We start from the raw sequence: 57,671 nt of genomic DNA, 5'->3' as shown, positions 1-57,671 counted from the left end.
GACCGCCAGCGCCCCGACCAGCGCACACACGCCGAGCCACCCGAACGCCGCGTAGCTCCGGAGACCGATCCACGAGCCGGCCGCCCCGCCGAGGTAGGCACACGTCATGTAGGCCGTGTTGAGCCGACTCCGCGCACCCGAAGAAAGCGCATAAATCCGGACCACGTTGGCCGTCATCCCGGACTGCATCGCCACATCCAGCAGCAGGGTGCCGAGAACGAGCATGACCAGCGAACCGGACGACGCCAGCGCCAGCAGGACCGCCGACACGATCACCGCCCCCGCGCAGACCACGGTGACCCGATCCGGCCCGACCACGTCCACCAGCCGCCCGGCCATCGGCGTGACGATCATGGTGCCCGCGTTGACCAGTGCCAGCAGCGCCACCGCCCGGGCGTCGTAGCCGTAGGCCGGCCCGGTCAGCAACAGCGCCACACAGGCCCACACCGCCGAGAACCCACCGAAGATCGTGGCCTGATAGAGGCACGACCGCCGAAGATCGCGCTCCTCCCGAAACAGCCGCAACGGCGACAGCAGCAGCCGCGGATAGGGCGACCGCGTGGCCGGCACGGAATCCGGCAGCGCCCGAGCCACGACGACCGCCAGGGCCAGCACCAGCACCCCGGCGAGGGCATAGGGCACCCGCCACGACCACCACGAGGCCAGATACCCGCTGAGAGTCCGCGCCAGCAGCATCCCCCCGGTCCCCCCGCTCAGCAGCAGCCCGTTGGTCACTCCCCGCCGCGACGCCGGCACCAGCCCCGCCACGAACGGCCCGATGATCGGCGCGACCACCGTGCTGGTCCCGATCATCAGGCTCAGCGCCGCCAGCACGGGCAGCGACGGCGAGCAGGCCGCTCCCAGCAGCGCCAGCCCGGTCACCACCAGCAGCGTCGGCAGCAGCCGCCGGACCGGCACCCGATCGCCGAGCGGCACCAGCAGGAACAGCCCTGCCGTGTACCCGGCCTGCGCCGCGGTGATCACCAGAGCCGCGTCGCCGGGCGAAACGTGCAGCCCAGCGGCGATCGCGGGGGTGATCGACTGCGGAAAATAGACGTTGCCGACCGCGACGCCGGAGACCGTCGCGAGCAGGAGCACGAGCCGATTGCGCATGCGCCAAGCTCACCGGCCGCGGCCCGAGCCGTGAACCGATATAGCCTGGAGCTAAATGATTGAGTACGAGCTGGACGCCGAGGACCTGGCCGACACCCGCTTCGCGATCTCCCCGATCCAGGAGCTCGTGTGCGGTCTGTGGGCGCTGCGCGACCCCGGCCGTTACCCGCTGCACCGCCCGTGGCGCGAGGCCGCCCTTTCCGCCCTCGATCCCGACGATCTCCGGCTGCTGCTTTCCCTGGTCGGCAAGGACCGCGGCCTCCCCGATTTCCTCACGCCGCGTCCGGCGACCTACGCGCCGTCCTTCCCCGAGCAGCTTTCGGCCGTACGCCGGACGCCCGCCCACCTGGTCGAACGCGACATCGTCGCCACCCACGCGCCGGGCCCGGTCCCCGCGGTCCTGCGCACCGCCACCCTGCCCGAACTGGCCGACCTGCTCCAGCGCTACTGGGAGCGCGCCATGGCCGCCGACTGGCCGCGGATGCGGGTGGTGATGGAGGCCGACACCACGTACCGTGCCCGCCGGCTCGCCCTCGGGGGCGCCCGCCTGCTCTTCGCCGACATCCACCCCAACGTCAGCTGGGCGGACGGCGTCCTGCACATCACCAAGATGATCGGGCGCCACCGCGTCTCCGCCGCCGGCCGCGGCCTCCTGCTGCTCCCGTCGATCTTCGCCTACAAGGCGATCCCGCCGATGAGCCCGCACGAGCCGCCGTGGCTGACCTATCCCGCCCGCGGCCTCGCGAGCCTCTGGTCACCGGCGTCTCCGCCCGGTCCCGAGGTTCTCGCCGCGCTCCTGGGCCCGGCGAAGGCCCGCCTTCTCGGCCTCCTCGCCGAGCCCCGCCCCACGATCGACCTGGCCGCCCGGCTGCAGGTCACGCCGGGCGCGGTCTCCCAGCACCTCAAGCTGCTGCACGCGGCCGGCCTGCTGACCCGGACCCGCGACGGTCGCCACGTGTTGTACCACCGCAGCGAGCTGGGCACCCGGCTGGTCGAGGGCGGCTGATCAGGCTCCCGCGCCCGGCTCACCGCCCGCGCCGGTCAGGACCGCGGGGCCGGTCGTGGTCGCTCGCGGCGCCCGCCCGCTGCGACGGGTCCGGCGCGCGAGCCAGCCCGCCACCGCGGTCAGCGTCGCGTTGATCGCGATGTAGATGATCGCGGCCACGATCGCGGCCTGGATCACGTTGCCGAAGTTGGCGGCCAGGTTGTTCACGCCGAGTTGCAGCAGCTCGTTGTAGGAGATGATGTAGCCGAGCGCGGTGTCCTTGACCAGCACCACCAGCTGGCTGACGATCACCGGCAGCATGGCCCGGGCCGCCTGCGGGATGAGGATCTGGCCCATCACCTGGCCCTTGCGCATCCCGATCGCGTACGCCGCCTCGCTCTGCCCGATCGGCACCGCCCGCACGCCGGCCCGGAAGGCCTCGGCCAGCACCGATCCGTTGTAGAGGGTCAGCGCGATGACCACGGCCCAGAAGTTCGGCATCGGTTTCTCGGTGACGAACGGGATGCCGAAGAAGATGAAGAACATCAACAGCAGCAGCGGTACGGCCCGGAAGAACTCGACGACCACGCCGGAGGGCACACGCAGCCACCAGTGGTCGGAGAGCCGGCCCACCGCGAAGAGCACGCCGAACACCAGCGACAGCACCATCGCGACGGCCGCGGCGGCGAGCGTGTTCTTGAAGCCGGGCCAGATGTAGTCGGTCCACGTGCTGCTCTTGGTGAACGGCTCCCACAGCGTGGCCGCCCACTGACCCTTCTCCTCGAACTTCCGGTAGATCCAGAACAACAGGGCCAGCAGCAGTACGCCGAAGGCGACCGTGAGGATGCGGTTGCGGGCGCGGGCGCGCGGCCCGGGGTGGTCGTAGAGGACGGCGTCGGTGCTCATCGCTTCACCGCCAGGCGGTTGGCCAGCCAGCCGAAGCCGTAGCCGGTGGGGATCAGGACGACCGCGAACGTGCCGGCGAAGACGAAGAAGATCTGGAAGACCGCGTTGCCGTTCGAGTTGATCAGATCCTTCATCGCGTTCGACGACTCGGCGAGCCCGATCGTGCCGACGATCGTGGCGTTCTTGCTGAGCGCGATGAAGATGCTGCCCAGCGGCGCGATCACGGCCCGGCCGGCCTGCGGCAGCACGATCATGGTGAGGGTCTGGCGGAACGTCATCCCGATCGCCCGGGCCGCCTCGGCCTGCCCCGCCGGCACCGTGTTGATGCCGGAGCGGATCGCCTCACAGACGAACGCCGCCGTGTACACCGACAGGCCGATCACACCGAGCCAGTAGTTGTTCAGCTCGAGGTTGTCCGACGCCGTGAAGCCGAGCGTCGAGTACAGGCCGAAGTAGCAGAAGAAGATGATCAGGGTGAGCGGGGTGTTCCGGAAGATGTTCACCCAGGCCGTGCCGAACGCCCGCAGCACCGGCACCGGGGAGACCCGCATCGCCGCCAGCGCGGTGCCGATCACCAGCGCGAAGACCGACGAGGCCGCCGTGAGCTTGAGGATCCAGAGGAACCCGGTCACGTACACGTCGCGGTTGGTCGGATCGGAGAAAACGTCCATCGTCACCTCGGGGGAACAACCGGCGGGGCCGCGTCAACGGCCCCGCCAGTCGGTGAAAACAACGATCAGGAGCAGTTGGTCAGCTTGGAGACGTCGAGCTCGGGCGCGGCCTTGCCGCTCTTTCCGAGAGTGTCGTCCCAGGCCTTCTTGTACGACCCGTCGGCCGCGGCCGCCTTGAGAATGTCGTTGATCTTGTTACAGCCCGCGGTGTCGTCCTTCTTGACGCCGATGCCGTACGGCTCGGTGCTGAACGGCTTGCCGACGACCTTGAACTTGCCCGCGTACTGATCCTGCGAGGCGTACCCGGCCAGGATGATGTCGTCGGTCGAGACCGCGTCGACCTGGCCGCCGGCCAGCGCCGTCACGCACTTGGAGTACGAGTCGAACTGCTGCAGCTGCGCGTCCTTGTAGTCGGTCTGGATCCGCTTGGCGGGCGTCGAGCCGCTCACCGAGCAGACCTTCTTCCCGGCCAGCGACTCCGGCCCGGTGATCGTCGAGGCGACCGGGACGAGCAGGTCCTGCCCGGCGATGAAGTACGGCCCGCCGAAGTTGACCTTCTGCTTGCGCTCGTCGTTGATCGTGTAGGTCGCCACCACGACGTCGACCTGCCCCTGCTGGATGTACGGCTCACGGTTGGCCGACACCGTGGTCTTCCAGGTGATGCCGCTCTCGGGGACCCCCAGCCCCTTCGCGATGATCTTCGAGATCTCGATGTCGAAGCCGGAGTACGTGCTGCCGGTCTGCAGGCCGAGACCGGGCTGGTCGGCCTTGACGCCGAAGGTCAGCTTGCCGCCCGCGGCCTTGCCGACGATCCCCGAAGCGGTGCTGGCGCCGCCGCTCGCGTTGTCGGAGTCGTCCCCGCCGCACGCTGCCGCGGCCAGAACCATGGCCATTGCACCGAACGTCGCTGCCAATCGGGTGATGCGCATCATTACGCTCCTCGAAATAGTTGCATCGGTTTGGACGAAGAGTGTTCGCACGGTCAATGCGTAAGGATTTTGGAGAGGAAGTCTTTTGCTCTGTCGCTTTTCGGACTCGCGAAGAATTCCGCCGGCGGCGCTTCTTCCACGAGTTGGCCGTCGGCCATGAACACCACTCGTTTCGCGGCGTGCCGCGCGAATCCCATCTCGTGTGTGACAACCACCATGGTCATGCCCTCGCGGGCCAGCGAGGTCATCACATCGAGCACCTCGCCGACCATCTCGGGGTCGAGGGCGCTGGTCGGCTCGTCGAAAAGCATGGCCTTGGGCTGCATGGCGAGAGCCCGGGCGATCGCGACCCGCTGCTGCTGGCCGCCGGAGAGCTGGGCCGGGTATTTGTCCGCCTGATTGGCGATACCGACCCGCTCGAGGAGCGCCATGGCCCGGTCGTGAACTTCGACGGATTTCTCCTTACGCACCTTGACTGGTCCGATCATGACGTTCTGCAAGATCGTCTTGTGTGCGAAGAGATTGAACGACTGGAATACCATGCCGACTTCGCTGCGCAGCCGGGCGAGAGCGCGCCCCTCGGCGGGCAGCGGAACGCCATCGAACGTGATGGTGCCCGAGTTGATCGGCTCGAGTCGATTGATGGCCCGGCACAGGGTCGACTTGCCGGAGCCCGAGGGTCCGATCACGACCACCACCTCGCCGCGTGCGACGGAAAGATTCACATCGTCGAGCACGTGCAGCGGGCCGAACCATTTGTTGACGTTCTCGAGGACGATGAGTGCATCGTCGGACACTGTTGGACCCCGTCCGTTCGTTGCGGATCACCCGGATGGGCACACTCTAAGTGGACCGTAGTATCGGTTCGCGCCGAGAATGGTCACGGAGCGGTAACTTAGCGGATGGAAGGCCCGCGCATTGTCCACGATGTTCGGTATGGCTGACGGGGATCCGACACTCGGTCTGTGGAACTGGGCCATCGGAAATCGAATTGACGAGGATCGAGTCCGCGGGGCGCTGGCCGGCACGCTGGAGCGTTCCGTCGTCCCCGTGGGCGCCGGCGGAGGCGTGCTCTGCGACGTCTATCACGTCGGAGGCGACTTCCCGACACTCGTCGATGTCTTCCTGGCGCCGGCCGGCATCGCCGAGGCCACGGCCGCCAGCGCCGTCGCGGTCCGGCTGGGTGCCGCGCTCCTGCTACCCGACGACACTCTCAATCCCACGCGGTACGTCCTGGCCGAGCCGGACGGCACGTTGCGGCCCGTACACGTCGACGAGATGGAGACCGACGACGGCCCGGAACGGCGCCACCTGCGGCCGTGCACCGGGGTCGACGTGGCGTGCCGGAACGGGCCGGGCTGTGACCGTTCGCGGTTCCAGCCCGGACCGACGCCGGAGCAACCCGGCCACGCGTAGGCAGTACCCTGGTCAATTGCCATGACTATCGACACGCAGAGCGGCCCGCGCACCTATGACGTGCGCACGTACGGCTGCCAGATGAACGTGCACGACAGCGAGCGCATCTCCGGTCTGATGGAGGACGCGGGCTACGTGCGCGCCGCCGATCCGGACGCGGCCGACGTCGTGGTCTTCAACACCTGCGCCGTCCGGGAGAACGCCGACAACCGCCTCTACGGCAACCTCGGCCACCTGCGCCCCACCAAGCTCAAGCACCCCGGCATGCAGATCGCCGTCGGTGGCTGCCTCGCGCAGAAGGACCGCGGCGACATCGTCAAGCGGGCGCCCTGGGTCGACGTGGTCTTCGGTACGCACAACATCGGCTCGCTGCCGGCGCTGCTCGAGCGCGCCCGGCACAACGAGGAGGCCGAGGTCGAGATCCTCGAGTCGCTCGAGGTCTTCCCGTCCACGCTGCCCACCAAGCGCGAATCGTCGTACGCCGGCTGGGTTTCGATCTCGGTGGGCTGCAACAACACCTGCACCTTCTGCATCGTCCCGGCGCTGCGTGGCAAGGAGAAGGACCGGCGCCCCGGCGAGATCCTGGCCGAGGTTTCGGCGCTGACCAAGGAGGGCGTCCTCGAGGTCACCTTGCTCGGGCAGAACGTGAATTCCTACGGCGTCGAGTTCGGCGACCGGCTGGCCTTCGGCAAGCTGCTGCGAGCCACGGGCGAGGTCGAGGGTCTCGAGCGGGTGCGGTTCACCAGCCCGCACCCGAAGGACTTCACCGACGACGTGATCGCCGCGATGGCCGAGACGCCGAACGTGTGCCACTCGCTGCACATGCCGCTGCAGTCCGGCTCCGACCGGGTGCTCAAGGCCATGCGCCGCAGCTACCGCCAGGAGAAATACCTGGGCATCATCGACAAGGTGCGCGCGGCCATGCCCGACGCGGCGATCACCACCGACATCATCGTCGGCTTCCCGGGCGAGACCGAGGAAGACTTCGAACAGACCCTCGAGGTGGTACGCCGGGCGCGGTTCTCGAGCGCGTTCACCTTCCAGTACTCGAAGCGTCCCGGCACTCCCGCCGCCACCATGGAGGAGCAGGTCCCCAAGGCCGTCGTCCAGGAGCGGTACAACCGGCTGATCGCCCTCCTCGAGGAGATCACCTGGGCCGAGAACAAGAAGCTCATCGGGGAGCGGGTCGAGGTCCTGGTCGCCGTCGGCGAGGGCCGCAAGGACGAGCGCACCGGCCGGATGAGCGGCCGCGCCCGCGACGGCCGCCTGGTCCACTTCGCGACCGGCGACCTGGCCCCGCGCCCCGGCGACGTGATCGAAACGGTCGTCACCTACGCCGCCCCGCACCACCTCAACGCCGACGGCGCACCGCTGTCCCACCGCCGCACCCGCGCCGGCGACGCTTACGAGGCCGGCCGCGTCCCGCGTCTCAAGGGCGTGTCGCTGGGCCTGCCCACGGTGGGTGTGCCCGCGCCGCTGCCCGCCTCCACCGGGGGCTGCGCGGTCTGAGCGGCGGCCTTCCGCAGGTGAGCGAGCAGGGCGGCTGTCGCCGGCGGGTCCGGCGGTTCGCCGTGCACGGCCGCGACGACCCGGCGTGACGTCCCGGTCAGCGGCACCGTGCGCACCCGATCGTCACGGTGCGCGGCCAGCGCCAGTTCCGGCAGCGTGGTGACACCGAGCCCGGCCGCCACGAGCCGCTGCACGGCCACGTAGTCGTCGGTCTCGTACCGGATGTCGGGCACGAAGCCCTCGGCCGCCGCGGCCCGCAACAGCTGACCGCGACAACGCTCGCAGCCCGCGATCCACGGCCGATCGCGGTGATCGGCCAGCCGGTCGCCGGCCCAGTCCGGCGGTGTCACGAGGTGGAGCGGCTCGTCCAGCAGCACCTCGTGCCGCAGGCCGTCGAGATCGGGCGTGGGCTCGTCCGGGTGCGTGAACAGCAGTGCCACCTCGACGTCGCCGCCGCGCAGCAGGCGTACGCCCAATGGTGGCTCGGCCTCCCGGAAGCGTAGGTCGACCTCGGGGTGTGCGGCGGCGAAGCCGGCCGCGGCGAGCGGCACGAAGGTGCCGAGAGCCGACGGAAACGCGGCCAGCCGCACCCGGCCGCGGCGCAGCCCGTCATAGGCCGCCAACTCCTCCTCGGCCGCGTCGAGGCGCCCCAGGATCTCCTCGGCCCGCGCCACCAGCACCCGGCCGGCCTCGGTGAGCCGGATGCCGCGCCCGGCCCGCTGCACCAGGCGGCTACCGGTCTCGGCCTCGAGTCGCGCCAGGTGGTGACTCACCGACGGCTGGGAGTAGTGCAGCGCCCGCGCGGCCGCGGTCACCGTCCCGTGCCGGGCGACCGCGACCAGCACTCGCAGCCGGGCGACGTCGAGCATCGCCCGAACCTATCAGCATCATTGATAGGTTCCCCCGAAGATTGTCATTGGACCTATCGGTCGTCCCACCCCGATCATCGATCGCATGGAGCTCACGATTGACGACGTGCGCGCGGCCCGCGAGGTCGTCCGCCGCCACCTGCCGCCCACGCCGATGTGGTCCTACCCCGTTCTGAACGCCACCGCCGGCGCCACCGTCGTGGTCAAGCACGAGAACACCCAGCCGGTCGGCGCCTTCAAGATCCGTGGTGGCCTCAACTTGCTCGCGGGCCTGCGCGGCGCTCCCACGATCACCTACTCGACCGGCAACCACGCCCAGTCGATGGCGTACGCGAGCCACCTCGTCGGCGCCGACTGCACGGTGGTCATGCCCACCGGCACCACTCCCGCCAAGGTGGCCGCGGTCGAGGCCTGGGGCGCCGACGTCATCCTGACCGGCGCCGACCTGGCCGACGCCGAGGCCCACGCCACGTCGCTGGCCGCCGCGACCGGCGCCCACCTGGTCAGCCCCGGCGACACCCCCGAGCTGGTGGCCGGCGTCGGCACTCTTTACCTGGAGATCCTCGAGTCCCGCCCGGATCTGGACGCCATCGTCGTCCCCATCGGCAGCGGCTCCGGCGCGGCGGCCGCCACGATCGTCGCCCGCGCCCTGGCCCCCGACTGCGCCATCATCGGCGTCCAGTCCACGGCGTCCCCCGCGGCCCACGACGCCTGGCGCGCCGGCACCGACCAGACCCGCCCCAACCGCACCCGCGCCGAGGGCCTGGCCACCGGCCGCTCCTTCGCCCTGCCCCAGCAGATCCTGCGCGACGCCCTGACCGATTTCCTCCTGGTGACCGACGACCAGATAGCCGGGGCCCAGCGCGTCATGGCCACCGAGGCGCACACCCTCACCGAGGGCGCCGGCGCCGCACCGCTGGCCGCGATTCTCACTCACCCCGCCCGCTTCACCGGCCAGGACGTAGCCATCGTCTGCACCGGCGCCAACGCCTCGCCCCAGGAACTGGCCCTGCTGGCGACGACCCGCTAGACGCGCACGACGGCAACCATGAAGGGGCTAGTTGGCCTGCTCGGCGAGGGCGAGGAACTGCTTCTTCGAGGAGAGGGCCTGCTCCGCCTCGCGGATGCGGCGGGCGTCGCCGGCGGCCTGGGCTCGGGCCAGCTTTTCCTCGGCCTCGGCCACCTGCTCGCGCATCTGCTGCAGCAGCGGGTTGTCCTGGGGGGCGGTCTTGCGCCAGGCCGAGTCCATCGCCACGCGGATGCGTTCCTCGGCGGCGCGCCAGCGGCGGTCGAGCGACGCGGCGGACTCGCGCGGCACGCGGCCGGCGTCGTGCCAGGCGGCCTGGGCGTCGCGGAGCTTGTTCTGCGCGGCGCGGGGGTCGGCGTCGACGTCGACCGACTCGATCTCGACGAGGATGGCCTGCTTGCGGTCGAGGTTGCCCTTGTACTCGGCGTCGCGGGCGGAGAAGACCTCGCTGCGGCGGGTGAAGAAGCTGTCCTGCGCGGCGCGGAAACGTTCCCAGAGGCGCTGCTCGGCCTCTTTCGCGGCGCGGGGCGCGGCCTTCCACTCGGTCATGAGCTCCTTGAGGCGGTTGGCCGTGGTCGACCACTCGGTCGACTCGGCCAGGCTCTCGGCCTCCTTGACCAGTTCCTCCTTGGCCGTCTGCGCCTGCTTGCGCTGGCCGTCGAGCGCGGCGAAGTGGGCGCCGCGGCGGCGGGTGAAGCCGTCACGGGCGGCGGCGAAGCGCTTCCACAGCTCGCCGTCGGTCTTCTTGTCGACGCCGCGGATCGTCTTCCACTCGTCGAGGATCTCCTTGAGGCGGTCGCCGGCCGATTTCCAGCCGGTGGCGTCGGCGGCGATTTTCTCCGCCTCCTCGACCAGGGCGGTCTTGCGGGCCAGGGCCTCGCCGCGGGCCGCCTCGCGAGCCGCGCGGGCCTCGCCGGCCTTCTCGTCGGCGACGCCGGCCAGCCGGTCGAGCCGGGCCGCGAGCCCGTCGATGTCGCCGACCACGTGGGCCTCGTCGAGCTGGGTGCGCAGCCGCTTCACACTGGCGAGCGAGTGCGAGGCGTCGGCCGCGCCGGACTTGAGACGTGCCTCGACCAGGTCGACCTCGGTGACCAGATCCGCGAAGCGCCGGGCGAAGTGGGCCAGTCCCTCCTCGGGGGTGCCGGCCTGCCACGAGCCGACCACACGGTCGCCCTCCGCGGTCTTCACGTACACGGTGCCGTCGGCATCCACGCGCCCGAAGGCGGTCCAGTCGTTCATAACCCGTCCTCAAGTCTCCCGGCGGCCGGGGCCCGGGGTGGGCCGGCGACCGCCGCCACAGCGCAGCCGAATGCCGAAGCTTCTCATCGGCATTCTTTCTCGCGCATTGTCACAGGTCCAACCCGGTTATGGGGAAGCGCCCGCCGATGACCGTGACACAACCTTGTCCTACGGTTGCTCCGTGCCGTTCGAAATGGTCCCGCGCGTGATCACTGTGGTGGGGCCGACCGCGGCGGGCAAGTCCGCCCTGAGCATCGCTCTCGCCCACGAGCTGGGCGGTGAGGTGATCAACGCCGACTCGATGCAGCTCTACCGGGGAATGGACATCGGCACCGCCAAGCTGACGCCGGCCGAGCGCGAAGGTGTTCCGCATCATTTGCTCGACATCTGGGACGTGACCGTTCCGGCCGCCGTCGCGGAATATCAGGGGCTGGCCCGCGCCGCGATCGACGACATCCTGGCCCGCGGCCGGGTGCCGCTGCTGGTCGGCGGTTCGGGGCTGTACATCCGGGCGGTGCTCGAGGAGTTCGAGTTCCCCGGCACCGACCCCGACGTGCGGGCCCGGCTCGAGGCGGAGCTCGCGGCGAACGGGCCGGCGCCGCTGTTCGAGCGGCTGAAGCACTGGGATCCGGCCGCGGCCGCGAACATTCTTCCCTCGAACGGGCGGCGGATAGTCCGGGCGCTCGAGGTGATCGAGCTGACCGGCAAGCCGTTCACGGCGACGCTGCCGCGGCTGACGCCGCATTACCGATCGATGCAGATCGGAGTCGACCGCGACACCGGCGAACTGGACGAGCGGATCGCGGTGCGGGTGGACGCGATGTGGGCGGCGGGCCTGGTCGAGGAGGTGCGCGGGTTGCTTCCGGCGGGGCTGCGCGAGGGGCGTACGGCGAGCCGCGCGCTCGGCTATCAGCAGGCGCTCGCGCAGATCGACGGCGAGATCTCCGATGAGGAGGCGCGGGCGGACACGGTGCGCGGCACGCGGCGGTTCGTGCGCCGGCAGCGTTCGTGGTTCAAGCGCGACCCGGCGATCCACTGGCTCGACGGGGCGTCGGACACACTCGTGGCGGATGCTCTCGCGGTTACGCGATGATGGACGGCGTGCTGTATACCAAGGGCCACGGAACCGGCAACGACTTCGTCATCGTCCCCGACCCGGACGGCGCGCTTCTGCTGACCCCCGAGCGGGTCGCGCGGCTGTGCGACCGACGCTTCGGCATCGGCGCGGACGGTGTGCTGCGCGTGGTGCGCGCGGCCAAGGACGCGGACGGCGCCGCCTTCGCCGCGGACGCCGAGTGGTTCATGGACTACCGCAACAGCGACGGCTCGATCGCCGAGATGTGCGGCAACGGGGTGCGGGTCTTCGCGCGCTATCTGATCGCGAGCGGGCTCGCCACGCCCGGCCCCGAGGGCCTGCCGGTGGCGACGCGAGCCGGCGTCGTGGTCGCGCTGGTCGAGGGCGACGAGATCCGGGTGCACATGCGTTCCCCTCGGGTGTACGCGGCGAGCACGGCGGCCGTCGGACCCCTGACCTTTCCGGGCGTCGCGGTCGACTGCGGCAACCCGCACCTGGTCTGCGTCCTGCACGACGGCCTGGAACTGCCCTCGCTCGACCTCTCCACCCCGCCCGGCCACGACCCGGCCCTGTTCACGGCCGGGGTGAACGTCGAGTTCGTGGTGCCGCGCGAGCCGGTCGACGGCGCCGACCTGCACGTGGCGATGCGGGTGCACGAGCGCGGCTCGGGCGAGACGCTCTCCTGCGGTTCCGGGGCGCTGGCGGTCGGGGCGGCGGCGCTGCGCGACGCGGGCCTGGCGACCGGGGTGGTGGCGGTCGACGTGCTCGGCGGCCGGCTCACGGTCACCCACGACGAGGCGGACCGTTGGTGGCTGGCCGGCCCGGCGGTGCTGGTGGCGAGCGGCGAGGTCCTCGACTGATCTCATGACCCGGCGGCCGGGGACGGCCCGGACCAGACGCCTGGGCCGTCCGTCCCCGCGACCACGGGACGTTGATCTCCCCCGTACGATATGGGGCTTTTAAAAGGTTTCTTCCGGAGCCTCGTGCAACTCGGCCTCGGGCATGGCGGCCGGGTTGTGCGGGATCGGGGTGCCGCGGACGACCGCGCGGATGGCGGCGGCGACGGCCGGGGTGACCTTGGGATCGAAGACGCTGGGGATGATCACCGTGGGGTTGAGCTTGTCGTCGCCCACGACGCCGGCGATCGCGCGCGCCGCGGCCAGGGCCATCTCCTCGGTGAACTCCTCGGCGGCCGCGTCGAGCATGCCGCGGAAGACGCCGGGGAAGGCCAGCACGTTGTTGATCTGGTTGGGCTGGTCGGAGCGGCCGGTCGCCACCACCGCGGCGTGCCGGCGGGCCTCGCGCGGGTCGACCTCGGGATCGGGGTTGGCCAGCGCGAAGACGATCGACTTGTCGGCCATCTTCGCGATGTCGTCGCCGGTGAGCAGGCCGGGGGCGCTCACGCCGATGAAGACGTCCGCGCCGACGATCGCGCCGGGCAGGTCACCTGAGTAGTTGGTCTTGTTCGTGTTCTCGGCCAGCCAGTGCCAGGTCGGCGTGAGGTCGGGCATGCCGCGGTGCAACGAGCCCTTCCGGTCGTACGCGATGATGTCGCCCACACCCTGCCGGAGCAGCAGCTTCATGATGGCCGTGCCCGCCGCGCCGGCGCCGGAGACGACCACGCGCACATCCTCGAGGCGCTTGCCGACCACCCGCAGCGCGTTGGTCAGCGCGGCCAGCACGCAGATCGCGGTGCCGTGCTGATCGTCGTGGAAGACCGGAATGTCCAGCTGCTCGCGCAGCCGCGCCTCGATCTCGAAGCACCTGGGGGCGGCGATGTCCTCGAGGTTGATGCCGCCGTAGGCCGGCGCGATGGCCTTCACGATCTTGACGATCTCGTCGGTGTCCTGCGTGTCGAGCACCACCGGCCAGGCGTCGACCCCGCCGAAGCGCTTGAACAGCGCGGCCTTGCCCTCCATCACCGGCATCGCCGCGGCCGGGCCGATGTTGCCCAGGCCGAGCACCGCCGAGCCGTCGCTGACCACCGCGACCGTGTTGCGCTTGATGGTGAGCCGGCGCGCGTCGGCCGGGTTCTCCGCGATCGCCATGCAGACCCGGGCCACGCCGGGGGTGTACGCCCGGGACAGCTCGTCACGGTTGCGCAGCGCGACCTTGGAGCTCACCTCGATCTTGCCGCCGAGGTGCAGCAGGAACGTGCGGTCGGAAACCTTGCGGACGTCGACCCCGTCCAGCTCCTCCAGCGTCTTGACGACCTGGTCGGCGTGGTTCGAGTCGGCGGTGTCGCAGGTCAGGTCGACCAGCACCCGGGTCGGGTCCGAGTCGACCACGTCGAGCGCCGTCACGATCGCGCCGGCCTCCCCGACGCAGGTCGTGAGGCGGCCGATCGACGAGGCGTCCGCGGTAACGGCGATGCGAATCGTGATCGAGAATCCTGCGCTCGGCAGGCGGGTGGTCACCACGGTGTGTCCTCCGGATTGGGCGGGTGGTTCACCGCATTGTTGCTCTTCCGGAATATCGGATTCCAATCCGGTGGTTACCCATGAGTCAGACACTCATTGTCAACGCCCGGCCTGTTTATGTAGATGCGCTCGCTACCGCGACGTGCCACCATCGGGCCGAGGAGGTCACTTTTTTGCGAAACACTTACCAGGCACCCGTCCTCGACGACTTCGAGGCGGACCCCACCACCGGCGAGCTCGAGCTCGAGGAGCGGCATTCGCTACGGCGCGTCGCCGGGCTCTCCACCGAGCTCACCGACGTCACCGAGGTCGAGTACCGGCAGCTGAGGCTGGAGCGGGTCGTCCTGGTCGGCGTCTGGACCGAGGGCACCATCGCGGACGCGGAGAACTCGCTGACCGAGCTGGCGGCGCTGGCCGAGACGGCGGGCTCCCAGGTTCTGGAGGGGCTCATCCAGCGACGCGGCCGGCCCGACGCGGCCACCTTCATCGGCCGCGGCAAGGTCGACGAGCTGCGCGACGTGGTGATCTCGTCCGGCGCCGACACGGTGATCTGCGACGGCGAGCTGTCCCCGTCCCAGCTGCGCAACCTCGAGCAGCAGACCAAGGTCAAGGTCGTCGACCGTACGGCGCTGATCCTCGACATCTTCGCGCAGCACGCGAAGAGCAAAGAGGGCAAGGCGCAGGTCGAGCTGGCCCAGCTGCAGTACCTTCTGCCGCGTCTGCGCGGCTGGGGTGAGACGCTGTCCCGGCAGTCCGGTGGTTCCGGTCGCGGTGGCGGCGCGGGTGGCGGCGTGGGCACGCGTGGTCCCGGTGAAACCAAGCTCGAGACCGACCGCCGCCGGATCAACAACCGGATCGCGCGCCTTCGGCGAGAGATCAAAGCCATGCGCACCGTACGCCAGACCAAGCGCTCGCGCCGGCAGAGCAGCGGGGTTCCGGCCGTGGCGATCGCCGGTTACACCAACGCCGGCAAGTCCAGCCTGCTCAACCGGCTGACCCAGGCCGGCGTGCTGGTCGAGGACGCGCTGTTCGCCACCCTCGACCCGACCACCCGGCGCACGGCGGCCGAGGACGGGCGCGTCTTCACGCTCTCCGACACGGTCGGCTTCGTCCGGCACCTGCCGCACCACATCGTCGAGGCGTTCCGCTCGACGCTGGAGGAGGTGGCGCAGGCCGATCTGGTCGTGCACGTGGTCGACGGCGCGCACCCCGACCCCGAGGGTCAGGTCAGCGCCGTGCGCGAGGTGCTGGGCGAGGTCGGCGCCGACCGCATCCCCGAGCTGCTGGTCATCAACAAGGTGGACGCGGCCGACGAGGAGAGCCTGCTGCGGCTCAAGCGGACGTGGCCCGACGCGGTCTTCGTCTCGGCGCGGTCCGGGGTCGGCATCGACGAGCTGCACGCGGCGATCGCCCAGCGGCTGCCGCGCCCGGCGGTCGATCTGCGGGTCCTCCTTCCGTATGACAGGGGTGACCTGGTCGCTCGAATTCATAGGACCGGTCAGGTACTCAACACTCGCTATACGGATGAGGGCACCGAGCTGCAGGTGCGGGTCGACGAGAGGCTCGCTGCCGAGCTGGAGTCGTTCCGCGACGGAGAGTGGGCGCGCTGACCTGCGTTGATCCATGCGTAACACCGGTACGCGACGCCGCATGCGACACTGATCGGATGCGGCGTCTCGTGTTTCCGGTCATCGCGGCCCTTGGCTTGGTGATGGCCGGTCCATCCAGCGCGTTTGCGGATGATCCGGCTCCCACCGTCAGCGTCAAGGCGACGGCGGGCAAGAAGCTCTGCAAGGTGACCGACACGAAGCTCGACGAGCTGTCGGGCATGGTGGCCACCAAGACCGGCTACGTCGTGATCAACGACAGCACGGACGTCGCGAGCCACAAGAGGGTGTTCTTCCTGGACACCAAGTGCAAGATCGTCAATGACCAGGTGTACAGCGGCAAGGGCCCGAAGGACACCGAGGACATGATCCTGTCCCCGGACGGGCGGACGTTGTGGATCGCCGACATCGGCGACAACAACTACAACAAAGAGGACAGTCGGCGCCCCACGATCGGCCTGTGGAAGATGCCGGCCGACGGCTCCAAGAAGCCGACGCTCTACCGCCTCACGTACCCGAACGGTGACTACCACGACGCCGAGGCGCTGCTGCTCACCGGCAACGGCATCCCGCTGATCATCACCAAGGAGATCGACACCGCGGCCTCGATCTACCAGCCGGCCGGCCCCCTCGTGGCGAACACCGAGGAGGGCGTGCCGCTGAAGAAGGTCGGCACGCTGCCGGTCTCGGCGACCGAGACGCCCGGCAACCCGCTGGCCCGCATCGGCAACAAGACCATCGTCGGCGGCGCGATCGCGCCCGGCGGGGCGAAGGTGGCGCTTCGCACGTACACCGACGCGCTGGAGTGGGACGTCACCGGCAACGACGTGCTGGCCGCGCTCAAGGGCAAGCCGCGGACGACCGGCCTGCCGAACGAGACGCAGGGCGAGTCGATCACCTACACGCCCGACGGCAAGTACTTCGACACCGTCTCCGACATGTCCGGCGACCACGACACGGCCAACTACATCCTGCAGTACACGCCGGCCACCGAGATCGCGGCGGTCAAGAAGGGCTCGAGCACGGCCACCGGCGGCAAGAAGTGGTACGCGGATCTGACGATCAACCAGATCACCTACTCGGTCGGCGCGGTCGGCCTCATCGGTCTGCTGCTGGTCGGCGCCGGCGTGCTCGGCATCGTGCGGCACCGCCGCCGGCTGGCCGACCTGCCTCCGTCGGTCGACCTCGACGATCCCGTTGACCCGGAGACCGAGCTCATCGGTGTCGGGGGCGCGCCGCAGCCGGCCGGCGTCTACGGCGCCCGGTCCGGGCCCGCGGCCGGCGGCGGTGGCGGTGTCTACGGCGGAGCGCCGCGCGGCGGGCCGGTCTACGGCGGCGGTGGGCCGCAGTACGGACGGCCCCAGCAAGGTCAGCCTCGCGGGCCGCAGCCGGGTCAGCGGCCGCAGCCGCCCGGACGCAACGGTGTCTACGGCGCGCCCGGCGGTGGCCAGTACGGTCAGCCGCCGCGTGGACCGCAGCCGGGACAGGGTCAGGGTCAGCGGCCGCAGCGACCGGCCGGGCCGCCGCCGGGTGGCGGCGGACAGCAGCCGCCGCGGCCGCCGCAGGGCGGTGGACGGCCGCAGGGACCGCGCTCGCAGGGCGTGTACGGGCAGCCGGGTGGTCGCCAGGACGGCGGCGGGCGGCCGGCCCAGCGCGGCGGCGACGGCTACTCGGACCGCAACGGCCGTCCCGAGGGTCGCTTCGACAATCCCGGGTACCGCCGCTGACCGGCTTTATGACACCAGCGAGTCGAGCAGCTGGAGGCGCTCGGCCGCGTCCGAGCCGGGCGTGGCGCCGAGGAAGATCAGGCGCTGCCCTGGGTCGTCCGGCACGCGGAAGGTCTCCTCGGTCAGCGTGAGCCGGCCGACCAGCGGGTGATCGAGCTCCTGGCGGCCGTGCATGCACTCGGCCACCGGGTGCGTCGCCCAGATCTCGGCGAACTCCGGGCTCTTGATGCTCAGCGCGCCGATCACCTCGGCCAGCTGCGGGTCGTCGGGCAGGTCGCCGGTGGCCATCCGCAGGTACGCGGCGACGTCGCGGGCGGAGGCCGGCCAGTCGACGACCAGGTCGCGCATCGACGGCTCGAGGAACATGTGGTGCGCCATGTTGATCCGCTGGCCGGGGCGCAGGCCGTAGAGGGCGTAGGCGAGCCGGTTGCCGCCGAGCAGATCCAGGTACCGGCCGACGATCATCGCGACCTGCCCGGGTGTGTTCTCCACCACGGCCAGCAGCGAGTCGCGGACCTCCTCGGGCTTCGCCTCGCGCCGGTTCTGGTGGGCGGGCCAGGCCAGCCGCCGCAGGTGCACCCGCTCGCCGTCGTCGAGGCGTAGCGCGTTGGCGATGGCCTCCACGACCGAGTCGGACATCTGGTGGCTCTCGCCCTGTTCGAGGCGGGTGTAGTAGGTCGCGCTCACCCCGGCCAGCAGCGCCACCTCCTCCCGGCGCAGCCCCGGGACCCGGCGGGTCGTGCCGTAGGTCGGTACCCCGGTCTCGGCCGGTGTCAGCTGCGAGCGCCGCGCGCGCAGGAATTCTCCGAGCTCACTCACGTCGCGATCCTTCCCCTTGCGCCGGCGGCCGGCCACACCACGCCGTGGGTACCCACAACGTGGTGCGGCACCCGGCTGTTCCCCGAGCCAGGCTCGTCACGACTTCGCAAAACGGGAAAGGAAACACCGTGACCGAGAAAAAGATCATCGCCGTGGTGGGCGCGACCGGCTCCCAGGGTGGTGGCCTGGCGCGCGCGATCCTGGACGACCCGAACGGGCCCTTCACGCTTCGTGCGATCACCCGTGATGTCCATGCGCCCAGGGCGCGCGAGCTGGCCGCTCGCGGCGCCGAGGTGGTCGAGGCCGACCTCGACGACGAGGCGAGCGTCCGCCGGGCCTTCGACGGCGCGTACGGAGCGTTCGTCGTCACCAACTTCTGGGCGCAGCTCACGCCGGAGCAGGAGGCGGCGCGCAGCCGGGCGCAGATGGAGAAGGACCAGGCCGAGATCGCGGCCCGGGCCGCCAAGGCCGCCGGGCTCAAGCACGTGGTGTGGTCGACGCTGGAGGACACGCGGCCGCACTTCGAGCACGCCGACAGCTCGGCGCCCACGTTGGAGGGTGGCTACAAGGTGCCGCACTTCGACGCCAAGGGCGAGGCCAACGCGTACTTCACCGCGCAGGGCGTGCCCACCACGTTCCTGGAGACCACGTTCTACTACGAGTCGCTGCTGCAGGGGCAGGGGCCGATCCGCGACGAGAACGGCGAGCTGGTGCTGACCCTCGCGATGGGCGACAGCCCGCTCTCGCTGGTCGCGGTCGAGGACATCGGGCGCACCGCGTACGGCATCTTCCTGGCCGGTTCGCGGTACGTGGGACGCACCGTCGGCCTGGCGGGTGCCCACTACACGGGCGCCGAGCTGGCCGACCTGCTCACCACGGTGCTGGGGGAGAAGGTCTCCTATCGGCCGCTCACCCACGACCAGGTGCGCGCCTCCGGGTTCCCGATCGCGGACGAGATCGCCGGGACGTTCCAGTTCTACACCGAGGCCGCGGACTCGTTCGTCGCCCACCGCGACCTCGACGCGATCCGGAAGATCAACCCGCGGCTGAAGCCGCTCGAGGAGTGGCTCACCGAGCACCGCGACCAGCTCGCGGCCTGAGTTCGTCTTGAGGCCGGCCAGGATGAACCTGGCCGGCCTTGGCCTTTTTCAGACCCGGCGCAGGACCGCGACGACCCGGCCCATGATCGTGGCGTCGTCGCCCGGGATCGGGTCGAAGGCCGGGTTGGCCGGCATCAGCCAGACGTGGCCGTCGCGCTGGCGGTAGCTCTTCACCGTGGCCTCGCCGTCGATCATGGCGGCCACGATGTCGCCCGCGTTCGCCGTGGGCTGCTGGCGGACCACGACCCAGTCGCCGTTGCAGATCGCCGCGTCGATCATCGAGTCGCCCTTGACCTCGAGCATGAAGACGTCACCCTCGCCGACCAGCTCGCGCGGCAGCGGGAAGAACTCCTCCACCGCCTGCTCGGCCAGGATCGGGCCACCGGCGGCGATGCGGCCGACCAGCGGCACGTACGCCGGCTGCGGGCGGGCCGAGCGCAGGGTCTCGTCGTCGACCAGCTCGTTGGGCGAGCGCACGTCGACGGCGCGCGGACGGTTGGGGTCGCGGCGCAGGAAGCCCTTGGTCTCGAGGGCTTTCAGCTGATAGGCCACGCTGGACGGCGAGACCAGGCCGACCGCCTCGCCGATCTCGCGGACGCTGGGCGGATAGCCGTAGCGCTCCACCCAGTCCCGGATGAACTCGAGGATGCGTCGCTGGCGCGCGGTCAGGTCGGCGGTCACCAGGTCGGGGAAGTGGCTGACCACGGGCGTGACCGACCGCAGCTGTGGCGCGTCGTTGCCGCGGGCCCGGCTGGGCGTGCGCCGCTTGGTTATCTGCTGTTGTTGCCGGCTCGTCCGGTCGTCGGTCGACACGTCCTGCCTCCCTGTCGGCCAGTGCCTGGTCGGCACGTGGTGCGCTCGCGGTGCCGGCGCGGAATGCCGTGGGGATGGCGTTCGCCCGGCTGACCCCTCTTGTCGGAAAACCGTAGTGGTGGGATCCGGCATATTCAAACATCTGTACGACATTCGCTTCGGCGTGTCGCCCGAAGGTGCTCGACTTCCGTACGTGTGTTCTGGTAGACCGTCGTACGGGCGTTCTATAGTACGGGCGTTCTAAGTGACGATCTTGGGGGTCTGTGATGGTGGCGCAATCAGTTCGGCGGCCGCAGCCGCCGCTGCGGTTGACCCGCCGCGGCCGGGTCGTGGTTATCGTCCTGCTGGCGCTGCTCGCCTCGGTGGCGAGCGCCGTGTTGTTCACCACGGCCTCCCGGGCCTCCGACGACCCCGCGGTGCCGGCCCCCACGATCACGGTCCGGCCCGGCGACACGCTGTGGGAGATCGCGACCGCGGTGCGACCCGGTCGCGACGCCCGGGACGCGGTGGCCGAGATCCGGCGGCTCAATCACCTCGGCGGCTACGATCTTCAGCCCGGCCAGGTTCTGACCCTCCCGCGCACGTGATCTTGCCCCAAACTTCGCGTTGATCTTGTCTGAACGAGACGAGTCGCGGCGGTCGGTAATCGGCGGTACACCGCACGTGTTGAGTCGGAAAATACGGCGCGTCGGCACGCCGCTGAGCTTGCGCCCGCGTCCGCGGCGGCATAGCGTCTACCCCAACATCTAGTAGTTACAAGGGTGTAAGTCATCCACAGGTTGGGGTTTGACCTCCCCGGTTATCCACAGGCCGTTCACGGCGGCGCGCTGGTTGTGACCATCGCGACGCCGCATTTCGGTGTGCCTGGAGACACCGTGGAAGGGGTTCTCGAAGGGAGATCGCGGTGCGCTGCCCGTACTGTCGCCACGCCGATTCGCGCGTGGTCGACTCGCGCGAGGCCGACGACGGAGCGCTGATCCGGCGCCGTCGCTCGTGCCCCGAGTGCGGCAAGCGCTTCACCACGGTCGAGGAGGCGGTCCTCGCGGTCGTGAAGCGCAGCGGCGTGACCGAGCCCTTCAGCCGGACAAAGATCATGAGTGGAGTCCGCAAGGCCTGCCAGGGCCGGCCCGTCGACGAGGACTCGATCGCGAAGCTCGCGCAACGCGTCGAGGAGACCGTGCGGGCCAAGGGCGCGGCCGAGATCCCGAGTCACGAGGTGGGGCTGGCGATCCTCACCCCGCTGCGGGAACTCGACCAGGTGGCTTATCTCCGGTTCGCCAGCGTGTACAAGTCCTTCGACTCGCTCGACGAGTTCGAGAAGGAGATCGTCGCGCTGCGCGAGAGCCAGAAAAACTGACGAAGCAGTTCCATCGAGGGGGAGCAGTATGGCCGGGGACGGCATCACAGCAGGGCGGCAGCGCAGCCGGGCGAACGGCAGCGCGGCGGCGGCCGGGGGGCTGCGCGTCGAGCGGGTCTGGACGACCGAGGGTGTCCACCCGTACGACGAGGTCGAGTGGGAGCGCCGGGACGTCGTCATGACGAACTGGCGGGACGGCTCGATCAACTTTGAGCAGAAGGGCGTCGAGTTCCCCGCGTTCTGGAGCGTGAACGCGGCGAACATCGTCACCACCAAGTACTTCCGGGGCGCGGTCGGCACCCCGGAGCGGGAGTGGTCGCTCAAGCAGCTCATCGACCGCGTCGTCTCGACGTACCGCGACGCCGGCGAGAAGCACGGCTACTTCGCCACCAAGGCGGACGCCGAGCTCTTCGACCACGAGCTGACCTGGATGCTGCTGCACCAGGTGTTCAGCTTCAACTCGCCGGTCTGGTTCAACGTCGGCACCAAGTCGCCGCAGCAGGTCAGCGCCTGCTTCATCCTGTCGGTCGACGACTCGATGGACTCGATCCTCGACTGGTACAAGGAGGAGGGGCTGATCTTCAAGGGCGGCTCCGGCTCCGGCGTCAACCTGTCCCGCATCCGCTCGTCCAAGGAACTGCTGTCGTCCGGGGGGACCGCCAGCGGACCGGTGAGCTTCATGCGCGGCGCCGACGCGAGCGCCGGGACGATCAAGTCCGGCGGTGCCACCCGCCGGGCCGCCAAGATGGTCATCCTCGACGTCGACCACCCCGACATCGCGGAATTCGTCACCACGAAGGCGCGCGAGGAAAACAAGATCCGCGCGCTGCGGGACGCCGGATTCGACATGGACCTGGGCGGCGCCGACATCGTCTCGGTGCAGTACCAGAACGCCAACAACTCGGTCCGCGTCTCCGACGAGTTCATGCGGGCGTACGAGGAGGGCGGTCAGTTCGGGCTGCGCGGACGCCTCGACGGTTCCGTCATCGAAGAGGTCGACGCGAAGAAGCTGTTCCACGACATCGCCCAGGCCGCGTGGGAGTGCGCCGACCCCGGCCTGCAGTACGACGACACGATCAACGACTGGCACACCAACCCCGAGACCGGCCGGATCACCGCGTCCAACCCCTGCTCGGAGTACATGTCGCTGGACGACTCGTCCTGCAACCTGGCCTCGCTCAACCTGATGAAGTTCCTCACGGCCGACGGCGGCTTCGAGGTCCAGAAATTCGTCAAGAGCGTCGAGTTCATCATCACCGCGATGGAGATCTCGATCGCGTTCGCCGACTTCCCGACCGAGAAGATCGGGGTCACCACCCGCGCCTACCGCCAGCTCGGCATCGGGTACGCGAACATCGGCGCGCTGCTGATGGCCTCCGGCCTGCCGTACGACTCGGAGGGTGGCCGTGGGGTCGCCGCCGCGATCACCTCGCTGATGACGGGCACGGCGTACCGCCGCTCCGCCGAGATCGCCGGGGTCGTCGGGCCGTACGAGGGCTACGCCCGCAACGCCGAGGCGCACAAGCGGGTCATGCGCAAGCACGCCGCCGCCAACGACGAGATCCGTTCGTCCAACGTGGTCGCCACCGCGATCGTCAAGGAAGCCACCAAGCAGTGGCAGAACGGCATCAAGATCGGTGAGAAGAACGGCTGGCGCAACGCCCAGGCGTCCGTGCTCGCCCCCACCGGCACCATCGGCCTGATGATGGACTGCGACACCACCGGCATCGAGCCCGACCTCGCCCTGGTCAAGTTCAAGAAGCTGGTCGGCGGCGGCTCGATGCAGATCGTCAACCAGACCGTGCCGCGCGCGCTGCGCAGCCTCGGCTACCCCGAGGAGCAGGTCGAGGCGATCGTCGAGCACATCTCCGACCACGGCAACGTCGTCGACGCGCCCGGGCTCAAGCCCGAGCACTACGCGGTCTTCGACTGCGCCATGGGCGAGCGCGCGATCGCGCCGATGGGCCACGTGCGGATGATGGCGGCCGTGCAGCCGTTCATCTCGGGCGCCATCTCCAAGACGGTCAACATGCCCGAGTCGGCCACGGTGGAGGAGATCGAGAACATCCACTATCAGGGCTGGAAGCTCGGCCTCAAGGCGCTGGCGATCTACCGTGACAACTGCAAGGTGGGCCAGCCGCTGTCGGTGGCCAAGAAGCCTGCCGCCGAGGTCGCTCCCGCGGCCGAGGCTTCGCCCGCGCCCGTCGTGGAGAAGGTCATCGAGTACCGCCCGGTCCGCAAGCGGCTGCCGAAGAAGCGTCCGTCGGAGACCGTGTCGTTCTCGGTCGGCGGCGCCGAGGGCTACCTCACCGCGTCGTCCTACCCCGACGACGGCCTCGGCGAGGTCTTCCTCAAGATGTCGAAGCAGGGCTCCACCCTGGCCGGTGTCATGGACGCCTTCTCGGTGGCGATCTCGATAGGGCTCCAGTACGGCGTCCCGCTCGAGACCTTCGTCGGCAAGTTCACCAACATGCGTTTCGAGCCGGCCGGCATGACCGACGACCCGGACGTCCGCATGGCCGCGTCGGTGATGGACTACATCTTCCGCCGCCTGGCGCTCGACTTCCTGCCGTACGAGACCCGGGCCGATCTCGGCATCTTCACGGCCAAGGAGCGCGCCACCCAGGTCCAGGCCGAGGCAGCCGCCGAGGCGCAGGCGGCGTCGGCCGACCTGGCCGGCATGGCCGCGTCCGCTCCGGTCTCCGCCCCCGTGGGCGCGGCAAACTCGGAGGCTCCGGCCCCCGAGGCCGAGAAGCCGGTGCCGGTCTCGATCGGTTCCTCGACCGAGCTGCTCGAGGTAGTGATGGGCCAGGCGGCCGACGCCCCCCTCTGCTTCACCTGCGGCACCAAGATGCGCCGTGCCGGCAGCTGCTACGTCTGCGAGGGCTGCGGCTCCACCTCGGGCTGCAGCTGATTCGCGGCGGAGTTCTCGTTCCAGGAACTCCGCGTGTCAGTGCTGGTTGAGCCTACGAAGGGTCGGCGGAGGGGTTCGGCTTCACGGCCGGGCCCCTCCCCTGCAGGTGAAGTGTTCCCTTCGCCATGGTTGCCGCGCCTCGGCGGTGCACACCAACATTGCCCACGGGCACAGCAGGCGGGCGACCTGAACCAGTTCCATGACGCTTCCTCGGCTGCTGAGCCATCCGAAACTGTCGTACCCGCCAGGGAAGATGCGGGCGTGACTGCGAAGACCCGAGAGACGGTGGCGAGCGCCTATCCGGATCTCCTGCCGGAGCTCCTTGAGGTCGACGGTTGGGCGGGGGCTTTGGGTGACCTTCCTCGGGGCTCCAACCGCAAGGCCCGGCGGTGTTGCGTGACCTGCGGGTTCGAGTGGTGGCAGGCGGCCGCGGTGCGGGTGCGGGCGGCCCCCGGCTGCAAGGACTGCCGGAGCCGTCTTCGGCGCTCGGACAAGGTCGCCTGGTGGCGCTGCGCCTGCGGCAACAGCTGGCACACGAGAGTCCGGCTCCGGGTCGCTGGAAGCGTCTGTCCACGATGCCGGGCCGCGAACCGTCGCCCGCCGACCAGTTCGCCACTACGCAGTACTCACCCCACGGTCGCCGACATGTTCGTCCGCAACCTCACCAACCCGCATCGCACCCCCGACTCGTTACCGAAGTCCGCGGCCGACCTATGCCGATGGCACTGCGGCGCATGCGATCACGAGTGGGAGCAGACAGTGTTCAACGTGGTCGGCGCCGGCCGACCCTGCCCTCGATGCGCCGGGTTGATGGGCGGTGCGCCACAGCCGGGCCGCTCGCTTGCGGACCTGCACCCTAAGATCGCGGCCCAGTTCGTTGCCAATCAACGGCGTCCTGAGCGCCGGCCCGCACTGCTTCGGCCGAACTCGGTCGACCGATGCTTGTGGCGCTGTGGCGACTGCGCGCATGAGTGGGTCGCCGCAGTGACAACCCGAACCGCCGGCCGCGCGAAGTGCTTTGGAGCCCCGGCGACGCCGCGTCGTTCAGTAACACGCATCCGGAGCTGGCCGAGATGTTCGTCGCCAACAAGTCGCACCCGGGCCGGGGCCCGCAGAGCCTCACCGCGGGGAGCAACGATGTCTGCGTCTGGCGCTGCCCAGAGTGTTTCCGGCTTTTCGAACGCTCCGTCGTCACCCAGGCGACCCGGCTACTCTGCGCCGCCTGCGCGTACCTGGCTCGAGGCGTCGCCAAGCGGGTCGCCCCCGAGGGGAAATCGCTCGCCACGCTCATGCCCGAGATCGCGGCGACATTCGTAGCGAACCTCTCCTGGCCCGGGCATGGTCCGGCGACTCTGTATCCGCGCGCCGGCGCCCTGTGCTCCTGGCGCAGCCTCCTTGAACTGGAAGTCGCCCACCTACTGGCGGCCGCGACCGGCGACGAGGTGGAAGTCGACGTCCGCCTCGACGGTGGCCGCCGCTCGGCAGAGCGACTCGACCTCTTCATACCCTCGGCTGGGCTCTACATCGACCTGGACCCGGCTCAGTGGCACACCGACGCCACCGCTCACGCCCGGGACCTCCGCAAGTCGGAGGTCATGGCCAAGCTGGGCCTGCGCTATGTGCGGGTTCGGCAACCGGGAACGCCGCCGGTTCCGAGGAGACAGTGATCGCGGGCACCAAGGATGCGACAGAGTGGTTTCTGGTCCTGGCGGAGTGGCTGCGGTCGCAGTCCGTGCCGTGCCTGCCGCTGTCCAGCGAACAGATCGCCGCTCGCCTTGGCGCGGGAACGCGCCTACCAAGCTCGTCTGCGCAAGGCCGAACTTCGGGTCCGTGACGTCGCCCCTGAGCTACTCACCCAGGCCATCCGCATTCTCGACGTCGACAAGGCTCGGGACATCGAGCTGCTCGATCTGGCTCGTGGGTCGGCTGTCCAGGTGCTCTGGCGATGCCCGGACTGTGGGCACGAGTGGGTGGCGGCGGTCGTAACGCGTACGTCCGGGCGCGGTTGCCGGCCGTGCAGCATCCTTCGACGCAGCGCGTCCCGCCAGGACCCTTCGCCCGGTGGATCGTTGGCCGACCTGCATCCCGAGATCGCGGGCACCTTTCTGGAAAACCTGAACCACCCTGATCGGGGGCCTGATCGGCTCCGCCCGGGATCTCACGACCGCTGCCGGTGGTACTGCTCCTGCTGCGGGTCGAAGGAGTGGGAGGCGACGGTCTCTGCCCGCATCCAGCGGCAAGGCTGCGGGGGATGCCGTCGCTTGAGAGTGGGTCGGCGACGCGTCAACGCAGGCATGGAGGAAGGGCCGCAGTTCGACGCGCTTCTTCTGTTCTGAGGGTGGCTGGCGCGCTCCTCGACAGGGTATTGATCCCGTACGGCTCGCACGGGTTCCGGTGTCCCTTCGATCGTCTAGGGCACCCGATCGACCATTCGGGGACCGAGCGGTGAATCGATGGTCACAACTCGATCACATTGGTGATCTTGATATGGGACAATCTGTCCACATTGACCGGCGGCTGTGATTCGGTACCGACCTGACCGGCTCGATCGAGCCGGCATTCGGTCGACAACCGAGAGGTCGGACTGCATGCCAGAACAAGTTCCGCAACGACTACGCGCCGCCGCCGTCATGGCCGCGAGCGTGTCGTTCGCGCTGATCATCGCCGGGACACCAGCGATGGCCGCTCCCACCGCCGCGGTGCCCGCCCTGGCGCCCTCGGCGCCGAAGCCGATCGGGCAGGAGGCGGCGGCGGCCAAGGCCAAGTCCACCCGCAAGCCCGTCGCGGTGACCGCGGCCACCACCCCCACCAGCACGCTGACGGCCAACCCGAACGGGTCGTTCACCCTGACCCAGGCCGCCGCTCCGGTTCGCAAGTTCGTCTCCGGAGCGTGGCAGGACCTCGACGCGACCCTCGCCGTGGGCGCCGACGGGCGGCTGCAGCCCAAGGTCGCCACCGGTGACCTGCGCCTTTCCGGCGGCGGAACGGGGCCGCTGGCGACGATGGCCGGCGGCGGCCGCTCGCTGGCGATGACGCTTCCGTTCCCGCTGCCCAAGCCGACGCTCGACGGGCCGACCGCGACCTACCGGGCCGTGCTGCCAAGCGTCGACCTCAAGGTCACCGCGAACGATCAGGGTGGGTTCTCCGAGGTGCTGGTCGTCGCCGACGCGGAGGCGGCGACGAACCCCCAGCTGGCCGAGCTCACCATGGCCGTCAAGGCGGACGGCGTCACCCTCACCAAGGACGCCGCCGGCAACATTGCGGGCACCGACGTCAATCACCGTACGGTGGTGACCGCCCCGGCCCCGACCATGTGGGACTCGGCGACGCCGGCCGCCTCGACGGCGACGGTCACCGAGCCGGTGACCGGGCGGAAGGTGGCGGCGAAGTCCGGCCTGGCCGCGACTTCGGACGAGGCCGCGCCCGGTTTTGCCGCGCATGTGGCGCCGCTCGGCGTCGGCCTGACCCGCGACAAGATCACGTTGACCCCGTCGAAGGCGATGCTGGCCACGGCGACCTGGCCGGTCTACATCGATCCGGGCTGGTCGTGGGGCGCCGCGACCAACGGGTGGGCGGTCATCGACGACGGCAGTCCGGGGACGAAGTACTGGAAGAACTCGCCGAGCGACGAGAACGACATGCAGTCCGGCAAGGACCCGGAAGGTGGGACGGTCCGGCGGCTGCTGCTGAACTTCGCGGTCGACACCGGCAAGCTGACCAAGGACGTCATCATCAGCGACGCCACCCTCAACATCACCGAGGTGTGGTCGTTCAACTGCACCGCCAGCAAGGTGGACATCTACGCCCCGACGGCCGTGGTGACCGCGGCGAACGCGTCCTGGAGCGCGTGGTCCGGCGTGGATCTGGGCACTCGCAACGACCAGGTGAACACCGCCCACGGGCACGACAGCGGCTGCCCCGCGGCCGGCGTCGGTTTCGACATCACCGCCGGCATGAAGGCGGCCGCCCTCGGCGCGCGGAAGAACCAGACGTTCGTGATCAAGGCGAATGACGAGTCCTCCGGCAACGGCTGGAAGCGGTGGAACGCCGGCACGCCCAAGATCACTGTCACCTACGACCACAAGCCGAACAAGCCGACCTCGCCGCACACCTCGCCGACCACGGCCTGCACCGCGAGCACGGTGGGCGACGGCGACGTGAAGCTGTACGCGACCGTGTCCGACCCGGACGGTGGCACGCTGACCGAGAACTTCAGCGTCTGGAAGACCGGCACCGGCACGGGCACGAGCGGCACCGTCACCAACGTGGCATCCGGGACCGGCTCCAGCCCGTTCACGGTCAAGAAGAGCTGGATGGAGGGCATCGCCGCCGGGGTGAAGACGAACTTCTCGTGGAACGTCACCGCGACGCAGAACGGGCTGACCGGTCCGGCCACGGCGACGTGCTGGTTCTCCTTCGATCCGACCCGGCAGCACGAGGCGGACATCAGCGACGCGCCCCCGGCCACGATCGGCTCCCCGGTGAGCTTCACCATCACGTACGCCAAGAACCCGGGCGAGACCACGGCACCGGCCTCCTACCAGTACCAGATCAACGCCGGGCCCATCTCCACGGCCACCGCGGACGCGGCGGGCACCGCGACCATCTCCGTCGTTCCGATGCGCACCACGAACCGGCTGTCGGTCGTCAGCGTCTCCAGCGGCGCGAACATCGGTGGCGCCGCCGAGCAGGTCTTCACCGCGGCACTGCCGGCGCCGGCCGCGGACGCGGACTTCAACGGTGACGGGAACGCCGATCTGCTCGTTCCGGGCGGGGTGACCAACGTCCCCTCCGGCGCCTGGCTGGCGACCGGCACCGGTACGCCGGCGATCAACACCACCGCGACGGACATCGGCAGCAACGGCACCGGCTCCGGCACGGTGGGCTCCCCGGCCGACTTCGACGGCTCCCAGCTGATCACCGGCCGGTTCACCGGGACGAACCTGCAGGATCTCCTCTACTACAACCCGGCCACCGGTGGCGGTGGCGTGCTGGCCGGCAACAACACCGGCGAAGCGATCAATCCGTACGACGACAACCAGCACTCGATCCTCGCCGGGACCCTGAGCGACTTCACGGCCAGCCTGAACGAGGTCCAGCCGCTCATGGTGGCGAACGCGGGTAACTCCGCCGGCGAGAACACCGGGTACATGGACCTCATCGGCACGTCCGGCGACACGATCGACGGCTACCACCTGATCTACTACCCGAACCTGGGCGGTCCGTCGAGCTATCCGATGTCGTTCGAGCTGACCACCCCGGCGCCGGACAACACGATGAACTGGAACGCGTGGACGATCGCTACGGCACAGCGGGCGAACGGGACCACCGACATGTTCCTGTGGAACAAGTCCACCGGCGCTCTGTCGCTGTGGTCCGGCCTCGCCTACGTCGATGACGGCAGCGGCAACCCCACGCTGACGTTCACCCCGACCGTCCTCGCCGATGGCACCAACTCGACCTTCCAGAAGGGCGCGGCGGTGTCGCTGCGCGCGGCCGACGTCAACCGGAACGGCACCTCGGACCTGTGGGTCGTCGCCGCCAACGGTGATGTCACCGCATGGCTGGTCAACGGCGGCACGATCGCGGCGCAGCCGACGCAGCGGCTGAGCACCCCGACGCACACGTGGCTGTTCAACGACGCCGAGGACGGCCGGGCGAACACCGCGCGCGACTCCTCGGGAACCCTCGCCGCGGTCGCCACCTCGGGGAACCCGTCGTTCAGCACCGGTGACCTGTTCAGCCCTGACGTCACGTTCACCGCGGCGAACATCGACGGCATGAACACCAGCGCCGGGGCGGTCGACACCAACGCGGACTTCACCGTCTCGTTGTGGACCAAGCCGACCGCGTACAGCGGAAATGTGATTTCTCAGGACGGGCAGTACGGCACGCTCTTCAAGATCTGGCCGTCCTCCGACACGACGTGGAAGTTCGCGTTCCAGAAGACCGACGTGGTGTTCGCGTCGGCCACCTGGGACACCGCGTCGTCGCCGGCCGGCATGGCGAAGCTCGGCTTCTGGTACCACATCACCGTCACGTACCAGGCGTCGACCAAGCGCATGCAGCTGTACATCAACGATGTGCCGGTCGGCTCGGCGTTCCGCACCTCGAGCTGGACCTGGGCCGGCACGAAGCTGCAGTTCGGCAGCATGAAGACGGGCTACGGCACGTGGGACTGGCACTACGACGGCCAGCTCGCGAACGTGCAGACCTGGAACAAGGTCGTCCCGCCGATGCTGCTCGCCAACTGGGACATGGGCGGCGGCTCCGGCACCACGATCGCCGACCAGTCCGGGTTCGGTTACACCGCGACCCTCGCCGGCGGCTACACCTGGAACACCACCGGCCACAACAGCAGCCAGAACGGTTCGGTGACCTTCAACGGCAGCACCGGGTACGCACAGGCCAGCAGCGCCCTCGTGCAGTCGGCGACCACGTCGTTCTCGGCCGCCGCCTGGGTGTACCTGACCGACACCACCAGCACCACCGATCGGGTGTTCCTGTCCCAGCCGGGCACGAACCGATCCCCGTTCTACCTTGAATACAACGCGAGCACCAACGGCTGGCAGTTCATGTTCTCCCAGACCGACGCACCGACGAACCCGGTCTCGTACGCCGCGGCCGACCCCAACCCGGCCGTCCGCAACACGTGGGTACACGTCGCCGGCACCTACGACGCGGCCACGCACACCGCCCGGCTCTACGTCAACGGCAACCTGGTGGCGACCGCCACCGGGATCACCACCTGGACCGCGACCGGCAAGACGTACATCGGCCGCAGCGGCGCCACCTGGTGGCAGGGCAAGCTCGACGCCGTCCGCGTCTATCAGGGGGTGCTCTCGGCCGACCAGGTCAAGTACGTCATGAACAACAGCTGACTGAGAAACCGGGTCCCCGGGCCGGCAGCGGCCCGGGGACCCGAAGTCAGCGCCGCGGGATGGGGCCGGCCACGGCCGTCGACTCGCGGACGACGAGGCGGCCGGGCTGGCGGATGACGCCCGAGTGGTGGTCGCCGTCGAGGGCCGCGAACAGGTGGCGGACGGCGGTCGCGCCCAGCTGTTCGAGGTTGAGGTCCACTGTGGTCAGCGGCGGGCGGCACTCGGCCGCGAGGACCTCCCAGTTGTCGTAGCCGACGATGGCCACGTCTTCCGGGACGGTGCGGCCCAGGTCGCGCAGGGCCTCGGTGACGCCGGAGGCGATCTGGTCGCTGCCGCAGAAGATGGCGTCGATGTCGGGGTGGGTGGCGAGCAGCCGGGCGGTCGCGTGCCGGCCCCAGCGCTGTGACCACTGGCCGAACAGCGCCTCGCCGATGAGCGGGAGGCCGGCCGCGTCGAGGACCTCGACCAGGGCGGCGGCGCGATCGCGGGCGGCGCGGTAGCCGGGGTCGCCGGTGATGTGGGCGATTCTCTTGCGGCCCAGCGAGACCAGGTGCTCGGCGGCCAGGCGGGCGCCGCCGGCGTCGTCGGCCACGACCGAGAGGTCGGCGGGGTCGTCCGACTCGCAGTACGCGTACACCACCGGAACGGGAATTTCCCGGCTCAGCGAGGGCCGGATCTCGTTGTTGTCGCCGAGGATGATGAAGCCGTCGACCTGCCGGGCCAGCAGCGCCCGGATGTAGTGCCGGCGCCGGATCGCGTCGCCGCGCGCGTCGCAGAGCAGCACGCTCATCTGCTCGTTGCCCAGCGCGTTCTCCGCGCCGAGCAGCACCGGGATCGCGAAACGGGCCGCCGACAGCTCGTCGGTGAGCAGCCCGACCGTACGCGTATTGCCGGAGATCAGGCTGCGGGCCAGCACGTTGGGCTGGAACGACAGCTCCTCGGCCGCCTGGATCACCCGGTGCCGGGTGGCCGGCGCGACCTCGTCGCGCTCGTTGAGCGCCTTGGAGGCGGTGGCCACCGAAACCCCGGCCCGCTTCGCGACATCGGTCAGCGTCACCTGCGCGCGTTTCCTGCCCACCGAATCCTCCCGAAACTTTTTCGGAAGCATAGCAGGAGATCATTGGAATTCATCGTTGACACTGTGGAGTTACGCCTGACACTATTCCCGAAAAGGTTTTCAAAGATTTCGGGAGGGGTGGCTCCTATGACGGGACCCGTCGTGCCTTCGCGCGGTGCGCTGCGCCCCGTGGGACCGCATCAGGTGCGGCTGACCGGAGGCTTCTGGGGCCGGCGTCAGGCGGTCAACGGCTCCGCCACCATGGAGCACAGCCGCACCTGGGTCGAGCGGGTCGGTTGGACCGGTAACTTCCGCAACCCCGGCACCGACCGGCGTCGCGGCCGCGAGTTCAGCGACTCCGAGGTCTACAAGCTGACCGAGGCCCTGTGCTGGGAGTCCGCCCGCCCGGGTGGCGTCCGGCACGACGAGGCGCTGGCCGAGCTGACCGCGCTGATCGCGGGTGCGCAGGACGCCGACGGTTACCTGCACACGGCGTACGGCCGGCCCGGCCAGCCACCGCGCTACGGCGACATGAACTTCGGGCACGAGCTCTACTGCGCCGGCCACTTCTTCCAGGCGGCGGTCGCGGGGACACGCACCGGCGCGGCGCCCGGCCTGCTCGAGATCGCCACCCGGCTCGCCGACCACATCTGCGGCGTCTTCGCCGACGAGGGTTTCTGCGGCCACCCCGAGGTCGAGACCGGGCTGGTCGAGCTGTTCCGGGTCACCGGCGAGCGGCGGTACCTCGACCAGGCCGCGAAGTTCGTCGCCCGCCGCGGCCAGCGGACGCTGCCCGAGCACGAGTTCGGCTGGCAGTACTTCCAGGACGCGGTGCCGGTGCGCAACGGCGACGTGTTCCACGGGCACGTGGTGCGCGCGCTCTATCTGGCGGCCGGCGCCGTCGCCGTCGCCGTCGAGACCGGCGACGACGAGCTCCTCCAGGCGGTGGCCCGTCAGTTCGACCGCACGCTGGCCCGCCGCACGCACCTCACCGGCGGCATGGGCTCCCGGCACCTCGACGAGAGCTACGGCGAGGACTTCGTGCTGCCGCCCGACCGGGCGTACTCGGAGACCTGCGCCGGCGTCGCCACGATCATGCTGGCCCAGCGGCTGCTGCTGGCCACCGGCGAGCTGCGCTACGGCGACATCGTCGACCGGGTGCTGCACAACGTCATCGCCACCGCGATCGCCGACGACGGCCGGTCGTTCTTCTACGCGCACACGCTGCACCAGCGGGTCCCGGCCGAGCCGCCGCGAACCGACCGGGAGCAGCTTCGCTTCAGCGGTGGCGCGCGAGCGCCGTGGTTCGAGGTGTCCTGCTGCCTGAACAACATCGGCCGGCTGATCGCCTCGCTCGGCACCTACCTCGTCACCGAGGACCCGGGCGGCGTGCAGCTGCACCAGTACGCGCCGATGCGGGTCGAGGCCGGCGGCATGGTGCTGGACGTCGACACCGACTACCCGGACGCCGGAGTGATCACCGTGACCGTGGTCGACGCCCCGGAAACCCCGCGCACGCTGACCTTCCGGATCCCGGAGTGGGCCACCGGTCCCGAGAGCGTGTACCGGCGCATCTTCAGCCCCGGCGAGCAGATCCGGCTGGAGCTGCCGATGCGTCCACGGTGGACGTTCCCGGACCCGCGGGCCGACGCGCTGCGCGGCTGCGCGGCCGTCGAGGTGGGCCCGATCGTGATGTGCGCCGAGTCGATAGATCAGGAGGACGGCGTACGCCTGGACGAACTCCAGGTCGACACGTCGGTCGCCCCCGAGACCGGTGCCGTCAAGGGACACCGCATCCATCCGGCCGATCCCGGCTGGCCGTACCAGAGTCACCGCACCGCCACCGAACGCCCCGATCCGGTCGTGGTTCCGCTGCTCCCGTACCACCGCTGGGCCCGTCGCGGCCCGTCCACGATGCGGATCTGGTTGCCCGCCAACCCGTCCTGAATGGAGTGAAAGGGAGGTGACGCGATGCCAAACCCCCGACTGGCAATCGCGTTGACAACAGTTCTTCTCAGCTCGACCGCCGCGATCACGCTGACTCCCACAGCGGCCTCCGCGGCACAGACGATCGGCTTTCCCACGTTCTCGGGATCAGCGATCCCCGCCCCGCCGGTGGCCATGACCACCGGCAGCACGATGCAGGCCATCTACGACGCGGAGAAGGGTGGCACCGACTTCTGGATGGACCGGCTGCTCTCCCGCTCCGGCAACGACCCCGCCGGCACCTGGCTGATGAGCCGGGGCCGAGCGGTCTTCATGAAGACACACACTCCCTCGGTGCTCGGCTTCGGCGGCACGGTCGCGTACTGGGAGAGCATCAACGACCAGCCGGCGTTCACCGTGACCGCCGGAACGGGCACGTGGACCGAGCAGGTGGCGTCGCGCTGGCAGGCGCCGAGCTACTGGAAGAGCGTGCACACCAACGGCTCGCTCCGGATCACCCAGACGAAGTTCATCACCCAGAACGACGTCGCGATCGACAACCTGGCCATCACCAACACCGGCACGTCGTCGGCCACCGTCGCTCTCCGGGCGACCTCGCCGTACGCGACCTCGACCAGCGGGACCGACCTGACCGGGCAAGTGACGGTCAAAAACGGACTTACCACGATATTTCCGAGACTGAGCGGTGACGGCTTCACTGCGGCGAGCGGCGCGCTGACGAGATCGATCACCCTGGCCGCCGGTGCGACGACCACCGTCAAGGTCCAGCTGGGCTTTGTCGCCAACGAGATTCCGGAGTCCTTGTCCGATTATAACGCTTATAAGGCGTCAACTCCGGACAACGCGTTCGCCACCCACGTCCGGGCGTACAACCTCTGGTGGGCGCAGAACATCCCGTACATCGACGTCCCCGAGCCGGCGATCAAGAAAGAGATCTACTACCGCTGGTGGCTGATGAGGTTCAACAACCTCGACGCCAACATCCCGGGTCAGGACTACCAGTTCCCGACCAGCGTCGAGGGCGCGCTCGGCTACAACAACGCGATCGCGCTGACCCAGCCGATGCACATCGACGACCTCAAGTACCTGCGCAATCCCGCCTACTCGTACGGTGACTGGCTTTCGGTGGGCCAGGTCTCCAAGGGCGGCCGCTTCATGGACAACCCCGGTGACCCGGAGAACTGGTCGAACAGCTACACGCAGTACATCTCCGAGGCGGCCTGGCGCAGCTACGAGATCCACGGCGGTCAGCCGGCCATCGCCGGCAACCTCGCCAAATACGCCGAGGGTGATGCCAAGGGCCAGTTGTCGTTCTACGACCACAACAACGACGGCCTGATCGAGTACGACTGGGGAGCGCTCACCGGCAACGACGCGGACGCCGTCTCCTTCGACTGGAAGTCCGGCAACATGGACCGCGCCGAGTCGGCGTACGTCTACAGCGGCGCCCTCGCCTCGGCGCAGGCGTACGCGGCGATCGGCAACACCGCGAAGGCCACCGAGATGCAGGCCGTCGCCGACCGGATCAAGAACGCCATCGTCACGTACCTCTGGGACTCGACCAACAAGCTGATCGAGCACCGGCACATCGCCTCGAACAGCCTCGTGCCCTGGAAAGAGATCAACAACTATTATCCGTACGCCGTGGGCGCGATGCCGAACACGGACGAGTACCGCCAGGCGCTGCGGCTGTTCGCCGACCCGGCCGAGTACCCGATCTTCCCGTTCTACACCGCGAACCAGAGGGACAAGGCGACGGCGGCCGCGGCCGGCTTCCCGGGCAGCAACAACTTCTCGACGATCAACTCGACGGTCCAGTTCCGGCTCTACTCGTCGGTGCTGCGCAACTACCCGAACCAGTGGATGACCGCCGACGACTACAAGAAGCTGCTGTACTGGAACACCTGGGCCCAGTACGTCAGCGGCAACACCGCCTGGCCGGACGCGAACGAGTTCTGGGCCGACTGGAACGCCGGCACCAAGAACATCGACTACCGGTCCTGGATCCACCACAACATCCTCGGCAGCAGCAACTGGACCGTGATCGAGGACGTGGCGGGCCTGCGGGCGCGAACCGACAAGCAGGTCGAGCTCTGGCCGATAAACATCGGCTGGCCCAACTTCGCGGTCAACAACCTGCGCTACCGCAACGCCGATCTCAGCATCGTCTGGGACGACCCGGCCGACGGCGTGGTCAAGTACTCCGGCATCCCGCAGGGCTACTCGATCTTCATCAACGGCACCCGGGTCATGACCGTCGACCACCTGGTCCACCTGATCTGGAACCCCGACACCGGAGCGGTCACGCTGCCGGCGGGCGGAGCCACGATCAATTTCAATGCCGCGTACGGCGGACTCCAGTCGCCGACGCAGGTGACGCAGAACAGCGCGCAGATGGTGGACATGTTCAACAAGGCCGGCGTCGACCTGACCGCCGACCTGCCGAACTACGCCCAGGGCGTCGCCACGTCGGCGTCGTACACGGCGTCGGGCACCTCCGGGGCGAACGCCGTCGACGGCTTCCCGATCAACGAGCCGCTCTGGGGCACCTGGGGATCGCCGAACGCGACCGACTATCTGCAGCTCAACCTCGGCCAGGCGCGCACGGTCAACGAGGTCCGCCTCTGGTTCCGCAACGACCGGGCCACCAACCACTATCGCCCGCCGTCGTCGTACCAGATCCAGTACCTCAACGGCAGCACCTGGACGAACGTGGGCTCGCCGGTGAAGACGCCGGCGACGCCGCAGTCCAACTACAACGTGGTCCAGTTCGCCGCGGTGAGCACCAGCCAGCTGCGGGTGCAGGTGACCCACGCGTCCGGCGTCAAGACCGGGCTCACCGAGGTCAAGGCGTACAACCGTGGGGGAGTGGTGATCCCACCGCCCACGGACACCAACAAGGCACTCACGGCGACACCGAGCGCCAGCTACACCTCGTCGTGGGAGAGCGTGGCCGCGCTCAACGACGGCATCGACCCGCCGTCGTCGAACGACACGGTCAACCCGCGGTGGGGCACCTGGCCCAACACCGGCGAGCAGTGGGGGCTGCTGACGTGGTCGTCGGCCCAGTCCCTGTCCAGTGCCGACATCTACTTCTTCGACGACAACGGCGGCGTCCGCGTCCCGGCGTCCTGGAAGCTGCAGTCCTGGAACGGCTCCGCCTACGTCGACGTGGCCGGCGCGTCCGGCTACCCGACCGCCCTGAACCAGTACAACCACGTCACCTTCACCCCGGTGAGCACGACTCGGCTCCGCGTGCTGCTGCAGAGCGGCGCCGGTTCGGTCGGGCTGCTCGAGGTCAAGGCGTTCTGACTCCCCGAAACGGGCCGGCCGCACACCCACGCGGCCGGCCCGGCGATACCCCCATCCCCATTTCGCCCCGGGAGGTCCTCGTGTCCCCGCAGTTGTCCCGCCGAACCCTGTTAGCCGGCTCGGCCGCCGTCGGCGTCGCCGCCACCCTGCCGGTCGCTCTCCCCGCTGCCGCCGCCGCCCGGCCCGACGCCGGCGTCTCCGCCTACGCCTTTCCGCTCACCGCCGTACGCCTGCTGACCAGTCCCTTCTCGGCCAACGCCGGGCGTACCCAGTCGTACCTGCAGTTCCTGGACATCAACCGGCTCCTGCACACGTTCCGGCTGAACGTCGGCCTCTCGTCCACGGCCACCGCGTGCGGCGGCTGGGAATCGCCGACCACCGAGTTACGGGGGCACTCGACCGGGCATTACCTGTCGGCGCTCGCGCAGGCGTACGCGAGCACGGGCGACGCGTCGTACAAGACCAAGGGCGACTCGATCGTCACCGTGCTGGCGCAATGCCAGGCGCGGGCCGCGACCGCCGGCTTCAACACCGGGTACCTCAGCGCGTTCCCGGAGAGCTTCATCGACCGGGTCGAGCAGCGCCAGAGCGTGTGGGCGCCGTACTACACCCTCCACAAGATCATGGCGGGCCTGCTCGACATGAACCTGCTGGCCGGCAACGCGCAGGCGCTGACCGTGCTCACCGGGATGGCGTCGTGGGTGAAGTTCCGCAACGACCGGCTCACCCAGACCCAGCGGCAGAACATGCTCGACACCGAGTTCGGCGGGATGAACGAGGTGCTGACCAACCTCTACCAGCTGACCGGCGACGCCGCGCATCTGGCGGCGGCGCAGCAGTTCGACCACGCCGAGATCTTCGACCCGCTCGCGTCCAACGTGGACAGCCTGAACAACTACCACGCCAACACCCAGATCCCGAAGATTGTCGGGGCGATCCGCGAGTTCCACGCCACGGGCACCACCCGCTATCGCGACATCGCCGTCAACTTCTGGGACATCGTGACCAAGCATCACACGTACGCCATCGGGGGTAACTCGAACGGCGAGTACTTCAAGGCGCCGGACCGGATCGCCAGTGAGCTCTCGGACACGACCGCCGAGTGCTGCAACGTCTACAACATGCTGAAGCTGACGCGGCAGCTGTTCCTGACCAACCCGGCCCGGGCTGACTACATGGACTTCTACGAGAAGGCGGTCTACAACCAGACCCTCGCCTCGCAGGACCCGTCGTCGGCGCACGGGTTCCAGTGCTACTACGTCCCGCTGCGGGCCGGCGGGATCAAGACGTACAGCAACGACTACAACAGCTTCGTCTGCTGCCACGGCACGGGCATGGAGAGCAACACGAAGTACGGCGACAGCATCTACTTCCACGACGGCGGCAGCACCCTGTACGTCAACCTGTTCATCCCCTCCGTCCTCACCTGGGCGGCGCGGGGCGTGACGATCCGGCAGGACACATCGTTCCCGGAGGCGGGTTCGACGAAGCTGACCGTCACCGGCGCGGGTGCGTTCACGATGCGGATCCGCATCCCGGCCTGGGCCTCGGGCGCGCAGATCCGGGTCAACGGCACGGTCTTCTCCTCGCCGGCTGCCGGCGCCTACGCCACGGTCACCCGCACCTGGGCCTCCGGCGACGTCGTCGACGTGACGCTGCCGATGGCGCTCACCCGGGAAGCGGCAAACGACAACAGCAACGTCCAGGCGGTGAAGGTCGGCCCGATCGTCCTCGGTGGACTTTTCGGCACGTCGAACCTGACGGCGCTGCCGGTGCTGGACCCCACCTCGTTGACCGCCACGACGACCCCGCTTCAGTACACCGCGAACGGCGTCACCCTGGCGCCGTTCTACAAGGTGCACGGGCAGCGCTACAGCGTCTACTGGTCGATCACCGGATCGACGCTGGTCGCGAACTACCCGTTCGACGGCTCGCCCGCCGACGTGTCCGGCAACGGGCGTACGGCGACCGTGTACAGCGCGGCGTACGTGGCCGGGCGCAGCGGCAACGCGCTGGACCTCAACGGCAGCACCGGATACGCGGCGTTGCCCGGCGGGATCCTGGCCGGGGCCACCAACTTCACGGTGGCGCTGTGGGTCCGGCTCGACACGGTCACGTCGTGGAGCCGGCTGTTCGACTTCGGGACCGGGACCGGCGCGTATATGTTCCTGACCCCGCGATCGAGCACCGGAACCGCCCGCTTCGCCATCACCACCGGCGGATCCGGCGGCGAGCAGCGGATCGACGCGCCCTCGGCGCTGCCGGCCGGCGCCTGGACCCACGTCGCCGTGACCCGCAGCGGCAACCTGGGCGTGCTCTACGTCAACGGCGGCGAGGTGGCCCGCAACGCGGCGCTCACGATCAGCCCGGCCGCCCTCGGCAACACCACGCAGAACTGGCTGGGCCGCTCCCAGTACGCCGATCCGTACCTGGACGGCGCCCTGGACAACGTCCGCGTCTACAGCCGCGCCTTGTCCGCCAGTGAGGTGTCGACTCTCGCCTCCAGCGGGACCTGACCCTGGGTGGGGGCGCGCCCGCGTGCCCCCACCCTTCCACCCACTGGCCCGGCGGCAGGGTGCGGCCTGGCGTTGCAGCCAGCTCACCGACGTGAAGCCGGGACTCTTCTCGACGCGTACGATATGAGGCTTTTGGTGGGGTGGGGCAGCGAGCGCAAGCGGATGGTGGCAGGGTGACCACCGTGAGTTTTGGGGAGTCGGCGCGGGTGGAGGCGCACGTGGCGGCTCCGCCGGAGCGGGTGTGGGCGGCGCTGACCGACGCCGACTCGCTGGCCGCGTGGTACTGGCCGGCGGCGGGGTCACCAGCCGCGACGTCCGATCCTGTCGTCGGCGGGCGGTTCGGGGTCCGGGGCGACGGCATGGGGTTCGCGGGGGAGTATGCCGAGCTTGAGCGGCCTCGCCGGATCGTGCAGTCGTGGCGGTGGGACGGCGACGATCGGGACAGCCGGGTCACGATCGAGCTGACACCCGCGGGGGACGGCACCGACCTGGTCGTCGTGCACGATCGGATCGACGCCGCTACCGCCGAGGACTACCGGGCCGGGTGGGAGAGCTGTCTCGCGCGGCTGCCGGGATTTCTGGCTAGCGATTCGCCGCCAGGAAATCGGTGATCAGGCCGGCCAGCACGGTCGGCTGCTCGATCACCATCGCGTGTGAGGCGTCCGCGAGGGAGAGGTAACGGACGTTGCCCGACGCTGCCGCCCGGTCGGCCTGGTCGACGACGTAGCGCCGATGGGCCGCGTAGAGCTCGGCGAACGGCTCCTGCTCGGGCAGGTCGCGGGTGGGCAGGACGAGCAGCTCCGGGCAGGTCGTGGCGGCGTAGACCGGGCCGAGGTCGAGCTCGTTCATCAGCGTGCGCAGCTGTGACGTGGTGGCCGCGGACGGGCGGGTCGAGGTCTCGCCGTTCTGGTGGACCAGGTTGCGGCGGAACCCCTCGATCCACACCTTCTCGTTGGCGCCCATGTCGCGGGCCGCCATCTGCTGCCGCTCGACCAGATCGGGCAGCTGGTCGGCCTCGATCACCGCGCCGGCCATCGCCTCCATCCGGTCGAAGATCGCGTGCAGCCGGGCCAGCTCGGCCGCCGCCTTCTCCGGGTCGAGGCCGGGCAGGTGCTCGGGACGGGTGGGCGGCGGGTTGCCGTCGAGGCTCACCACGCCGGGCGTCTCGGGGTGCCGCTGCGCCCACAGTGCGGCCAGCATGCCGCCGAGCGACTGGCCGACCACCGCCGGCCGGTCCAGCTCCAGCTGTACGCAGACGGCGGCGAGGTCACCGAGCGCCGCGTCCCAGGTCCAGACGCCGTCGCCGGAGCGGCCGTGGCCGCGCAGATCCATGGTGATCACCCGATGATGCGGGCGGAGCGCGCGGGCCAGCGTGGTCATGTGGGCGAGGTTGCCGCCGGCGCCGTGCAACAGCAGCAGCGGCGGCTCGTCGCCACCGAAGTCGCGGACCGCGAGCGGAAGCTCTCCGGCATCGATCAGGCGGTCGTTGATCACGATGTCTCCTCGGTTTCGTGGTCTGCTTTTCGCTCGCCGCGCGTCGAGATTACTGTGCGTGCGTTTGTGGTGTCTGGCGCGGGCTTTCGTCCGATCGCCGGGCAAAGTACGGTGTGCCCCGAAACCCGTCGGGAGGATCACTCGTGCGTACGCGTTCCGTCGTGCTCGGCGCTGCCGTGCTCCTCGGCCTGGCCGCGTGCGACAGCCACGCGGACGCCACCAACGACTCCGACCCGCTGCCCCCGGTCCAGCTGGCCCAGCAGCCCGCGGCCTCGGCCGGTGGCGCCTGCATCCTGTGGGACTACGCCTTCATCAAGTCCAAGATCGGTGTCACCTTCGAGGTGGCCGCCTCCGACCAGGTCGACGACACCTCGACCTGCGTGGTGCAGACGATCGCGGGGGACTGGCCCGACCTGGCGCTCTCCGTGGTGGAGAGCACCCAGGCCGACGCCAAGCTGTTTCTGTCGGACCTCAAGCCCGACAAGGCGACCACTCTCAAGGGCCTCGGCAAGGCCGCCTATCGGCTGAACACGGCCGCGAGCGGCGGGCACGGGCCGAGCGTGGAGATCGGCTGGCTCAGCGAGGCCAAGCAGCTGCAGACGCTGCGCTTCACCTTCGCGAAGACGGCCAAGGCCGCCGACGTGACGGCCATGAACACGAGGTTGTTGAGCCTCGCGAAGGCGATGGACACGACCGCCGGTTAGTGCGCTGCCACAAAGACTCGGGATGCCACCTCGCGGGGGAGGCGGATCTTGTCGCCGGAGCGGTCGATGGTCACGGCGTCGCGCTCCTGCGCCACGGTGACCGTCGTGCCCGGGTCGATGCCGGCCGCGTGCAGCTGGCGCAGCACGTCGGAGTTGGTCTGCACGCTCTCGCAGATGCGCCGCACGACGACACTGCCGCTCAGCCCGGGGAACGCCAGGTTGCGCTCGCCGTGGCCGGCCGTGATCTCATCCTGTTCGTCGTCGGGCATACCGAGCTTGTCGAGGCCGGGGATCGGGTTACCGTACGGCGAGCGGGTCGGCCGGTTGAGCAGCTCGTAGACCTTGCGCTCGACCGAGTCGCTCATCACGTGCTCCCAGCGGCAGGCCTCCTCGTGTGCCTCCTCGTACGGCATACCGATGACGTTGACCAGCAGCAACTCGGCGAGGCGGTGCTTGCGCATGACGGCAACGGCCGCGACCCGGCCGGCCCCGGTCAGCACCAGATGGCGGTCGCCCTCGACGGTGAGAAGACCGTCGCGCTCCATGCGGGCCACCGTCTGGCTGACCGTCGGGCCGCTCTGGTGGAGGCGCTCGGCGATGCGGGCGCGTAGCGGCGGGACACCCTCCTCTTCCAGCTCGAGGATGGTGCGGAGATACATCTCCGTAGTGTCGACAAGATCATTCACGGTGCGGCCCTCCCAGCGGCGATATTACCTCGTTAACGAGGCTTGACAGATGGACCGACGTGGTGTGGAGCGGACCTTACCCGAACGCGCTCCGCGAAAATTGTCGGAGCCGCGTGGCAGCATGACCGTCATGGCAGACCGAGCGACCGCCGTGGTGTGGGACCAAGCCCTGCTCGACTATGACATGGGCGACCACCCGCTCAATCCGGTGCGCGTCGAGCTGACCATGGCACTCGCCCGCGAGCTCGGCATCCTCGACCGCCCCGGGGTGCGGATGATCACACCACAGCCGGCCGGCGACGACGACCTCACCCGCATCCATAGCCCTGATTATCTCGACGCCGTCCGGCTCGCTCCGAGCGACCCGTTCTTCCGGGGCTGGGGTCTCAACACACCCGACAACCCCGTCTTCGACGGCATGCACGAGGCTTCCGCTCGCATCTGCGGCGCCAGCATCGCGGCGGCCGAGGCCGTCTGGGAGGGTACGGCCACGTGCGCCGTCAACGTCGCCGGCGGCCTGCACCACGCGATGGCCGCCCGGGCCTCCGGCTTCTGCGTCTACAACGACCCCGCCGTCGCGATCGCCCGGCTGCTCGACCGAGGCGCCCAGCGGGTGGCCTACGTGGATGTCGACGTCCACCACGGCGACGGCGTGCAGGCCGCCTTCTACGACGATCCGCGGGTGCTCACGATCAGCCTGCACGAGTCGCCGCTGGCGCTCTTCCCGGGCACCGGCTTCGCCGACGAGATCGGCGGCCCCTCGGCCGAGGGCATGGCGGTCAATGTGCCGCTCCCGCCCGGCACCGCCGACGCCGGCTGGCTGCGCGCGTTCCACGCGGTCGTCCCGTCGGTCGTGCGCGCCTTCGCCCCCGAGATCATCTTCAGCCAGTGCGGCGCCGACACCCACCGGCTCGACCCGCTGGCCGACCTGCGCCTGTCAGTCGACGGCCAGCGCGCGGCGTACGTGGCGATGCGCGGCCTGGCCGACGAGCTGTGCGACGGCCGCTGGGTGGCCACCGGCGGCGGGGGCTACGCCCTGGTCGAGGTCGTCCCGCGCGCCTGGGCCCATCTGCTCGCGATCGCGACCGGCGACCCGCTCGACCCCGGCACCCGCACCCCCGAGGCCTGGCGGCGGCTGGCCGCCGAGCGCTGCCCCGGCCGGGTCGTGCCCGAGACGATGACCGACGGCACCGACCCGCCGATCGAGCCGTGGGAGCCCGGCACCACGCCCGACGCGGTCGACCGGGCCATCCTCGCTACCCGGACGGCCGTGTTCCCCCTGCACGGCCTCGACCCGCACGATCCCCGCGACTAGGAGGCGGTCGTGGAGAAAAGCGCGGATGTCCTGCTCTCCGACGGCTCGGCCGCCCACCTGCGGCAGATCCGCCCCGAGGACGCACCGGCCATCGTGGAGTTCCACTCCCGCATGAGCGAACGCACGCGATACCTTCGCTACTTCTCGCCCTATCCGCGCATCCCCGAGCGCGACCTCGAGCGCTTCGTCAACGTCGACCACCACGACCGCGAGGCGTACGTCGTGGTGAGCGGCCCGCGCATCATGGCCGTCGGCCGGTACGAGCGGCTCGGCCACGACTCGCCCGAGGCCGAGGTCGCCTTCGTGGTGGAGGACGCTCATCAGGGGCGCGGCATCGGCTCGGTCCTGCTCGAGCACCTGGCCGACGCGGCCCGGGAAAACGGGATCACCCGCTTCGTCGCCGAGGTCCTCCCGGAGAACGGCGGCATGCTGCGGGTGTTCAGCGACTTCGGCTACCAGATCCAAAGGCGCTATGCCGACGGCGTGGTGCACCTCGAGTTCCCGATCGAGCCGACCGAGAAATCGCGCGAGGTGCAGGAGTCGCGCGAGCAGCGCACCGAGGCCCGCTCGATCGCCCGTCTGCTCGCGCCTCGTGGGGTCGCCGTCTACGGCGCCAGCGCCAGCGGCCAGGGCATCGGCGCCGCGATGCTGGGCCACCTGCGCGACGGGGGCTACACGGGAACGATCGTGCCCATCCACCGCCGGGCGAGCCGGGTGGCGGGCCTCCCGGCGTACCGATCGGCCACCGAGGCCGGCGTCGCGGTCGACCTGGCGCTCATCGCGGTGCCGCCCGAGTCGGTCGGCGAGGCGGTGGCCGACGCGGCGGCGAGCGGCGCGGGCGGCCTGGTGGTCGTCTCGGCCGGCTTCGCCGAGGCCGGTGCCGAGGGGGCCGCGGCCCAGCGCGCGCTGGTGGAGAGCGCACACGAGGCGGGCCTGCGCGTGGTGGGGCCCAACACCATGGGAGTCGCCAACACCGATCCTTCCGTACGCCTCAACGCCACGCTCGCGCCCACCTTGCCGGCGGCGGGTCGCGTCGGGTTCTTCGCGCAGAGCGGCGCGCTGGGCGTGGCCCTGCTCGCCGAGGCCGACCGGCGCGGGCTGGGCCTGTCCAGCTTCGTCTCGGCCGGCAACCGCGCCGACGTCTCCGGCAACGACCTCCTGCAGTATTGGCAGGACGACCCCGGCACCGACGTCGTATTGCTCTACCTGGAGACGTTCGGCAACCCGCGCAAGTTCGCCCGGCTCGCCCGCCGCATGTCCCGGGTGAAACCGGTTGTCGCGGTGGCCTCGGCGACCCGCCCGTTGGGGCTCGCCGGCGATCTGCCCGGGCCCGACGCGCACGCGGTCACGGCGCTGTTCGCCCGCTCCGGCGTGATCCGGGTCGACACGGTGCGGGAGTTGTTCGACGTCGGCCTGCTGCTGGCCCACCAGCCGTTGCCCGCGGGCCGGCGGGTGGCGGTGGTCGGCAACTCGTCGGCCCTGTCCCAGCTCGCGGTGGCGGCGTGCCGCGCGTCGGGCCTGGCGGTCGCCGAGGGCTATCCGCACGACATCAGCCCGCAGGCCGGCGCGCACGACTTCGCCGACGCACTGGCCGATGCCGCGGTCGACGATCGCGCCGATTCTCTGGTCGTGGTCTTCGCGCCCCCGCTGCCCGGTCAGCTCCCCGACGAGGACGACGACTTTGCCGCCGCCCTGGCCAGCGTCGCCCTGGCCGGGGAGAAGCCGACCGTGGCCACCTTCCTGCTCGGGAACCTCCCGCCCCGCGTCCCGGCCTACCCGTCGGTGGAGGAGGCGGTGCGAGCGCTGGCCCGGGTGGCGAACTACGCGGACTGGTTGCGCCGCCCGCCCGGCGTGCTGCCGGTGCTGTCCGACGTGGACCCGTCGGCGGTCGACCTCGACGGTCCGCCGGCCGCGCTGCTGGCGGCGTACGGCATCGAGGTCGTGCCGTCCACCCTGGCCAGTTCGGTCGAGTCGGCGATCGCGGCGGCCTCCGCGCTGGGCTATCCGGTGGCGCTCAAGGCGGCCGGCGGCGCGCTGCGACACCGCATCGACCTCGGCGCGGTGCGGCTGGCGCTGGCCGGCGAGGCTGATGTCCGGGCCGCCTACGGCGACCTGTCCGCCAGCTTCGGCCCCGACGTGCTGGTCCAGTCGATGGTCGCGCCCGGCGTCGCGACGGTCGTCGAGGTGGTGGAAGATCCGGCCTTCGGCCCCGTGGTCGGCTTCGGTCTCGGCGGCGTGGCCAGCGAGCTCCTAGGCGACCTGGCCTGGCGGGCGGCCCCTCTGACCGACCGCGCAGCCGCGGCCCTCGTCGACGAGCCCCGGGCGGCGCCGCTGCTGCACGGCTACCGCGGCTCCGCTCCGGTCGACCGCGCCGCCCTGATCGACCTGCTCCTGCGCGTGGGCCGGCTGGCCGACGACCACCCGCGCCTGCGCTCCCTGATGCTCAACCCGGTCCTGGCCCGCCCCGACGGCATCTCGGTCCTGCACGCCGCCACCGAGCTGGGCCCACCCGTGTCCCGCCCCGACACCGGCGCCCGCCGCCTCTACATGCCGTAGTCGGGTGCCCGTCGATGTCGCGCCCAGGCGCCCTGCCCGCCCGCCGCGTCGGCCCCGCCCGCCGCGCCCGCCCGCTGCGTCGGCCCCGTCGGCCCCCGCCCGCCGCGCCCGCCCGCTGCGTGGGCCCGAGAGTTCCCCTTGCCCGCCCACCGAGCCCGTCCGCCGACCGCGAGCGCCCCGCGGCCGCGGCATCGGCCCGCGAGCGCCCCTGCCCGTTCGCCGCGCCCGCCCGCCAACCGCGCGCCTGCCTGCCCACCGCGCCCGCCCGCCAACCGCGCGTCTGCCTGCCCGCCGCGCCCGCCCGCCAACCGCCCGCCTGCCCGCCCGCCGCGCCGGCCCGTGAGCCCCCTGCCCCCCAAGAGCGACGCCGTGCTCACCTCGTACACGAATAGGGTCTTAACGAGAATGGCGCTAACCGAGATGGCGGGAAGGGGCACGATGCGGGCGCTGGTGCAGACCGTGAGCCGGGCGAGCGTGACCGTCGACGACGAGGTCATCGGCAAGATCGAGGACGGGCTGCTCGTGCTGGTCGGCGTCACTCACGATGACACGCCGGCCAAGGCGGCCGAGTTGGCACGAAAGACCTATGAACTGCGGATTCTCGACGACGAAGCGTCCGCCTCGGACGTCGGTGCACCGCTGTTGGTGATCAGCCAGTTCACCCTCTACGGCGACGCGCGCAAGGGCCGCCGGCCGACCTGGAGCGCCGCCGCCCCCGCCGAGATCGCGGAGCCGCTGGTCAACGCGTACGTCGAGGCCCTGCGCGCCCGGGGCGCGACCGTGGCCACCGGGCGCTTCCGGGCGCACATGCTCGTCGAGAGCGTCAACGTGGGCCCGCGGACGCTGCTGCTGGAGATCTAGAAGAAGAGACCGCGCCGCTGAGCGGACTGCCGCAGCCAGTTGTCCAGCTGGCCGGCCCAGTCGACCTGGTCAACGGTCGCGTAGTCGACGGTGAACTTGCCGAACGCGTCGTGCCCCTCGCTGAACATGCCGCCGCGCTTGTCGATCTCGAGGATGACCTGAAGGCGCTGCGGAGTGGGGATGAAGGTCAGCTCCAGCTGGTTGATCCCGTGTGCGTACGCTGACGGCGGGTAGAACTCGATTTCCTGGTAGAACGGCAGCTGCTGCTCCACCCCGTACACCCGGCCGCGCTCGACATCCGCCCGGCTGAACCGGAACCCGAGCCGCAGCAGCGCGTCGAGGATGCGTTCCTGCGCGGGCAGCGGATGCACCGCCACCGCGTCGAGGTCCGATTTGTCGACGGCGCGTGCCACCTCGAGCTCGGTCGTGAGGCCCATGGTCATGCCGTGCAACTGCTGGCCGTAGACCTCGGTGATCGGCGTCTCCCACGGCACGTCGAAGCGGAACGGCACGTCGTAGTGCGCGCCCGGGTCGAGCCGGAACGACCCGGTCAGCCGCTGCCGGTGAAACTCCTGATCGGTGTTGTACTCGCTGTCGCCGCTCTCGACCTCGACCCGGGTGATCAGGCCGACCGCGAGATATTCCACGTCAACGGCATGATCGCCGCCCACGACCCGGATCTGGCCCTCGAGGAATCCGCCCGGCCGGCAGTTGGGGTTGGTCAGCTCCGTCTCGACGGACGGACCGCCCACACCCATCGCTCGCAACATCTTCTTGAAGACCATGAACCGAACCCTCCTGGACGGCGTTTGCAAGACATTATCGGCGTTCCACAACAGCTCAGATCCGGCATTCCACCCACTTGTCGGCTTGGCGACGTCAGGGTTCTCCCTGATTCATGCCACCTGGACGCTTGCCTCACCTCGGCTTAACGCGTCCCGGGCCAAGCTATCGATCACCGGCACGAATGCGGCTGGGAACGCACTAGACGGTTATCAGCGGGGAGGGGACTGAAAGGTGGTCCTGCAGATGAAGGCGTCGGAGACCGTGGCGGTAGTTACCGCCGACAACATCATGACCGACGGTGTCGAGCTCCTGACCGACCTGGACGCGACGGACGAGCGCGGCGTTTCGGCCGACCTGGTGCGGGCCTACTTGAACGGCATCGGGCGCACTCGCCTGCTGACCGCCGTCGAGGAGGTCGAGCTCTCCAAGCGCATCGAGGCCGGGCTGTACGCGGAGGAGAAGCTTCCCGAGGCCGGCGACGACCTCGCTCAGCTTCTCGAGATCGTCATCGCCGAGGGCAAGGCCGCCAAGAATCACCTGCTCGAGGCGAACCTGCGGCTCGTGGTCAGCATCGCGAAGCGGTACACGGGCCGTGGGATGGCGTTCCTGGACCTGATCCAGGAGGGCAACCTGGGCCTCATCCGCGCGGTGGAAAAGTTCGATTACACCAAGGGCTACAAGTTCTCCACGTACGCGACCTGGTGGATCCGCCAGGCGATCACCCGCGCGATGGCCGACCAGGCCCGCACCATCCGCATCCCGGTGCACATGGTCGAGCAGGTCAACCGCATGGTCCGGGCGCGCCGCGACCTGGCCGCCACCCTCGGCCGCGAGCCGAGCATCAGCGAGATCGCCAAGGCGATGGGCGTGCCCGAGTTCCAGGTCATCGAGCTGATCTCGTACGACCGCGAGCCCGTCAGCCTCGACCAGGCCGTCGGCGAGGATGGCGAGAGCGCGCTCGGCGACTTCGTGGCCGCGGTCGACGCCAGCAACCCGGCGAACAACGTCGGCCAGGGCGAGCTCCGCAACGAGGTGGAGATCGTCCTCGCCACCCTCTCGGAGCGCGAGTCCGCCGTGATCCGCCTCCGCTTCGGCCTCGACGACGGCCGCCAGCGCACCCTCGACGAGGTGGGCCGCGAGTTCGGCCTGTCCCGCGAGCGCATCCGCCAGATCGAAAAGGTCACGATGCTCAAGCTCCGCGACCCCGAGCGCGCCTCCCGCCTGGAGGCCTACGCCGGCTGACCCCAGCGTTGTTCTTTCGACCGTCCGGCGGAGCCTCCCCTTCCGCCGGGCGGTCGCATTTTCCCAAGCATTCGGCCGTACGAGGTTCAGCCCAGTCCCCGCCCACCGCGAACAGCCAGTCGGTGGTCCATGCCGTCCGCAGCCGCCGGGCTGACCTGCCTGGCCGGACCGCCCGTAGCCGCCGGGCTGGCCTGCTTGGCCGCGCCGTGCATAGCCGCCTGGCTGGCCTACTTGGCCGGGCCCTGCCTGGCCGCCGGGCTGGCCTGCGGCCGTCCGTAGCCGCCGAGCGGACCCGCGTGTCCGGCGGTCAGCGACCGCCGTTCCGCACGCGGGCGGCGGCCGTGCCTAGCATGCCGACCTCCTCGGCCGAAAGCGTGAGCTGCCGACTCCGGAGCGCGACCGCTTCGTCGAGCAGCCGAACCGGGTCACCCGGCGCCAACTCGAGAAACCGATCGAGCATGACCCCGGCATCCACCCCAAGCGGATGCTCGATCGACCCGATAGCGACCTGCGCCAGGATCAACGCGGTAAAAGCCGTGTCGAGGTCCCCCGGCCCATCACCCGCGTTCCGCCAGTCGATCACCATCGGCCCGCGCTCCGTCAGCAGAACGTTCTCCGGATGCAGGTCAAGATGCACGATCGTCCCCGCCCCGGACCGAGCCGGCACCTCGTGCAGCCGACGCAGCAGCTCAGCGAGCACGACGGCCCCGTCCGCCATCGACAGCCGGCCGGTCATAGCCGCCTGCGCCATGGTCGGCCCGTGCAGCCGCTCCATCACCATGTCGCTCCCGCGAGCTGCGTACACCACCGGCACGGGATACCCCTGCCCGCCGACGTAGGCCATAACCGCAGCCTCACCCGCCGTATCGGTCGCATACCGATACCGCCGCAGCACCCGCCCGTCGCCCAGCAGAAAGACATCCGCCTCCCGCCCGGCCGCAAACGGCTCCGCCGAAACGGGGTCGACGTCGAGCAGCTCCGCGCCACCAGCCACCACATCGCGCGCGCTGCCGTCGCTGGCCGCCGCGTCAGACACGCGCTCACCACTGGCCGCCGCGTCGCCCGTGCGGCCATCGTCCGCACCTGCGTCGCGCAGGTGCCCGTCGCTGGCCGCCGTGCCGCGCGGGTGCTCACCGGGGGTGGCCGTGTCGCTTGGGCGCTCGGCGTGGGCCGGGATGCCCGGGATGGGCGGCCACTGATCTGTCACGCCGCCGACGGTAGCGGCCGCGTGCGGGTCAGTCGATCGCGTTGCTGCTGGCGTCGCTCGTGTAGCTGTCGACCGGGGTCTCCATGGCGCCGGTGGTGGCGTCGCCGGTGGTCGTGTTCGCGACGCCGGGACCCGACCGCGGGTGCGTCCGGAAGCTGTTCGGCCCGGCCGTGCCGCCGGTGGTGGTCATCACGCCGTGCTCGGGGTGCGGCCCGCCGTCCTGCAACTGGTCGACGTCCGAGCCCGCGGCCAGTGTGCTCGACAGGCCGGGGTCGTCGTCGCCCTTCTCCGGACGGTAGTCGTCCGGCTCATCGAAGGCCCCCGGACCGTAGTCGCTGCCGGCGATCTCCCGCTCGATGCTCTCGTACGAGTCGCTCATCTTCGTATCCCTCCTACGCACCGGCCACCGGATAACCGAGGCCGTGACACGCTGCGACGTTATCCGCCCCGGACGGTCGCGTGAACCCGTCGAGGCCGTCCAGACCTACCGCCCGCCCTGTCACGTCCCCGCAGGCAGGGCACGGGCGGTCGGGGGACCCCTCTTCTGCAGGTCGCTCCGGTGGCAACATCCGGCGCTGCTATCATGACCGCCGCAGTGGCGTTCGTCTCTGTGACCCACGTCGCCGGCGCCAGACTCGGTTGACCGGGCGCGGGACGATGCTCGCGTGCTCAAGGCGGTCATCTTCGATCTGGACGGAACGATCCTGGACACCGAGACGCCGGAGTTTCTTTCGTGGCAGGAGGCGTATGCCGCCCACGGGGCAGAGCTCGATCCGGCCGTCTGGTCGCAGGCAATCGGCACGTCGGACGCGGACTGGGATCCGTACGCCCAGCTCGAGGTGTTGATAGGCGGCCCGGTGGACCGCGCGGCGCTCCGGGCGGCCCGCGAAGCCCGCTTCGACGAGCTGGTGGCCGACGCCGAGCCTTGTCCGGGCATCGTCGCGTGGCTGGACGAGGCCCGCGACCTCGGACTGCTCGTGGGGCTGGCGTCCAGCTCGCGTGCCCCCTGGGTCGTACGCTTCCTGGACGCGCTGGGCCTGCGAGACCGCTTCGAGGTGCTCGCCACCCGCGACCGTGTCGCACGTAGCAAGCCCGCTCCCGACCTGTACGAGCTCGCGCTGGACGAGCTGGGCGTGCGCGCGGAGGAAGCCCTCGCGGTCGAGGACTCGCCGAACGGCGTCGCCGCGGCGAAGGCGGCCGGCATCTTTTGCGTAGCGGTGCCCAACCCGCTGACGGCCGGCCTCCCGCTGGACAAGGCCGATCTCGTGCTGGGCTCGCTGACCGAGAGATCGCTCGAGGACTTCGCCCGAGTCTGAGGCCTCATGACAGCTCCCGGTCCGGCTCGAGACGGGCCATCCGGGCCCGAGCGGGAATCACGCTGGCGGCCAGGGCCAGCAGGAGGCAGGCGGTCACCGCGATCGCCGCGATCGGCCACGGGACGGTCAGCGCTACGGCGTTGCCGGTCTGTGCCCGCAACCCGGCTGTGCTGCCCCAGAGTGCCAGGACCGCGGCCGCCACGCCGAGCACCGCGCCAACCGCGACGACCAGCGCCGACTCGCCCGCGACCGCGAACAGCACCTGCCGCGGCGTGGCGCCCGCGAGACGCAGCAACCGGTAGTCGGGCGCGCGCCGCGCGGTGGCCATGAAGAGTGTGTTCGCCACGGCGAGCGCCCCATAACCGACGGACACCCCGATCAGCAGCATCGTGAAGATCCAGACAAGCCGGTCTTCCTCCGCGTCTGCCTGCCGGGCGTAGCTGTTCACATCCACGACCCGTGCGCCAGCCGCGGCCAGGCTCGGCCCATGCGGCAGCGGCGTGGCCGCGTCGATCCCGTTGGGCGATGGGGCGGCATTGGCCGGTCCGCCGGGAAGGGACATGGCGGCGGCCAGCGCCGAGGGGTCGTGCTCGCGGACCGTAGCCCGGCTCACCACCAGCTCGGCCGGTATTGCGTCGTTGCGGGCGACCCCGACGACCCGCAGTGGCGTCCGCACGCCGTCGGCGAAGGTCACGTCGATCGTGTCGTCGAGCCCGACCTGCAGCCGCGCCGACAGGGACTCGTTGACCACCACGTTCTCGGGCGTGACCAGGGCGCGCGCCGGCACGGGGCTGAACGGTGCCGCCGGGTCGATTCCGGTGGTGGCCACGACCGTGTCGTTCGGGTTTTTCAGATAGAGCACGGTCGGCAATGGAGCCTCGGGTGCCACCGCATCGCTCAGGCCCGGGGTCCCGTTCGGCACCAGGACCGTTCCGGCGTGCGCGGCCTCCGCCCGCGCGGCCGCGAAAGCATTTGTCGAGGTCTGCACGCTGCCGGCGATGAACACCGCGAACGCCATGGTCAGCAGCACCGGCGCGGCGGTCGAGGCCGTCCGCCGGGCTCCGGCGAGCGTGCTCTCCCTCATCACCATGCCGATCGGCCCGGTCGCGGGCCGCAGCAGGACCCGGACGAGCAGCGGCACGGCAGCGGGCGCCAGCGCCGTCGCGCCGATCACCAGCGCCATGGCCCCGGCCAGCGCGAAGGTGCCCAGGTCGCTGACGTCGTCGGTGAGAGCTGTGGCGATGCCCGCGACGACTCCGGCAACCGTGAACGAGAGCCCCACAGCCCACCGGGACCGGGACATCGGCCTGGCCTCGACCTCCGCCTCCCGCAGCGCCTCGAGCGGCCCGACGCGGGCGGCGCGACGGGCGGCGGCCAGCGAACCGACGACCGCGACGAGTGGACCGGCGAGGACACCGGCCAGTACCGGCCAGAGGTGAATACCGACCGCGAACGAGGCCGGCTCGAACCCGGCGCCGACCAGAACCCGACCGATCAGCGGCGCGAGCAGCAGGCCCAGCAGCGTCCCGGCCAGACCGGCGACGGCGCCGACGACCGCGGCCTCCCGGATCACCAGTCGCCGGACCTGACGGGGTGTCGCACCGGTCGCACGCAGCAGCCCGATCTCTCGTCGTCGCTGGTGCACCGTGAGCGCCGCGGTTGAGGCAATCACGAAGACGCAGGCGAACGCGGCAAGCGCGGCCATGGCGCTGAGCACCTGCAGGCCTATCCACCGGGTGCGCGCGTCGGCGCGCGGCTCCAGGTCGCCCAGTGACGAGCCGTGCAGGACGGTTGCTTTGCCTGCGCTGGCACGTATGGCCGCCAAGTCGGGCTGCCCGATGAGGCCGATCATTCGTACGCCTGGTGCGAGGACTGCGGCAGTCGCATCCGATACGTACAGGCGCTCGGCATCGATCTGGCCGGTGACCCGCCACGGCGCGGGGCCGGTCGCGGTCAGGATCGTCACCGTGCCGCCGACTGGGATGCCCCACCGCCGGGAGACAACCACCTCGCGGTCGGCTCGTGGGGGTTGACCCGCGGCCAGCCGATCGGGTGCCAGGACGGCGCTCGCCCAGCCGTGACCCTCCTGAGCGGCGGCCAGCGGGCGGCCGTCGAGCACCGGCTGCGCGTAGAAGCGACGGTCGGGGACGGCCGCGGTGACACCCGGAATCGCGGCCAGGCGCCCGGCCAGCGCGACCGCCTCGGCGGACGACCACGGGCGCGACTCCGGGAACGGGTCGGCCGGGGTTGTCACGCCGGGGCTTCGCACGGCCACGGCGACGGCCGCAAATCGCTCAGGAACGCGGGGTGCGGCCGAGGCGAGCAATGTCAGGGTGAGCGTGACAACCACCGTCCCGAAAAGAACCGCGACAAACGCACCCAGCCGATCGCGGGTCAGCATGTCTCCTCCACCGCGGCCATGCGGGTCGCGATCGACTCGGCGGAGGCGGAGTCGAGCCGGTCGATGAGCCGGCCGTCGGCCAGCAGCAGCACCTGGTCGGCCACCGCGGCCGCCACCGGGTCATGGGTGACCATCACGATGGTCTGGCCGCGCTCGTCGACCAGGTCGCGGAGCATCGCGAGCACCTGGCGGGAGGTGTGCGCGTCGAGCGAGCCGGTCGGCTCGTCGGCGAAGACCACGGCCGGGGCGTTGAGCAGCGCGCGGGCGATCGCGACACGCTGCTGCTGGCCGCCGGAGAGCTCGATCGGGCGGTGGCGGGCACGGTCCGCGAGGCCGACCCGGGCCAGCGCCTCGTCGAGGTCGGCCGGCTCGACGCGGCGGCCGGCCAGGCGGGCGGGAAGACCGACATTCTGCCCGGCGGTGAGCGATGAGATCAGGTTGAACGCCTGGAAGACGAATCCCACGCGCTCGCGGCGCAGCAGGGCGAGGCCGGTCTCGTCAAGCCGGCTCAGGCCAACGCCGTCGAGCACGACCTCGCCCGAGGTCGGCCTGTCCAAGCCCGCGGCGCAATGCAGCAGGGTCGACTTGCCCGAACCGGACGGGCCCATGACCGCTGTGAACGTGCCGGCGGGCAGGTCGACCGTGACGCCGTCGAGCGCGGTCACCCGGTCGGAGCCGGCGCGATAGTCCTTGCGTAGATCGCGGAGCGACACCATCGGAATCGTCATGGCCAAGGACGATCGCGGATGGGACGCCGTGAGTCGTCCGACCCAGGTACACAATTGGTGATCACCAATTTCAGACCCTGGTCTGACGCGCTCGACGCCCCTCCCTCATTAATGTCGCCGGCATGACGACTGCCGCGCCCTCCGTGCTTCTCCGCGGACTGAGCCGCGGCCAGCTGCTCGCCATCGACGCGCTGCTGGCCGTGGCGGTTGCGCTGCTCGGCTGGAGTGCCGCCGTGGAGGCTCCCCTCCCGCCACGCCCGTCGTGGCATGAGCCGGCCTGGCTGTCGGTGCTCACGGGCGTCCTGCTGGCGGCGCCGGTGGCGGTTCGCCGGCTCCGGCCCGAGGCCGCGGCGTGGGCCGGGTTGGCCCTGGCTACGGCGGCCGTCGGCAGCGGCGTGATCCCCGACTATGCCGGGATCGCCCCCATGGTCGTGCTGGCCCTCGTCCTCTACACGGTCGGTACCGATGTCGAGGTGCGTCGCTCGCTTTGGCTCGTGCTCATCTCTCTTGCGGTGGTCGGCGTCGTGTTCGGGTGGACGGTGAGGGAGCCGTTCGAGGTCGGCCTCGTCCTCTGGGTGCTCGGCCTGTGCTGGACGGTCGGGCTCACGGTCCGCGAGCGCCGGGCCTACGCCGCCCGCAGCCATGAACAGGCCACCGAGCTGGCGCTCGGGCATGAGAGGCTGCGCATCGCGCGCGACCTTCACGACATCGTGGCCCACAACATGAGCGTGATCGCGGCCCGGGCCGCGGTGGCCGACCACATCGCCGATGACCAGCCGCAGGAGATGCGGGAGTCGCTGCGGATCATCGCCGCCACCAGCCGGGAGGCGCTGGCCGAGCTGCGCCGGGCGCTCGGGGCCTTGCGGGCGGAGGCGGTCGTCGTGCCGACGCCGGGGCTCGCCGATCTGGGCGGTCTCGTGGCGTCCGCGCGGTCGGCGCGGCTCGCTGTCGATCTCGAGCTGCGTGGCGACCGGGCGGTCCCCGAGGGCGTCGGGGTCGCTGTCTTCCGCATGGTGCAGGAGGCGCTCACCAACGTGCTCAAGCACGCGCGGGCGACGACCTGCCGGGTCGACATCGACATCGGGCGCGGCGAGCTGCGGCTCGAGGTGACCGACAACGGTTCGGGCGGAGCACGTGACGCAGGGTCGCGCGATAACGGGGCCCGTGAAGGCGGGATGCGTGAGGGTGGAATGGGACAGGGTCTGATCGGCATGCGAGAGCGGGCGGCGATGTTCGGCGGTGATCTCATCGCCGGCCCGGGGCCGCAGGGTGGCTGGGTGGTGGCGACGACCCTGCGGTACGCGTCATGAGCGCCGAGGTGAGAGTTGCCCTGGCCGACGATCACGCGCTGATGCGGGAGAGCTTCCGGCTGCTGCTCGATCACACGCCCGGGTTGTCCTGCGTCGGCGAGGCCGGCAACGGCAAGGAGGCCGTCGAGCTCGCCCATCGCGAAGAGCCCGACGTCATTCTGATGGACGTGCGGATGCCGGAGATGAGCGGCATCGAGGCGACTCGCGAGATCTGCCAGGGCGACGCGGGCCTGGATACCAAGGTGATCGTCCTGACCACGTTCGACCTGGACGAGTACGTGTTCGGGGCGATCAGGGCGGGCGCGAGCGGGTTCCTGCTCAAGGAGGTGCTGCCGGGGGAGCTGATCCAGGCGATCCGGGTGGTCGCGGCGGGCGAGGCGTTGCTGACGCCGGCGGCCACGCGCCGGCTGATCACGGCCTTCGTCGCGCAGCCCGAGCGGCCGGTGAGCTCGTTGCGTGACGTCACCGCCCGCGAACGGGAGGTCCTGACCCTGATCGGTCGAGGCCGCTCCAACGAGGAGATCGCGGCCGAACTGCACGTCGGCATCTCGACCGTCAAATCCCACATCGGCCGCCTCCTGACCAAGCTGAACGCCCGCGACCGAGCCCAACTGGTCGTGGCCGCCTACGAGTCCGGCCTCCGCTGAGGCGACCCGCGATCGGCCAGGGTGACGGGAGGGCGACCGATGGCGGGCGACGGCGGGCGAGGGCGACGGCGGGCTGGGGTGACGGGTGCGCGGGGGTGACGGGCGGGCTGGGGCGACGGGCGGGCTGAGGCGACCGCGGGCTGGGGTGACGGGCGGGCTGAGGCGACCGCGGGCTGGGGTGACGGGCGGGCTGAGGCGACCGCGGGCTG

At 70.3% G+C, this 57,671-nt stretch carries 46 protein-coding genes and 1 pseudogene (1 of these 47 running past the window's edge); 29 read left to right on the top strand and 18 right to left on the bottom strand.

What is annotated here, in order from left to right; all coding sequences use genetic code 11:
* Positions 1 to 1,113: the 5' portion of an MFS transporter gene (locus A3CQ_RS0146510; RefSeq protein WP_020517837.1), read on the bottom strand. Its footprint begins 54 nt before the window's first position; the window shows 1,113 of its 1,167 coding nt (coding positions 1–1,113); it begins with the start codon at positions 1,111 to 1,113; its stop codon lies beyond the left edge, outside the window.
* Between the two features lie 55 nt (positions 1,114 to 1,168).
* On the opposite strand from A3CQ_RS0146510, the gene A3CQ_RS0146505 reads away from it, so the two are divergent.
* Positions 1,169 to 2,119: an ArsR/SmtB family transcription factor gene (locus A3CQ_RS0146505; RefSeq protein WP_020517836.1), complete on the top strand. Its 951-nt coding sequence runs from the start codon at positions 1,169 to 1,171 to the stop codon at positions 2,117 to 2,119.
* Here the strand turns inward: A3CQ_RS0146505 and A3CQ_RS56440 are convergent, their stop codons facing one another.
* The 4 genes from A3CQ_RS56440 to A3CQ_RS0146485 all read right to left on the bottom strand — a co-directional run bounded on the left by A3CQ_RS56440 (position 2,120) and on the right by A3CQ_RS0146485 (position 5,401).
* A complete protein-coding gene (locus A3CQ_RS56440) occupies positions 2,120 to 3,004 on the bottom strand; it encodes an amino acid ABC transporter permease (RefSeq protein ID WP_020517835.1) in 885 nt (294 codons plus the stop codon). It lies immediately after the preceding gene.
* Entirely contained in the window at positions 3,001 to 3,675 is a 675-nt protein-coding gene (locus A3CQ_RS0146495) for an amino acid ABC transporter permease (protein WP_020517834.1), read from the bottom strand. Before A3CQ_RS0146495 ends, A3CQ_RS56440 begins: the two co-directional genes overlap by 4 nt.
* A 65-nt stretch (positions 3,676 to 3,740) precedes the next feature.
* A complete protein-coding gene (locus A3CQ_RS0146490; protein WP_051115557.1) occupies positions 3,741 to 4,604 on the bottom strand; it encodes a glutamate ABC transporter substrate-binding protein in 864 nt (287 codons plus the stop codon).
* Positions 4,605 to 4,657: 53 nt separating this feature from the next.
* Positions 4,658 to 5,401, bottom strand: coding sequence for an amino acid ABC transporter ATP-binding protein (locus A3CQ_RS0146485; RefSeq protein ID WP_020517832.1), 744 nt, complete (start codon positions 5,399 to 5,401; stop codon positions 4,658 to 4,660).
* A gap of 139 nt (positions 5,402 to 5,540) precedes the next feature.
* On the opposite strand from A3CQ_RS0146485, the gene A3CQ_RS0146480 reads away from it, so the two are divergent.
* Both A3CQ_RS0146480 and miaB read left to right on the top strand, forming a co-directional pair.
* Complete coding sequence (locus A3CQ_RS0146480; RefSeq protein WP_026206957.1) at positions 5,541 to 6,020, top strand: hypothetical protein; 480 nt, start codon at positions 5,541 to 5,543, stop codon at positions 6,018 to 6,020.
* A gap of 21 nt (positions 6,021 to 6,041) precedes the next feature.
* On the top strand, positions 6,042 to 7,529 hold the full coding sequence (gene miaB / locus A3CQ_RS0146475) for a tRNA (N6-isopentenyl adenosine(37)-C2)-methylthiotransferase MiaB (RefSeq protein ID WP_020517830.1): 1,488 nt from the start codon (positions 6,042 to 6,044) through the stop codon (positions 7,527 to 7,529).
* Here miaB and A3CQ_RS56435 read toward each other — a convergent pair.
* On the bottom strand, positions 7,424 to 8,398 hold the full coding sequence (locus tag A3CQ_RS56435; protein ID WP_020517829.1) for a LysR family transcriptional regulator: 975 nt from the start codon (positions 8,396 to 8,398) through the stop codon (positions 7,424 to 7,426). The genes miaB and A3CQ_RS56435 overlap by 106 nt on opposite strands.
* An 85-nt stretch (positions 8,399 to 8,483) precedes the next feature.
* Here A3CQ_RS56435 and A3CQ_RS0146465 point away from each other — a divergent pair, with 85 nt between their 5' ends.
* On the top strand, positions 8,484 to 9,428 hold the full coding sequence (locus A3CQ_RS0146465; RefSeq protein WP_020517828.1) for a threonine ammonia-lyase: 945 nt from the start codon (positions 8,484 to 8,486) through the stop codon (positions 9,426 to 9,428).
* Positions 9,429 to 9,455: 27 nt separating this feature from the next.
* Here A3CQ_RS0146465 and A3CQ_RS0146460 read toward each other — a convergent pair whose 3' ends face one another.
* Positions 9,456 to 10,664, bottom strand: a complete 1,209-nt coding sequence (locus A3CQ_RS0146460) for a DUF349 domain-containing protein (protein WP_020517827.1) — start codon at positions 10,662 to 10,664, stop codon at positions 9,456 to 9,458.
* Positions 10,665 to 10,857: 193 nt separating this feature from the next.
* Between A3CQ_RS0146460 and miaA the strand changes: the two genes are divergently transcribed.
* Together miaA and dapF are read left to right on the top strand one after the other, a co-directional pair.
* Positions 10,858 to 11,757, top strand: a complete 900-nt coding sequence (gene miaA, locus A3CQ_RS0146455; RefSeq protein ID WP_040434215.1) for a tRNA (adenosine(37)-N6)-dimethylallyltransferase MiaA — start codon at positions 10,858 to 10,860, stop codon at positions 11,755 to 11,757.
* A gap of 8 nt (positions 11,758 to 11,765) precedes the next feature.
* Positions 11,766 to 12,599 carry a diaminopimelate epimerase gene (dapF, locus tag A3CQ_RS0146450; protein WP_026206956.1) on the top strand — a complete coding sequence of 278 codons (834 nt, stop codon included), beginning with the start codon at positions 11,766 to 11,768 and terminating at the stop codon, positions 12,597 to 12,599.
* A 99-nt stretch (positions 12,600 to 12,698) separates the two neighbouring features.
* On the opposite strand, the gene A3CQ_RS0146445 is transcribed toward dapF, so the two are convergent.
* On the bottom strand, positions 12,699 to 14,159 hold the full coding sequence (locus tag A3CQ_RS0146445; RefSeq protein WP_026206955.1) for an NAD-dependent malic enzyme: 1,461 nt from the start codon (positions 14,157 to 14,159) through the stop codon (positions 12,699 to 12,701).
* 173 nt (positions 14,160 to 14,332) lie between these two features.
* Here A3CQ_RS0146445 and hflX point away from each other — a divergent pair, with 173 nt between their 5' ends.
* Both hflX and A3CQ_RS0146435 read left to right on the top strand, forming a co-directional pair.
* Positions 14,333 to 15,769 (top strand): GTPase HflX, encoded by a 1,437-nt coding sequence (hflX, locus tag A3CQ_RS0146440; RefSeq protein WP_020517823.1) that lies wholly within the window; start codon positions 14,333 to 14,335, stop codon positions 15,767 to 15,769.
* Positions 15,770 to 15,825: 56 nt separating this feature from the next.
* Entirely contained in the window at positions 15,826 to 17,493 is a 1,668-nt protein-coding gene (locus A3CQ_RS0146435) for a hypothetical protein (RefSeq protein ID WP_020517822.1), read from the top strand.
* Positions 17,494 to 17,499: 6 nt separating this feature from the next.
* Here A3CQ_RS0146435 and A3CQ_RS0146430 read toward each other — a convergent pair whose 3' ends face one another.
* Entirely contained in the window at positions 17,500 to 18,312 is an 813-nt protein-coding gene (locus A3CQ_RS0146430; protein WP_026206954.1) for a helix-turn-helix transcriptional regulator, read from the bottom strand.
* Between the two features lie 128 nt (positions 18,313 to 18,440).
* Between A3CQ_RS0146430 and A3CQ_RS0146425 the strand changes: the two genes are divergently transcribed.
* Positions 18,441 to 19,412 carry an NmrA/HSCARG family protein gene (locus A3CQ_RS0146425; protein ID WP_020517820.1) on the top strand — a complete coding sequence of 324 codons (972 nt, stop codon included), beginning with the start codon at positions 18,441 to 18,443 and terminating at the stop codon, positions 19,410 to 19,412.
* 48 nt (positions 19,413 to 19,460) lie between these two features.
* On the opposite strand, the gene lexA is transcribed toward A3CQ_RS0146425, so the two are convergent.
* Positions 19,461 to 20,225, bottom strand: a complete 765-nt coding sequence (lexA, locus tag A3CQ_RS0146420) for a transcriptional repressor LexA (RefSeq protein WP_020517819.1) — start codon at positions 20,223 to 20,225, stop codon at positions 19,461 to 19,463.
* A 269-nt stretch (positions 20,226 to 20,494) separates the two neighbouring features.
* Here lexA and A3CQ_RS0146415 point away from each other — a divergent pair, with 269 nt between their 5' ends.
* The 7 genes and pseudogenes from A3CQ_RS0146415 (at position 20,495) to A3CQ_RS0146395 (ending at position 31,377) form a co-directional block, all read left to right on the top strand.
* Complete coding sequence (locus A3CQ_RS0146415) at positions 20,495 to 20,812, top strand: LysM peptidoglycan-binding domain-containing protein (RefSeq protein WP_245577665.1); 318 nt, start codon at positions 20,495 to 20,497, stop codon at positions 20,810 to 20,812.
* A 317-nt stretch (positions 20,813 to 21,129) separates the two neighbouring features.
* Positions 21,130 to 21,582 carry a transcriptional regulator NrdR gene (gene nrdR / locus A3CQ_RS0146410; protein WP_020517817.1) on the top strand — a complete coding sequence of 151 codons (453 nt, stop codon included), beginning with the start codon at positions 21,130 to 21,132 and terminating at the stop codon, positions 21,580 to 21,582.
* A 28-nt stretch (positions 21,583 to 21,610) separates the two neighbouring features.
* Positions 21,611 to 24,496, top strand: a complete 2,886-nt coding sequence (locus A3CQ_RS0146405; protein WP_020517816.1) for a vitamin B12-dependent ribonucleotide reductase — start codon at positions 21,611 to 21,613, stop codon at positions 24,494 to 24,496.
* Between the two features lie 33 nt (positions 24,497 to 24,529).
* Positions 24,530 to 25,453, top strand: a pseudogene (locus tag A3CQ_RS64155) (zinc-ribbon domain-containing protein); the annotation flags it as partial.
* A gap of 56 nt (positions 25,454 to 25,509) precedes the next feature.
* Positions 25,510 to 26,163, top strand: a complete 654-nt coding sequence (locus A3CQ_RS0146400) for a zinc-ribbon domain-containing protein (RefSeq protein WP_020517815.1) — start codon at positions 25,510 to 25,512, stop codon at positions 26,161 to 26,163.
* Between the two features lie 15 nt (positions 26,164 to 26,178).
* Entirely contained in the window at positions 26,179 to 26,832 is a 654-nt protein-coding gene (locus tag A3CQ_RS64150; protein WP_084699517.1) for a zinc-ribbon domain-containing protein, read from the top strand.
* Positions 26,833 to 27,084: 252 nt separating this feature from the next.
* Positions 27,085 to 31,377: a LamG-like jellyroll fold domain-containing protein gene (locus A3CQ_RS0146395; protein ID WP_084699516.1), complete on the top strand. Its 4,293-nt coding sequence runs from the start codon at positions 27,085 to 27,087 to the stop codon at positions 31,375 to 31,377.
* Positions 31,378 to 31,423: 46 nt separating this feature from the next.
* Here A3CQ_RS0146395 and A3CQ_RS0146390 read toward each other — a convergent pair whose 3' ends face one another.
* On the bottom strand, positions 31,424 to 32,455 hold the full coding sequence (locus A3CQ_RS0146390; protein WP_026206953.1) for a LacI family DNA-binding transcriptional regulator: 1,032 nt from the start codon (positions 32,453 to 32,455) through the stop codon (positions 31,424 to 31,426).
* Between the two features lie 126 nt (positions 32,456 to 32,581).
* On the opposite strand from A3CQ_RS0146390, the gene A3CQ_RS0146385 reads away from it, so the two are divergent.
* The 4 genes from A3CQ_RS0146385 to A3CQ_RS56430 all read left to right on the top strand — a co-directional run bounded on the left by A3CQ_RS0146385 (position 32,582) and on the right by A3CQ_RS56430 (position 40,820).
* A complete protein-coding gene (locus tag A3CQ_RS0146385; protein ID WP_040434200.1) occupies positions 32,582 to 34,381 on the top strand; it encodes a glycoside hydrolase family 127 protein in 1,800 nt (599 codons plus the stop codon).
* A gap of 24 nt (positions 34,382 to 34,405) precedes the next feature.
* Positions 34,406 to 37,693 (top strand): discoidin domain-containing protein, encoded by a 3,288-nt coding sequence (locus tag A3CQ_RS0146380; protein WP_026206951.1) that lies wholly within the window; start codon positions 34,406 to 34,408, stop codon positions 37,691 to 37,693.
* Positions 37,694 to 37,773: 80 nt separating this feature from the next.
* Complete coding sequence (locus tag A3CQ_RS0146375; RefSeq protein WP_020517810.1) at positions 37,774 to 40,209, top strand: glycoside hydrolase family 127 protein; 2,436 nt, start codon at positions 37,774 to 37,776, stop codon at positions 40,207 to 40,209.
* Positions 40,210 to 40,391: 182 nt separating this feature from the next.
* Positions 40,392 to 40,820, top strand: a complete 429-nt coding sequence (locus A3CQ_RS56430; RefSeq protein WP_157297161.1) for an SRPBCC family protein — start codon at positions 40,392 to 40,394, stop codon at positions 40,818 to 40,820.
* On the opposite strand, the gene A3CQ_RS0146365 is transcribed toward A3CQ_RS56430, so the two are convergent.
* Positions 40,792 to 41,703 (bottom strand): alpha/beta fold hydrolase, encoded by a 912-nt coding sequence (locus A3CQ_RS0146365; protein WP_020517808.1) that lies wholly within the window; start codon positions 41,701 to 41,703, stop codon positions 40,792 to 40,794. The two genes, A3CQ_RS56430 and A3CQ_RS0146365, sit on opposite strands and share 29 nt — an antisense overlap.
* Positions 41,704 to 41,846: 143 nt before the next feature.
* Between A3CQ_RS0146365 and A3CQ_RS0146360 the strand changes: the two genes are divergently transcribed.
* Entirely contained in the window at positions 41,847 to 42,407 is a 561-nt protein-coding gene (locus tag A3CQ_RS0146360; protein ID WP_211216815.1) for a hypothetical protein, read from the top strand.
* Here A3CQ_RS0146360 and A3CQ_RS0146355 read toward each other — a convergent pair.
* Positions 42,404 to 43,093, bottom strand: a complete 690-nt coding sequence (locus tag A3CQ_RS0146355) for an iron-dependent transcriptional repressor DtxR (RefSeq protein ID WP_026206950.1) — start codon at positions 43,091 to 43,093, stop codon at positions 42,404 to 42,406. The two genes, A3CQ_RS0146360 and A3CQ_RS0146355, sit on opposite strands and share 4 nt — an antisense overlap.
* A 130-nt stretch (positions 43,094 to 43,223) precedes the next feature.
* Here A3CQ_RS0146355 and A3CQ_RS0146350 point away from each other — a divergent pair, with 130 nt between their 5' ends.
* The 3 genes from A3CQ_RS0146350 (at position 43,224) to dtd (ending at position 47,825) form a co-directional block, all read left to right on the top strand.
* The gene (locus A3CQ_RS0146350; protein ID WP_026206949.1) at positions 43,224 to 44,408 is read left to right on the top strand and encodes an acetoin utilization protein AcuC; all 1,185 of its coding nucleotides are present in this window, start codon (positions 43,224 to 43,226) and stop codon (positions 44,406 to 44,408) included.
* Between the two features lie 9 nt (positions 44,409 to 44,417).
* Positions 44,418 to 46,964: a bifunctional acetate--CoA ligase family protein/GNAT family N-acetyltransferase gene (locus tag A3CQ_RS0146345; protein ID WP_020517804.1), complete on the top strand. Its 2,547-nt coding sequence runs from the start codon at positions 44,418 to 44,420 to the stop codon at positions 46,962 to 46,964.
* Positions 46,965 to 47,402: 438 nt separating this feature from the next.
* The gene (gene dtd / locus A3CQ_RS0146340; protein ID WP_020517803.1) at positions 47,403 to 47,825 is read left to right on the top strand and encodes a D-aminoacyl-tRNA deacylase; all 423 of its coding nucleotides are present in this window, start codon (positions 47,403 to 47,405) and stop codon (positions 47,823 to 47,825) included.
* Here dtd and A3CQ_RS0146335 read toward each other — a convergent pair.
* Positions 47,822 to 48,610: a sporulation protein gene (locus A3CQ_RS0146335; protein WP_026206948.1), complete on the bottom strand. Its 789-nt coding sequence runs from the start codon at positions 48,608 to 48,610 to the stop codon at positions 47,822 to 47,824. The two genes, dtd and A3CQ_RS0146335, sit on opposite strands and share 4 nt — an antisense overlap.
* A 289-nt stretch (positions 48,611 to 48,899) precedes the next feature.
* Between A3CQ_RS0146335 and sigB the strand changes: the two genes are divergently transcribed.
* Together sigB and A3CQ_RS61530 are read left to right on the top strand one after the other, a co-directional pair.
* Positions 48,900 to 49,853 (top strand): RNA polymerase sigma factor SigB, encoded by a 954-nt coding sequence (gene sigB, locus A3CQ_RS0146330; protein ID WP_169516379.1) that lies wholly within the window; start codon positions 48,900 to 48,902, stop codon positions 49,851 to 49,853.
* Positions 49,854 to 49,982: 129 nt separating this feature from the next.
* Positions 49,983 to 50,132, top strand: coding sequence for a hypothetical protein (locus A3CQ_RS61530; protein WP_157297160.1), 150 nt, complete (start codon positions 49,983 to 49,985; stop codon positions 50,130 to 50,132).
* A 28-nt stretch (positions 50,133 to 50,160) separates the two neighbouring features.
* Here A3CQ_RS61530 and A3CQ_RS56425 read toward each other — a convergent pair whose 3' ends face one another.
* Both A3CQ_RS56425 and A3CQ_RS0146320 read right to left on the bottom strand, forming a co-directional pair.
* Positions 50,161 to 51,060 carry a phosphotransferase gene (locus tag A3CQ_RS56425; protein WP_020517800.1) on the bottom strand — a complete coding sequence of 300 codons (900 nt, stop codon included), beginning with the start codon at positions 51,058 to 51,060 and terminating at the stop codon, positions 50,161 to 50,163.
* 28 nt (positions 51,061 to 51,088) lie between these two features.
* The gene (locus A3CQ_RS0146320; protein WP_020517799.1) at positions 51,089 to 51,439 is read right to left on the bottom strand and encodes a hypothetical protein; all 351 of its coding nucleotides are present in this window, start codon (positions 51,437 to 51,439) and stop codon (positions 51,089 to 51,091) included.
* Positions 51,440 to 51,725: 286 nt separating this feature from the next.
* On the opposite strand from A3CQ_RS0146320, the gene A3CQ_RS0146315 reads away from it, so the two are divergent.
* Entirely contained in the window at positions 51,726 to 52,376 is a 651-nt protein-coding gene (locus tag A3CQ_RS0146315; RefSeq protein WP_020517798.1) for an HAD family hydrolase, read from the top strand.
* Between the two features lie 4 nt (positions 52,377 to 52,380).
* On the opposite strand, the gene A3CQ_RS0146310 is transcribed toward A3CQ_RS0146315, so the two are convergent.
* Both A3CQ_RS0146310 and A3CQ_RS0146305 read right to left on the bottom strand, forming a co-directional pair.
* On the bottom strand, positions 52,381 to 54,777 hold the full coding sequence (locus A3CQ_RS0146310; protein WP_020517797.1) for an ABC transporter permease: 2,397 nt from the start codon (positions 54,775 to 54,777) through the stop codon (positions 52,381 to 52,383).
* Positions 54,771 to 55,505, bottom strand: a complete 735-nt coding sequence (locus A3CQ_RS0146305) for an ABC transporter ATP-binding protein (RefSeq protein ID WP_020517796.1) — start codon at positions 55,503 to 55,505, stop codon at positions 54,771 to 54,773. The genes A3CQ_RS0146310 and A3CQ_RS0146305 overlap by 7 nt, the downstream gene beginning before the upstream one ends.
* Positions 55,506 to 55,627: 122 nt before the next feature.
* On the opposite strand from A3CQ_RS0146305, the gene A3CQ_RS0146300 reads away from it, so the two are divergent.
* Both A3CQ_RS0146300 and A3CQ_RS0146295 read left to right on the top strand, forming a co-directional pair.
* The gene (locus tag A3CQ_RS0146300) at positions 55,628 to 56,815 is read left to right on the top strand and encodes a sensor histidine kinase (RefSeq protein WP_063713681.1); all 1,188 of its coding nucleotides are present in this window, start codon (positions 55,628 to 55,630) and stop codon (positions 56,813 to 56,815) included.
* Entirely contained in the window at positions 56,812 to 57,462 is a 651-nt protein-coding gene (locus tag A3CQ_RS0146295; protein ID WP_020517794.1) for a response regulator, read from the top strand. The genes A3CQ_RS0146300 and A3CQ_RS0146295 overlap by 4 nt, the downstream gene beginning before the upstream one ends.
* Positions 57,463 to 57,671 lie beyond the last annotated feature (209 nt).

The organism is Paractinoplanes globisporus DSM 43857 (assembly GCF_000379645.1).
Lineage (GTDB): Bacteria > Actinomycetota > Actinomycetes > Mycobacteriales > Micromonosporaceae > Actinoplanes > Actinoplanes globisporus.
This window is presented reverse-complemented; position numbering and strand designations above follow the sequence as displayed.

Excerpts from the sequence above, each read along its gene's own strand:
- A3CQ_RS0146505 (WP_020517836.1), top strand. The coding sequence starts at position 1,169 with ATGATTGAGTACGAGCTGGACGCCGAGGACCTGGCCGACACCCGCTTC.
- A3CQ_RS56440 (WP_020517835.1), bottom strand. The coding sequence starts at position 3,004 with ATGAGCACCGACGCCGTCCTCTACGACCACCCCGGGCCGCGCGCCCGC.
- A3CQ_RS0146495 (WP_020517834.1), bottom strand. The coding sequence starts at position 3,675 with ATGGACGTTTTCTCCGATCCGACCAACCGCGACGTGTACGTGACCGGG.
- A3CQ_RS0146490 (WP_051115557.1), bottom strand. The coding sequence starts at position 4,604 with ATGCGCATCACCCGATTGGCAGCGACGTTCGGTGCAATGGCCATGGTT.
- A3CQ_RS0146480 (WP_026206957.1), top strand. The coding sequence starts at position 5,541 with ATGGCTGACGGGGATCCGACACTCGGTCTGTGGAACTGGGCCATCGGA.
- miaB (WP_020517830.1), top strand. The coding sequence starts at position 6,042 with ATGACTATCGACACGCAGAGCGGCCCGCGCACCTATGACGTGCGCACG.
- A3CQ_RS56435 (WP_020517829.1), bottom strand. The coding sequence starts at position 8,398 with ATGCTCGACGTCGCCCGGCTGCGAGTGCTGGTCGCGGTCGCCCGGCAC.
- A3CQ_RS0146465 (WP_020517828.1), top strand. The coding sequence starts at position 8,484 with ATGGAGCTCACGATTGACGACGTGCGCGCGGCCCGCGAGGTCGTCCGC.
- A3CQ_RS0146460 (WP_020517827.1), bottom strand. The coding sequence starts at position 10,664 with ATGAACGACTGGACCGCCTTCGGGCGCGTGGATGCCGACGGCACCGTG.
- miaA (WP_040434215.1), top strand. The coding sequence starts at position 10,858 with ATGGTCCCGCGCGTGATCACTGTGGTGGGGCCGACCGCGGCGGGCAAG.
- A3CQ_RS0146435 (WP_020517822.1), top strand. The coding sequence starts at position 15,826 with ATGCGGCGTCTCGTGTTTCCGGTCATCGCGGCCCTTGGCTTGGTGATG.
- A3CQ_RS0146405 (WP_020517816.1), top strand. The coding sequence starts at position 21,611 with ATGGCCGGGGACGGCATCACAGCAGGGCGGCAGCGCAGCCGGGCGAAC.
- A3CQ_RS64150 (WP_084699517.1), top strand. The coding sequence starts at position 26,179 with ATGCGACAGAGTGGTTTCTGGTCCTGGCGGAGTGGCTGCGGTCGCAGT.
- A3CQ_RS0146395 (WP_084699516.1), top strand. The coding sequence starts at position 27,085 with ATGCCAGAACAAGTTCCGCAACGACTACGCGCCGCCGCCGTCATGGCC.
- A3CQ_RS0146385 (WP_040434200.1), top strand. The coding sequence starts at position 32,582 with ATGACGGGACCCGTCGTGCCTTCGCGCGGTGCGCTGCGCCCCGTGGGA.
- A3CQ_RS0146380 (WP_026206951.1), top strand. The coding sequence starts at position 34,406 with ATGCCAAACCCCCGACTGGCAATCGCGTTGACAACAGTTCTTCTCAGC.
- A3CQ_RS0146350 (WP_026206949.1), top strand. The coding sequence starts at position 43,224 with ATGGCAGACCGAGCGACCGCCGTGGTGTGGGACCAAGCCCTGCTCGAC.
- dtd (WP_020517803.1), top strand. The coding sequence starts at position 47,403 with ATGCGGGCGCTGGTGCAGACCGTGAGCCGGGCGAGCGTGACCGTCGAC.
- A3CQ_RS0146335 (WP_026206948.1), bottom strand. The coding sequence starts at position 48,610 with ATGGTCTTCAAGAAGATGTTGCGAGCGATGGGTGTGGGCGGTCCGTCC.
- sigB (WP_169516379.1), top strand. The coding sequence starts at position 48,900 with ATGACCGACGGTGTCGAGCTCCTGACCGACCTGGACGCGACGGACGAG.
- A3CQ_RS61530 (WP_157297160.1), top strand. The coding sequence starts at position 49,983 with ATGCCGTCCGCAGCCGCCGGGCTGACCTGCCTGGCCGGACCGCCCGTA.
- A3CQ_RS0146320 (WP_020517799.1), bottom strand. The coding sequence starts at position 51,439 with ATGAGCGACTCGTACGAGAGCATCGAGCGGGAGATCGCCGGCAGCGAC.
- A3CQ_RS0146310 (WP_020517797.1), bottom strand. The coding sequence starts at position 54,777 with ATGCTGACCCGCGATCGGCTGGGTGCGTTTGTCGCGGTTCTTTTCGGG.
- A3CQ_RS0146305 (WP_020517796.1), bottom strand. The coding sequence starts at position 55,505 with ATGACGATTCCGATGGTGTCGCTCCGCGATCTACGCAAGGACTATCGC.
- A3CQ_RS0146300 (WP_063713681.1), top strand. The coding sequence starts at position 55,628 with ATGACGACTGCCGCGCCCTCCGTGCTTCTCCGCGGACTGAGCCGCGGC.
- A3CQ_RS0146295 (WP_020517794.1), top strand. The coding sequence starts at position 56,812 with ATGAGCGCCGAGGTGAGAGTTGCCCTGGCCGACGATCACGCGCTGATG.